This is a genomic window from Sutcliffiella sp. NPDC057660, assembly GCF_042800035.1.
GTDB lineage: Bacteria > Bacillota > Bacilli > Bacillales > Bacillaceae_I > Sutcliffiella_A.
Window position 1 is genome coordinate 115,344 of the sequence record NZ_JBHVHV010000011.1, and the last position, 54,158, is coordinate 169,501.

General features: G+C 42.2%; 68 protein-coding genes (2 of these 68 cut by a window edge). 39 read left to right on the forward strand and 29 right to left on the reverse strand.

The annotated features are described in order from the left end of the window. On the forward strand, positions 1 to 203 hold the 3' portion of the coding sequence (locus tag ACFVAD_RS14160) for a YuzD family protein (RefSeq protein ID WP_386641153.1). Its footprint begins 127 nt before the window's first position; the window shows 203 of its 330 coding nt (coding positions 128-330); the start codon falls outside the window, past its left edge; the stop codon is at positions 201 to 203. Positions 204 to 247: 44 nt separating this feature from the next. On the opposite strand, the gene ACFVAD_RS14165 is transcribed toward ACFVAD_RS14160, so the two are convergent. Then, the gene (locus ACFVAD_RS14165; RefSeq protein ID WP_386641156.1) at positions 248 to 1,315 is read right to left on the reverse strand and encodes an NAD(P)/FAD-dependent oxidoreductase; all 1,068 of its coding nucleotides are present in this window, start codon (positions 1,313 to 1,315) and stop codon (positions 248 to 250) included. Positions 1,316 to 1,687: 372 nt separating this feature from the next. Between ACFVAD_RS14165 and ACFVAD_RS14170 the strand changes: the two genes are divergently transcribed. Next, a complete protein-coding gene (locus tag ACFVAD_RS14170; protein ID WP_386641159.1) occupies positions 1,688 to 1,924 on the forward strand; it encodes a YuzB family protein in 237 nt (78 codons plus the stop codon). Between the two features lie 33 nt (positions 1,925 to 1,957). Here ACFVAD_RS14170 and ACFVAD_RS14175 read toward each other — a convergent pair whose 3' ends face one another. Beyond that, entirely contained in the window at positions 1,958 to 2,653 is a 696-nt protein-coding gene (locus ACFVAD_RS14175) for a DUF2225 domain-containing protein (protein ID WP_386641162.1), read from the reverse strand. A gap of 304 nt (positions 2,654 to 2,957) precedes the next feature. Here ACFVAD_RS14175 and ACFVAD_RS14180 point away from each other — a divergent pair, with 304 nt between their 5' ends. From ACFVAD_RS14180 to ACFVAD_RS14195, 4 genes are all read left to right on the forward strand, one after another. Then, positions 2,958 to 4,193: a NupC/NupG family nucleoside CNT transporter gene (locus ACFVAD_RS14180; RefSeq protein WP_386641165.1), complete on the forward strand. Its 1,236-nt coding sequence runs from the start codon at positions 2,958 to 2,960 to the stop codon at positions 4,191 to 4,193. Between the two features lie 223 nt (positions 4,194 to 4,416). Continuing rightward, positions 4,417 to 5,274: a diaminopimelate epimerase gene (dapF, locus tag ACFVAD_RS14185; protein WP_386641168.1), complete on the forward strand. Its 858-nt coding sequence runs from the start codon at positions 4,417 to 4,419 to the stop codon at positions 5,272 to 5,274. A 110-nt stretch (positions 5,275 to 5,384) separates the two neighbouring features. After that, complete coding sequence (locus tag ACFVAD_RS14190) at positions 5,385 to 5,747, forward strand: HesB/IscA family protein (protein WP_386641170.1); 363 nt, start codon at positions 5,385 to 5,387, stop codon at positions 5,745 to 5,747. Positions 5,748 to 5,915: 168 nt separating this feature from the next. Next, a complete protein-coding gene (locus ACFVAD_RS14195; RefSeq protein ID WP_386641172.1) occupies positions 5,916 to 6,635 on the forward strand; it encodes a hypothetical protein in 720 nt (239 codons plus the stop codon). A gap of 45 nt (positions 6,636 to 6,680) precedes the next feature. Here the strand turns inward: ACFVAD_RS14195 and ACFVAD_RS14200 are convergent, their stop codons facing one another. Both ACFVAD_RS14200 and ACFVAD_RS14205 read right to left on the reverse strand, forming a co-directional pair. After that, on the reverse strand, positions 6,681 to 7,211 hold the full coding sequence (locus ACFVAD_RS14200) for a hypothetical protein (protein WP_386641174.1): 531 nt from the start codon (positions 7,209 to 7,211) through the stop codon (positions 6,681 to 6,683). Between the two features lie 344 nt (positions 7,212 to 7,555). Next, entirely contained in the window at positions 7,556 to 8,548 is a 993-nt protein-coding gene (locus ACFVAD_RS14205; RefSeq protein ID WP_386641176.1) for an NAD(P)/FAD-dependent oxidoreductase, read from the reverse strand. Positions 8,549 to 8,984: 436 nt separating this feature from the next. On the opposite strand from ACFVAD_RS14205, the gene ACFVAD_RS14210 reads away from it, so the two are divergent. The 5 genes from ACFVAD_RS14210 to ACFVAD_RS14230 all read left to right on the forward strand — a co-directional run bounded on the left by ACFVAD_RS14210 (position 8,985) and on the right by ACFVAD_RS14230 (position 12,432). Beyond that, positions 8,985 to 10,211: an NAD(P)/FAD-dependent oxidoreductase gene (locus ACFVAD_RS14210; protein WP_386641178.1), complete on the forward strand. Its 1,227-nt coding sequence runs from the start codon at positions 8,985 to 8,987 to the stop codon at positions 10,209 to 10,211. Between the two features lie 94 nt (positions 10,212 to 10,305). Next, a complete protein-coding gene (locus ACFVAD_RS14215; protein WP_386641181.1) occupies positions 10,306 to 10,785 on the forward strand; it encodes an NUDIX domain-containing protein in 480 nt (159 codons plus the stop codon). A 177-nt stretch (positions 10,786 to 10,962) separates the two neighbouring features. Further along, entirely contained in the window at positions 10,963 to 11,085 is a 123-nt protein-coding gene (locus ACFVAD_RS14220; protein ID WP_204418777.1) for a YuiA family protein, read from the forward strand. Between the two features lie 139 nt (positions 11,086 to 11,224). Continuing rightward, positions 11,225 to 11,548, forward strand: coding sequence for a YuiB family protein (locus ACFVAD_RS14225; protein ID WP_386641183.1), 324 nt, complete (start codon positions 11,225 to 11,227; stop codon positions 11,546 to 11,548). Positions 11,549 to 11,721: 173 nt separating this feature from the next. Continuing rightward, positions 11,722 to 12,432, forward strand: a complete 711-nt coding sequence (locus ACFVAD_RS14230) for a 3D domain-containing protein (RefSeq protein WP_386641186.1) — start codon at positions 11,722 to 11,724, stop codon at positions 12,430 to 12,432. 39 nt (positions 12,433 to 12,471) lie between these two features. On the opposite strand, the gene ACFVAD_RS14235 is transcribed toward ACFVAD_RS14230, so the two are convergent. Next, a complete protein-coding gene (locus ACFVAD_RS14235) occupies positions 12,472 to 13,281 on the reverse strand; it encodes a cobalamin-binding protein (protein WP_386641189.1) in 810 nt (269 codons plus the stop codon). A gap of 8 nt (positions 13,282 to 13,289) precedes the next feature. Further along, complete coding sequence (locus tag ACFVAD_RS14240) at positions 13,290 to 13,772, reverse strand: divergent PAP2 family protein (RefSeq protein ID WP_386641192.1); 483 nt, start codon at positions 13,770 to 13,772, stop codon at positions 13,290 to 13,292. Between the two features lie 213 nt (positions 13,773 to 13,985). On the opposite strand from ACFVAD_RS14240, the gene ACFVAD_RS14245 reads away from it, so the two are divergent. The 3 genes from ACFVAD_RS14245 to ACFVAD_RS14255 all read left to right on the forward strand — a co-directional run bounded on the left by ACFVAD_RS14245 (position 13,986) and on the right by ACFVAD_RS14255 (position 17,491). Then, entirely contained in the window at positions 13,986 to 14,366 is a 381-nt protein-coding gene (locus tag ACFVAD_RS14245) for a DUF309 domain-containing protein (protein WP_386641194.1), read from the forward strand. A 62-nt stretch (positions 14,367 to 14,428) separates the two neighbouring features. Beyond that, complete coding sequence (locus tag ACFVAD_RS14250; RefSeq protein WP_386641196.1) at positions 14,429 to 15,937, forward strand: leucyl aminopeptidase; 1,509 nt, start codon at positions 14,429 to 14,431, stop codon at positions 15,935 to 15,937. 222 nt (positions 15,938 to 16,159) lie between these two features. Next, the gene (locus ACFVAD_RS14255; RefSeq protein ID WP_386641198.1) at positions 16,160 to 17,491 is read left to right on the forward strand and encodes a Na+/H+ antiporter family protein; all 1,332 of its coding nucleotides are present in this window, start codon (positions 16,160 to 16,162) and stop codon (positions 17,489 to 17,491) included. 478 nt (positions 17,492 to 17,969) lie between these two features. Here the strand turns inward: ACFVAD_RS14255 and ACFVAD_RS14260 are convergent, their stop codons facing one another. Both ACFVAD_RS14260 and ACFVAD_RS14265 read right to left on the reverse strand, forming a co-directional pair. Further along, positions 17,970 to 18,566, reverse strand: a complete 597-nt coding sequence (locus ACFVAD_RS14260; protein ID WP_386641201.1) for a biotin transporter BioY — start codon at positions 18,564 to 18,566, stop codon at positions 17,970 to 17,972. Positions 18,567 to 18,736: 170 nt separating this feature from the next. Continuing rightward, a complete protein-coding gene (locus ACFVAD_RS14265; RefSeq protein ID WP_386641203.1) occupies positions 18,737 to 18,979 on the reverse strand; it encodes a sunset domain-containing protein in 243 nt (80 codons plus the stop codon). A 425-nt stretch (positions 18,980 to 19,404) separates the two neighbouring features. Between ACFVAD_RS14265 and ACFVAD_RS14270 the strand changes: the two genes are divergently transcribed. The 12 genes from ACFVAD_RS14270 to ACFVAD_RS14325 all read left to right on the forward strand — a co-directional run bounded on the left by ACFVAD_RS14270 (position 19,405) and on the right by ACFVAD_RS14325 (position 25,441). Next, complete coding sequence (locus ACFVAD_RS14270; RefSeq protein WP_386641206.1) at positions 19,405 to 19,590, forward strand: hypothetical protein; 186 nt, start codon at positions 19,405 to 19,407, stop codon at positions 19,588 to 19,590. Continuing rightward, positions 19,562 to 19,963, forward strand: coding sequence for a hypothetical protein (locus ACFVAD_RS14275; RefSeq protein ID WP_386641209.1), 402 nt, complete (start codon positions 19,562 to 19,564; stop codon positions 19,961 to 19,963). The genes ACFVAD_RS14270 and ACFVAD_RS14275 overlap by 29 nt, the downstream gene beginning before the upstream one ends. Position 19,964: 1 nt before the next feature. Further along, a complete protein-coding gene (gene gvpA / locus ACFVAD_RS14280) occupies positions 19,965 to 20,225 on the forward strand; it encodes a gas vesicle structural protein GvpA (protein ID WP_204418811.1) in 261 nt (86 codons plus the stop codon). Between the two features lie 86 nt (positions 20,226 to 20,311). Next, positions 20,312 to 20,578 carry a gas vesicle protein GvpO gene (gene gvpO, locus ACFVAD_RS14285; RefSeq protein WP_386641213.1) on the forward strand — a complete coding sequence of 89 codons (267 nt, stop codon included), beginning with the start codon at positions 20,312 to 20,314 and terminating at the stop codon, positions 20,576 to 20,578. Positions 20,579 to 20,608: 30 nt separating this feature from the next. Next, positions 20,609 to 21,523: a gas vesicle protein GvpN gene (gvpN, locus tag ACFVAD_RS14290; RefSeq protein WP_386641216.1), complete on the forward strand. Its 915-nt coding sequence runs from the start codon at positions 20,609 to 20,611 to the stop codon at positions 21,521 to 21,523. Next, a complete protein-coding gene (locus ACFVAD_RS14295; protein ID WP_386641219.1) occupies positions 21,513 to 22,274 on the forward strand; it encodes a GvpL/GvpF family gas vesicle protein in 762 nt (253 codons plus the stop codon). The genes gvpN and ACFVAD_RS14295 overlap by 11 nt, the downstream gene beginning before the upstream one ends. After that, positions 22,274 to 22,537, forward strand: a complete 264-nt coding sequence (locus ACFVAD_RS14300) for a gas vesicle protein GvpG (RefSeq protein WP_386641222.1) — start codon at positions 22,274 to 22,276, stop codon at positions 22,535 to 22,537. Before ACFVAD_RS14295 ends, ACFVAD_RS14300 begins: the two co-directional genes overlap by 1 nt. A 3-nt stretch (positions 22,538 to 22,540) precedes the next feature. Beyond that, the gene (locus ACFVAD_RS14305) at positions 22,541 to 23,356 is read left to right on the forward strand and encodes a GvpL/GvpF family gas vesicle protein (RefSeq protein ID WP_386641224.1); all 816 of its coding nucleotides are present in this window, start codon (positions 22,541 to 22,543) and stop codon (positions 23,354 to 23,356) included. Between the two features lie 15 nt (positions 23,357 to 23,371). Then, entirely contained in the window at positions 23,372 to 23,626 is a 255-nt protein-coding gene (locus ACFVAD_RS14310) for a gas vesicle protein (protein ID WP_386641226.1), read from the forward strand. Beyond that, complete coding sequence (locus ACFVAD_RS14315; protein ID WP_204418836.1) at positions 23,587 to 23,871, forward strand: gas vesicle protein K; 285 nt, start codon at positions 23,587 to 23,589, stop codon at positions 23,869 to 23,871. The genes ACFVAD_RS14310 and ACFVAD_RS14315 overlap by 40 nt, the downstream gene beginning before the upstream one ends. Before the next feature lie 29 nt (positions 23,872 to 23,900). Further along, positions 23,901 to 24,203: a gas vesicle protein gene (locus ACFVAD_RS14320; protein ID WP_386641230.1), complete on the forward strand. Its 303-nt coding sequence runs from the start codon at positions 23,901 to 23,903 to the stop codon at positions 24,201 to 24,203. 470 nt (positions 24,204 to 24,673) lie between these two features. Continuing rightward, entirely contained in the window at positions 24,674 to 25,441 is a 768-nt protein-coding gene (locus ACFVAD_RS14325; RefSeq protein WP_386641233.1) for an SDR family oxidoreductase, read from the forward strand. 72 nt (positions 25,442 to 25,513) lie between these two features. On the opposite strand, the gene rodA is transcribed toward ACFVAD_RS14325, so the two are convergent. The 10 genes from rodA to ACFVAD_RS14375 form a co-directional block, all read right to left on the reverse strand. Beyond that, positions 25,514 to 26,680 carry a rod shape-determining protein RodA gene (rodA, locus tag ACFVAD_RS14330; protein WP_386641236.1) on the reverse strand — a complete coding sequence of 389 codons (1,167 nt, stop codon included), beginning with the start codon at positions 26,678 to 26,680 and terminating at the stop codon, positions 25,514 to 25,516. Continuing rightward, positions 26,656 to 27,810, reverse strand: a complete 1,155-nt coding sequence (gene ftsW / locus ACFVAD_RS14335) for a putative lipid II flippase FtsW (RefSeq protein ID WP_386641239.1) — start codon at positions 27,808 to 27,810, stop codon at positions 26,656 to 26,658. Before ftsW ends, rodA begins: the two co-directional genes overlap by 25 nt. A gap of 463 nt (positions 27,811 to 28,273) precedes the next feature. Continuing rightward, positions 28,274 to 29,149, reverse strand: a complete 876-nt coding sequence (locus tag ACFVAD_RS14340) for an ABC transporter ATP-binding protein (protein ID WP_386641242.1) — start codon at positions 29,147 to 29,149, stop codon at positions 28,274 to 28,276. A gap of 13 nt (positions 29,150 to 29,162) precedes the next feature. Continuing rightward, entirely contained in the window at positions 29,163 to 29,978 is an 816-nt protein-coding gene (locus tag ACFVAD_RS14345; protein ID WP_386641245.1) for a hypothetical protein, read from the reverse strand. Beyond that, positions 29,926 to 30,537 (reverse strand): RNA polymerase sigma factor, encoded by a 612-nt coding sequence (locus tag ACFVAD_RS14350; protein WP_386641248.1) that lies wholly within the window; start codon positions 30,535 to 30,537, stop codon positions 29,926 to 29,928. Before ACFVAD_RS14350 ends, ACFVAD_RS14345 begins: the two co-directional genes overlap by 53 nt. A gap of 37 nt (positions 30,538 to 30,574) precedes the next feature. Next, a complete protein-coding gene (locus ACFVAD_RS14355; RefSeq protein ID WP_386641251.1) occupies positions 30,575 to 32,824 on the reverse strand; it encodes an ABC transporter permease in 2,250 nt (749 codons plus the stop codon). Further along, a complete protein-coding gene (locus tag ACFVAD_RS14360; protein ID WP_386641254.1) occupies positions 32,821 to 33,690 on the reverse strand; it encodes an ABC transporter ATP-binding protein in 870 nt (289 codons plus the stop codon). Before ACFVAD_RS14360 ends, ACFVAD_RS14355 begins: the two co-directional genes overlap by 4 nt. A gap of 277 nt (positions 33,691 to 33,967) precedes the next feature. Continuing rightward, a complete protein-coding gene (locus ACFVAD_RS14365) occupies positions 33,968 to 34,096 on the reverse strand; it encodes a hypothetical protein (protein WP_386641257.1) in 129 nt (42 codons plus the stop codon). Between the two features lie 357 nt (positions 34,097 to 34,453). Continuing rightward, positions 34,454 to 34,852: a YuzC family spore coat inner layer protein gene (locus ACFVAD_RS14370; protein WP_386641260.1), complete on the reverse strand. Its 399-nt coding sequence runs from the start codon at positions 34,850 to 34,852 to the stop codon at positions 34,454 to 34,456. A gap of 93 nt (positions 34,853 to 34,945) precedes the next feature. Next, a complete protein-coding gene (locus ACFVAD_RS14375; RefSeq protein ID WP_386641263.1) occupies positions 34,946 to 35,791 on the reverse strand; it encodes an SDR family oxidoreductase in 846 nt (281 codons plus the stop codon). Positions 35,792 to 35,949: 158 nt separating this feature from the next. On the opposite strand from ACFVAD_RS14375, the gene ACFVAD_RS14380 reads away from it, so the two are divergent. Both ACFVAD_RS14380 and ACFVAD_RS14385 read left to right on the forward strand, forming a co-directional pair. Beyond that, positions 35,950 to 36,561 carry a DedA family protein gene (locus tag ACFVAD_RS14380; protein WP_386641266.1) on the forward strand — a complete coding sequence of 204 codons (612 nt, stop codon included), beginning with the start codon at positions 35,950 to 35,952 and terminating at the stop codon, positions 36,559 to 36,561. Positions 36,562 to 36,637: 76 nt separating this feature from the next. Further along, positions 36,638 to 37,267 carry an SIMPL domain-containing protein gene (locus ACFVAD_RS14385; RefSeq protein ID WP_386641268.1) on the forward strand — a complete coding sequence of 210 codons (630 nt, stop codon included), beginning with the start codon at positions 36,638 to 36,640 and terminating at the stop codon, positions 37,265 to 37,267. A 72-nt stretch (positions 37,268 to 37,339) separates the two neighbouring features. On the opposite strand, the gene ACFVAD_RS14390 is transcribed toward ACFVAD_RS14385, so the two are convergent. Next, positions 37,340 to 37,654: an ArsR/SmtB family transcription factor gene (locus tag ACFVAD_RS14390; protein WP_386641271.1), complete on the reverse strand. Its 315-nt coding sequence runs from the start codon at positions 37,652 to 37,654 to the stop codon at positions 37,340 to 37,342. 235 nt (positions 37,655 to 37,889) lie between these two features. Here ACFVAD_RS14390 and ACFVAD_RS14395 point away from each other — a divergent pair, with 235 nt between their 5' ends. Further along, positions 37,890 to 38,273: a hotdog fold thioesterase gene (locus ACFVAD_RS14395; RefSeq protein WP_386641274.1), complete on the forward strand. Its 384-nt coding sequence runs from the start codon at positions 37,890 to 37,892 to the stop codon at positions 38,271 to 38,273. A 51-nt stretch (positions 38,274 to 38,324) separates the two neighbouring features. On the opposite strand, the gene ACFVAD_RS14400 is transcribed toward ACFVAD_RS14395, so the two are convergent. After that, positions 38,325 to 39,017, reverse strand: a complete 693-nt coding sequence (locus ACFVAD_RS14400; protein ID WP_386641277.1) for a DNA alkylation repair protein — start codon at positions 39,015 to 39,017, stop codon at positions 38,325 to 38,327. A 106-nt stretch (positions 39,018 to 39,123) separates the two neighbouring features. After that, positions 39,124 to 40,320 carry an MFS transporter gene (locus ACFVAD_RS14405; RefSeq protein WP_386641280.1) on the reverse strand — a complete coding sequence of 399 codons (1,197 nt, stop codon included), beginning with the start codon at positions 40,318 to 40,320 and terminating at the stop codon, positions 39,124 to 39,126. A gap of 223 nt (positions 40,321 to 40,543) precedes the next feature. On the opposite strand from ACFVAD_RS14405, the gene kapD reads away from it, so the two are divergent. Further along, positions 40,544 to 41,167, forward strand: a complete 624-nt coding sequence (gene kapD, locus ACFVAD_RS14410; RefSeq protein ID WP_386641283.1) for a 3'-5' exonuclease KapD — start codon at positions 40,544 to 40,546, stop codon at positions 41,165 to 41,167. Positions 41,168 to 41,225: 58 nt separating this feature from the next. Here kapD and kapB read toward each other — a convergent pair whose 3' ends face one another. Beyond that, complete coding sequence (kapB, locus tag ACFVAD_RS14415; protein ID WP_386641286.1) at positions 41,226 to 41,606, reverse strand: kinase-associated lipoprotein KapB; 381 nt, start codon at positions 41,604 to 41,606, stop codon at positions 41,226 to 41,228. A 93-nt stretch (positions 41,607 to 41,699) separates the two neighbouring features. Here kapB and ACFVAD_RS14420 point away from each other — a divergent pair, with 93 nt between their 5' ends. The 4 genes from ACFVAD_RS14420 (at position 41,700) to ACFVAD_RS14435 (ending at position 44,671) form a co-directional block, all read left to right on the forward strand. Further along, the gene (locus ACFVAD_RS14420) at positions 41,700 to 42,398 is read left to right on the forward strand and encodes a peptidylprolyl isomerase (RefSeq protein ID WP_386641289.1); all 699 of its coding nucleotides are present in this window, start codon (positions 41,700 to 41,702) and stop codon (positions 42,396 to 42,398) included. Positions 42,399 to 42,484: 86 nt separating this feature from the next. After that, the gene (locus ACFVAD_RS14425) at positions 42,485 to 42,685 is read left to right on the forward strand and encodes a hypothetical protein (protein ID WP_386641449.1); all 201 of its coding nucleotides are present in this window, start codon (positions 42,485 to 42,487) and stop codon (positions 42,683 to 42,685) included. Between the two features lie 605 nt (positions 42,686 to 43,290). Continuing rightward, a complete protein-coding gene (locus ACFVAD_RS14430; RefSeq protein ID WP_386641292.1) occupies positions 43,291 to 43,869 on the forward strand; it encodes a superoxide dismutase family protein in 579 nt (192 codons plus the stop codon). Between the two features lie 196 nt (positions 43,870 to 44,065). After that, positions 44,066 to 44,671: a histidine phosphatase family protein gene (locus ACFVAD_RS14435; RefSeq protein WP_386641295.1), complete on the forward strand. Its 606-nt coding sequence runs from the start codon at positions 44,066 to 44,068 to the stop codon at positions 44,669 to 44,671. A gap of 47 nt (positions 44,672 to 44,718) precedes the next feature. Here ACFVAD_RS14435 and ACFVAD_RS14440 read toward each other — a convergent pair whose 3' ends face one another. Continuing rightward, a complete protein-coding gene (locus ACFVAD_RS14440; RefSeq protein WP_386641298.1) occupies positions 44,719 to 45,888 on the reverse strand; it encodes a MalY/PatB family protein in 1,170 nt (389 codons plus the stop codon). Between the two features lie 208 nt (positions 45,889 to 46,096). On the opposite strand from ACFVAD_RS14440, the gene ACFVAD_RS14445 reads away from it, so the two are divergent. Next, positions 46,097 to 46,357: a DUF1871 family protein gene (locus ACFVAD_RS14445; RefSeq protein ID WP_386641301.1), complete on the forward strand. Its 261-nt coding sequence runs from the start codon at positions 46,097 to 46,099 to the stop codon at positions 46,355 to 46,357. Between the two features lie 37 nt (positions 46,358 to 46,394). Here the strand turns inward: ACFVAD_RS14445 and ACFVAD_RS14450 are convergent, their stop codons facing one another. Further along, positions 46,395 to 47,234: an alpha/beta fold hydrolase gene (locus ACFVAD_RS14450; protein ID WP_386641304.1), complete on the reverse strand. Its 840-nt coding sequence runs from the start codon at positions 47,232 to 47,234 to the stop codon at positions 46,395 to 46,397. A 164-nt stretch (positions 47,235 to 47,398) separates the two neighbouring features. On the opposite strand from ACFVAD_RS14450, the gene ACFVAD_RS14455 reads away from it, so the two are divergent. The 3 genes from ACFVAD_RS14455 to yugI all read left to right on the forward strand — a co-directional run bounded on the left by ACFVAD_RS14455 (position 47,399) and on the right by yugI (position 49,857). Beyond that, entirely contained in the window at positions 47,399 to 47,899 is a 501-nt protein-coding gene (locus ACFVAD_RS14455) for an Lrp/AsnC family transcriptional regulator (protein WP_386641307.1), read from the forward strand. After that, positions 47,896 to 49,056 (forward strand): aminotransferase, encoded by a 1,161-nt coding sequence (locus ACFVAD_RS14460; RefSeq protein WP_386641310.1) that lies wholly within the window; start codon positions 47,896 to 47,898, stop codon positions 49,054 to 49,056. The genes ACFVAD_RS14455 and ACFVAD_RS14460 overlap by 4 nt, the downstream gene beginning before the upstream one ends. A 390-nt stretch (positions 49,057 to 49,446) precedes the next feature. After that, positions 49,447 to 49,857, forward strand: a complete 411-nt coding sequence (gene yugI / locus ACFVAD_RS14465; protein ID WP_204420091.1) for a S1 domain-containing post-transcriptional regulator GSP13 — start codon at positions 49,447 to 49,449, stop codon at positions 49,855 to 49,857. 533 nt (positions 49,858 to 50,390) lie between these two features. Here the strand turns inward: yugI and ACFVAD_RS14470 are convergent. Further along, positions 50,391 to 50,624, reverse strand: coding sequence for a DUF378 domain-containing protein (locus tag ACFVAD_RS14470; protein WP_224841174.1), 234 nt, complete (start codon positions 50,622 to 50,624; stop codon positions 50,391 to 50,393). A 167-nt stretch (positions 50,625 to 50,791) separates the two neighbouring features. On the opposite strand from ACFVAD_RS14470, the gene ACFVAD_RS14475 reads away from it, so the two are divergent. After that, positions 50,792 to 51,955, forward strand: a complete 1,164-nt coding sequence (locus ACFVAD_RS14475; RefSeq protein ID WP_386641314.1) for an iron-containing alcohol dehydrogenase — start codon at positions 50,792 to 50,794, stop codon at positions 51,953 to 51,955. 219 nt (positions 51,956 to 52,174) lie between these two features. Here ACFVAD_RS14475 and mnhG read toward each other — a convergent pair whose 3' ends face one another. The 4 genes in view from mnhG to ACFVAD_RS14495 are tightly spaced (at most 6 nt apart) and all read right to left on the reverse strand, a layout consistent with a single transcriptional unit that may run on beyond the window. Next, the gene (mnhG, locus tag ACFVAD_RS14480; RefSeq protein ID WP_386641317.1) at positions 52,175 to 52,546 is read right to left on the reverse strand and encodes a monovalent cation/H(+) antiporter subunit G; all 372 of its coding nucleotides are present in this window, start codon (positions 52,544 to 52,546) and stop codon (positions 52,175 to 52,177) included. Beyond that, positions 52,530 to 52,826, reverse strand: coding sequence for a Na(+)/H(+) antiporter subunit F1 (locus ACFVAD_RS14485; RefSeq protein WP_386641319.1), 297 nt, complete (start codon positions 52,824 to 52,826; stop codon positions 52,530 to 52,532). The genes mnhG and ACFVAD_RS14485 overlap by 17 nt, the downstream gene beginning before the upstream one ends. A 1-nt stretch (position 52,827) precedes the next feature. Continuing rightward, entirely contained in the window at positions 52,828 to 53,304 is a 477-nt protein-coding gene (locus ACFVAD_RS14490; RefSeq protein WP_386641322.1) for a Na+/H+ antiporter subunit E, read from the reverse strand. Between the two features lie 6 nt (positions 53,305 to 53,310). Continuing rightward, positions 53,311 to 54,158: the 3' portion of a Na+/H+ antiporter subunit D gene (locus ACFVAD_RS14495; protein WP_386641324.1), read on the reverse strand. Its footprint extends 634 nt past the window's final position; 848 of the gene's 1,482 nt are visible here — the last part of the coding sequence; its start codon lies off the right edge, out of view; the stop codon is at positions 53,311 to 53,313.

A 54,158-nucleotide genomic window follows, 5' to 3' on the forward strand; every position in this document is an offset into this window, starting at 1 on the left:
ACCAGCCCTTCACCATTTCCTATATAGATATTTTTAAGGCGGAAAATTGTGAGGATGAGAAGAAGGCATTTGCAAGCCGTGTGGTCGAGGAGGACATGTTTTACCCTGTTGTAGTCATCAATGGTGAGATAGTGGGGGAAGGGAATCCCAAGCTGAAAACCGTTTATGCGGAAATGGAGAAATACGGATACATCGCTTCATAAAAAAAATGCGTGAATGAGGGATTGGCTCATTCACGTATTTTTTATTAACCGTTATGATATTTATACATCCAAAGGATTCCAGACTTTAAAAGTCGGGCTACCCTTCCTGTAAGCGGGCGTTCGTTCACAAGGCCGAAACCATGCTTTTTCCCAAGAGAGCCGAGAACTCCTTTTAATTTGATTGGAGGGAATTCCTCTGGTGGAGCTTCGCCATTCCAACGCTTTACGAGAACCTGGACGATCTGTTCGGCTTGTCCCTCTGCCAGCTGCGCACTAGGCGCATGTGGTAGACTGGCACAATCACCCACAACATATACATGCTCATTGCCCGGGATATTGTGCTGTTTCGTTAAGACGATGCGCCCTTGATTATCTTTTTCGACATCCAGGTCACGAACAACCTTGTTTGGTTGAATTCCTGCTGTCCATACGATAGCATCGCAGTGTACAGGTTCATCATGGTTGAAAAGAGTTTTTTCCTCCACTCGGGTAATATTGGAACCGTTTATTACTTCCACTCCGTGTGTCTCAAACCAGTTCTGCACATATTGGCTTAAACGCTCAGGGAAGCTGGAAAGAATGATGTTCCCTCTGTCGAATAGTTTAATGGTCAAATCAGGACGGCTTTCATGAAGTTCACTTGCAATCTCCACGCCGCTCAAGCCTCCGCCGACAATTGCCACCACTTTGTTTGCTGCTAAGTCATTTAGTGCCTGATAGGCTTTTCTTGAGTTGTTGATGGTCTGGATACTGAAGGTATGCTCCTCGGCTCCTGGAATATTGTGATATTTATCCTCACAGCCAAGACCTATTATAAGATCATCAAATGAAAGGGTACTTTGGTCCTCAAAATGAACTGTTTTGTTTTCCATATCGACACTAGTAACTTCTCCATATTTAACGGAGAGCTTGTGATGCTCCGGGAATGTCACGCGAACATGGTGATCTGAAATGGTCCCTGCAGCAAGCGCATAGAATTCCGTTTTTAAACTGTGGTAGGGAGCGCGATCCACTAGCACAATTTCCGTATCTTCAGGTAACTGATTCGGAAGGAGACGATGCAAAATACGCATTCCTCCGTAACCTCCGCCAAGCACAACAAGTTTTTTCATAGCAGCTAAACTCCTTTTCAAGCTTGTATCTATTCTTAATTAAAATAATTTCTAGTAATCTAGGAAAATTATGTGAAATAACGCACATATGATAACCCGTTTGCGCTTTCAAACTCCAATGTGTATGTCACGTTTAAATAAAATACCATTAAAAGTATATCGAAATTAAGACAAAATAACAACATTCTTTCACAAAATACTTAGATTAATGACCGTTGTAAAACCAGGAAATATGTAGTCTATCAGCTAAAATTTTACAGTCAGAAAAGGAGTATGGAATAGTGTGCATGAATAGAGTTGCAAATGAAATCAAAATATTGACCTTATAAGGAAAAAAAGGTAGCATGAAGGTGCAATAGAGGGGTGAATAAGGTGAAACCAATCATAGAGTTTTGTATCAGTAATTTAGCCAGCGGATCTCAAAAAGCGCGTGAAGTGCTGGAGAAGGATCCTAACTTGGATATAGTGGAATATGGTTGCCTCGGGTACTGTGGGAAATGTTTTGACTCTCTATTTGCTCTTGTAAATGGGGACGTTGTTACTGGCGGCACACCTGAGCAGCTGGTAGATAACATCTATCAATACTTGGAAGAGAATCCAATGTTCTAAAAAAATCAGCACATCTATAGCGTGCTGATTTTTTTATGCGTGCATATGAAGCTGTCTTTGTGCGGTTCTGATTTCATACCAGCGATCTCGGGATTTCTCCACTAATCTTACTTGGGTATCCTTGTCTTTATGCTGGAGTACAAGCTGAAAGTATCGGATTGCTTGTCTTGAATTTCCTAATCGTGTGTGAAGTTCCCCAATTAAATAAAGCAGTTTGATTTCACTCATGCTTGTCTGTGAGAAATCTCCGTTTGAGTAGGAACGTTCAAACTGGTCTGCTGCCAGCTTCAAAAAACGCAACTCCTGTACTTCGTTTTTTTCCACTGTTCGGTACAGCCATGCCAGGCGCAAATACAGTCCGGACATCACTATGGAAGCTTCGTTTTTAATCATTCCTGAATAGATTCCCAATTTATAGCTGTTGATTGCAGTCTGAACCGATCTTATTTCCCCATAACTTTTTTTCTGCCAGTGCTTCTGGATCTTATTTCTAATCGCATTCATCGTACCAGGCGGGAAGTGTGAACTGAATTCCTCTGTAATGGAAAATCCGCAGTTTGGACAAACACTTACATAGTAGAGCAAGGGATTTGTTTCCAATGAATCATAGATGGAACAAAAATCCGTGTCATGTGAAATTGGGCGGATGAAGCGAGATTTCACTTTCTTTGTTGTGTATGCATGGTCACAAATGCTGCAAATATGATTTCGGTTGAATAATCGCTCCAATACCAACACATCCTTTTCGAAATACTTAACTTTATAAATCAAAAGTACCACAAATCAACCGAGGGGGAAAGGTGGGAGTGATTCTATATGCCTATTCATCCCTAAAGATTCTTTCTGGTATTCATACATTATTTTATTAATAGTGGGTAATTTAAGTAGGAATAGTATACGTTTTAAAGTCATGTAATAAATTTACAAAAAAAAAGTTCTTTCAAACGCTTTCATTTCGTAGTAAAGTGTTATTGTGATAGTTAGATGTCTGACGACAAACAACTTGCAGAAATTTCTAATAGAGGTGAATATTATGAATAATATCCTTTGGGGATTAATGGGGATTGCAGTGATTTTTGCTATTGCATTTCTTCTTTCAGAAAATAAACGCAGAATCAGCATCCGCACTATTTTAGGCGGACTTGCGATTCAATTGCTGTTTGCGTTTATCGTACTAAAATGGGAGTTGGGAAGAGAGGCATTTCTTGGCCTGACCAACTACGTACAAAATGTAATAACGTATGCAAACGATGGGATTTCCTTCTTATTCGGTCCGGTTTTAGGTAATCCTGGATCAGAAGCTACTGGCTTCGTCTTTGCATTTCATGTATTAACGATCATTATATTCTTCTCAGCATTAATATCTGTACTTTATTACCTTGGCATCATGCAAATCATTATCAAATTCCTTGGTGGTGGATTGGCAAAGCTTTTAGGGACAAGCCAAACGGAATCACTTTCAGCGTCTGCCAACATCTTTGTAGGACAAACGGAAGCACCTTTGGTAATCAAACCTTATATTAAGACGATGACAAAGTCTGAGCTATTTGCTGTAATGACAGGTGGATTGGCTTCTGTTGCCGGTTCTGTTCTCTTTGGATATGCAGCTCTAGGAATTCCTTTGGAGTATCTTTTGGCAGCAAGCTTCATGGCAGCTCCTGGTGGACTGATCATGGCTAAAATGCTGATTCCTGAAACAGAAGAGGCAAAAACACCAACCAAAGCGGAAATCGAAGAAGCTGAAGACGAAAAGCCTACAAATGTTATCGATGCTGCTGCCCGCGGTGCATCCGATGGATTAAAGCTTGCATTAAACGTTGGTGCGATGTTGCTTGCATTCATCGCATTGATTTCCCTGATCAACGGAATGCTAGGCGGAATTGGTGGATGGTTCGGTGCTGAAAACTTCACGCTGGACTTCATCTTAGGCTACTTGTTTGCACCATTGGCTTTCATTATCGGTATTCCTTGGAGCGAAGCGATCGCTGCTGGTAATCTGATCGGTCAAAAGCTTGTATTAAATGAATTTGTGGCTTATTCCACTTTTGCAGGTCAGCTTGATATGTTCAGTGGAAAATCCATTGCGGTAATCTCTTTTGCACTATGTGGATTCGCGAACCTTTCTTCTCTTGCGATCCTTCTTGGTGGACTAGGAAGCCTTGCGCCTAGCCGTCGCTCGGATATCGCAAGATTAGGTTTCCGTGCAATCATTGCAGGTACACTTTCCAACCTATTGAGTGCTGCAATTGCAGGTATGTTCATTCTATAATTTACACGTTAATGAGCTCACACGCCTTTTATGGCGTGTGGGCTTTTTTGTGGGACAAGGGACCTGTCCCTAACAAGAAAAACCCACGTCATCGTGTTTCTTTCCGAGAAACATTCGATACATGGGTTTTTCATATAAAACGGGGGATGTTTTTATTGTGTTCAATGTATTATGTATTTATACTTGTAGGAAATAATATTTTTACTTGGAGGATCTTTCAAACATGCGCTCCTTTCAATTTACAAAAATGCACGGATTAGGGAACAATTATATATATGTCAATATGTTTGAGGAAGACTTGAAGGAAGAAGAGCTGTCATCCATCGCGATCCAGGTGGCGAGTGTCCATACAGGTATCGGCTCTGACGGAATGATCCTGATTTGCCCTTCAGACGTGGCTCCCGTTAAGATGAGAATCTTCAATAATGATGGTTCGGAAGGGAAAAACTGCGGCAATGGCCTTCGCTGTGTAGCAAAGTATGCATATGAGCACGGTCTTGTAAAAGAAGAAACCTTTGAAATAGAAACATTATCCGGATTGGTGGAAGCAAAACTGGAGCCGGAAGATGGAAAAGTCCACATTGTAACAGTTGACATGGGAGCGCCACGCTTGGCAACCGAAGAGATCCCGATTCTTGTGGATAAACAAGAGCAGTTAGTGAATGAACCGTTCAAGGTAGGAGAAGAGACCTATCATATCACTACTGTTTCCATGGGCAATCCCCATGTGATATTTTATCTGGATGATATTCATGATGCTCCGCTTACGACACTGGGTCCGATCGTAGAGAAGGACCCACGATTTCCTGAGGGAGTCAATGTCGAGTTTGTGGAAGTGGCAGCGGAGGATGAACTTCACTTTCGCGTGTGGGAACGTGGATCCGGTATCACCCAGGCATGTGGAACAGGAGCATGTGCAGCGGTGGTGGCTTCTATCCTGAATGGAAAAACGGAGAGAAATAGAGAGACAACTGTACACTTAGCCGGTGGGGACCTGTTTATTACATGGACAGCAGAAGGCACTGTAAAAATGCGAGGACCTGCTGAAACCATTTGTACCGGTACTTACTATTATAAATAACAAAAGTGGCACCACTATGCATATACTAAAGGAAAGCTGTTAAATTGAGGGAATCACGATTAATAGGTATAATATAAACTAAGAGAGAAATTCTTTAGGAGGTGTAAATAATGAAAGATATCATCACTATTACAGAAGCGGCTGCTTTTCAAATAAAAGATATGATGAATGAATACGGAAGCGCTGAAGTATATCTTCGAGTTGGAGTAAAAGGTGGGGGCTGCAGCGGCCTTTCCTACGGCATGGGCTTTGAAGAGGAAAAAGGCGAGAAGGATATCGAGCTGGAGCAGCACGGCATCAGGATCCTGATTGATGACGAAAGCAAACCAATCCTTCAGGACGTCAAAATCGATTTCAAACAATCCATGATGGGCGGGGGCTTCACCATCGACAACCCGAACGCCATTGCCAACTGTGGGTGTGGCTCTTCTTTCCGTACAGCAACGGAAGCAGGAAAGCCGGAGGAGTGCTGATAGTACAACGGCTGAAAAGCTCTTTAGCAGGATTATTCCGCTAAAGAGCTTTTTTGTATTGAAATAGAAATGATTTTGTAACATTAATGAAATATTTATGGTTAATTTTGAAACTTCTAGTACTCCCGGGTCGTCTATTATGTAGAACGAAAAAGGGGGATCCAGTTTATGAAACGAAAAATAAAAGCCATTATTCTTGTAACTTCCACAATTATCACAGTAGGTGGATTGACCTTACATTCAACTGCAATAAATGCCAATACGATAAAACTTGCTACACCGCATTCAGGTAAAATCATTGACACTGATGTAAGAGTCATTTCCGAAACACAGCTGGAATGGCCGAGCTTACAACCTGGCGAGATGTATATACCAACAAGCAAACCAAGTGCTCTGCCTGAGCCGAAGTATCAAGAAGAACCACTACAAACTGAACCTTCAGAACAGGTTGTAGAAGAACCTGTTGTAGAAGAACCTGTTGCAGAAGAACCAATTCAGGAGGACCCAGTTGAAGAAGTTCTTTCCGGCGAATATGTTGAAATTAATGGGATGGAATTCTACGCTGTTACCAGCAGGTTTGATAATGAATTGGCTTTGGCACAAAAGTATGGTGCAGGTTTTTATGGCATCCCAAACTCCTGTATCTTCGCTTTTATCAAGGATGGAGAAATTATATTCAGTCTAAGTACCGGTTACGCTTCCATCAACCTCGAATATAAGGAAATGGCAGTGGAGTTTTTCTCCAGTAAAGGTTTTTCAGAATACACGGGACTAGTTGAAAACATCAAGCACGTTCTGGAAACTGGAGAAGAGGTGGAAATAATGATGGAGGATTATATAGGTTATTACATCGCCAAAGATGAGGAGAGGATCAGTGTATCCTGGTAGAACATGAAAGAAGCACCGCTGATTAAAGCGGTGCTTTCATTCGTATTACTTAGCCGATTTCCATCTATAAAAGAAGCAGCCACCTAAAACAAGCAATACACCAAATGATCCCACGACAAGATTTTGAGTGGAAGGGTAGTTTGCTGTTGCATCACCGGATTTTGTAGGAATCGTACCGTCACCAAGCTCTTTAAGATCTTCTTGTGCATAGGCTAATTCTGTTGTTCTGGAGCACAAATAGGTGGTGTACTTACCATCTTCCTGATAGGCATAAACGATATATTCTTTTCCGGCTTCAAAATTGACTCCACAACCAGCGGAGTCAATGGCGGTATGAACAGTTGTTTCCTTAGAATCCATCCCTTTCCACGATTCCTTCACACTGATTTTGGCTGTGAGCGTACTATCATCTGTTTTGACACTGATCACTTTTCCGGAGAAGACGGCATCCGATTTTTCCAATTCCGCTAACGGAGTACCGGGTGGCAGGCAGGAGCAGGCGTAGGATGAAGAGGAAAAAGGTAGAGAGAAAAGACTGATCAGGAAGAAAAGGAAGCCGATTTTCATGACTTTCATATGCTTTTCACCTCGTCTTGTTATAGTTAATAAGTTTGACGTGAGAAGGAGGATGAAAGTTACAGATGACGATGAAATTGGTGTGATCCCTAACAGAAAATTTCAGTTGGATTTAGTCTTATGCACAAAAATCTTGATTTGCGCTCCATTTTGCGGGGTTTTCGGTTAAAAATTATTAAATGCGAGTAAAAAATAGATTTTATGCACAAAAACTAAACACTTATGCACAAAGCGCAAGATAAGACAAAAAACGTCAAATTCCGCAGGGGCACCACGCACTAACTACGAACCCCGATAGCAAAAAAAGGACCAACCCCATAAAAGGATTGGTCTTCAACACGTGTTTAAAACAAGCTCGTACTATGCAGCGGCTGTACTTTAGCCTTAGGATCGATATAAGATTTAGCGTTATTCACGGCAGTCGGTGCTTCCCCGAATCCGCAGGCAATCAGCTTCACCTTGCCATCGTACGTACAAATATCACCGGCAGCATAGATTCCTTGAATATTCGTTTCCATTTTGGAATTGACCACGATGGAGTTTTTCTCGATTTCAAGGCCCCAGTCTTTGATCGGCCCCAAGGAGGAGACGAAGCCGTAGTTGACGATTACGTCATCTACATCCAGTACTTCTCTTTCCTCGGTTTTAACTTTCTCTAGTACTACCTGGTTGATGGCATTGACGTCGCCGATGAGCTCAACCGGCACGTTAGGCGTTTTGATTTCCACCTTGGAGTTCATCAGAAGCTCCACACTGTGCTCATGAGCGCGGAACTTGTCGCGGCGATGGATCAGGGTCACTTTTTCAGCGATTGGCTCAAGCATAAGCGCCCAGTCCACTGCTGAATCTCCACCACCGAAGACCACTACCTTTTTACCGGCAAACTTGTTCATGTCATCCACAAAGTAATGGATGTTTTTGTTTTCGTATTCCATCGCATTTTCCAGTTCAAGACGTCTAGGCTGGAAAGCGCCGTTTCCTGCTGTAATGATGACAGCTTTGGAATAGTGTGTTTCTTTATCAGTGGAGATTTTGAAAGTCCCGTCTCCCATTTTTTCCAACGTTTGAACAGACTGTTCCAATGCAACCGTTGGCTCAAACTTGGACATCTGCTCTTTAAGGTTATTGATCAGCTCTTGCGCACGGATTTTCGGAAAGCCGGCAATATCGTATATGTACTTTTCCGGATATAACGCAGATAATTGACCGCCCAATTGTGGCAGACTTTCGATGATTTTTACACTTGCCTGTCTCATTCCCCCATAGAAAGCAGTGAACAAGCCTGTTGGTCCTCCACCAATAATGGTGATGTCATATAATTTTTGTTCTTCGTTCATCTCTGTCTATCCCCCTAAACATTGATATAACTTCCTAAAGCCTATCATAGCATAAATTCAGAATAATATCTTTTTTTCATCGGGACGAATGCTGTCACGCTTCAAAAAAACGACAGTAAAATAGTAATAATAAAGGGTCGAACGAGTTTCTATGCAGCTATTTTTATCTAAATTTTCTAAAGGTTTCAAAACAATCTTTTAGTCTTGAAAAAAGTCAAGAAAAAGAATATGATGTTATGTAGGCAAATATAGTTCTGTGACAAATTACGCACTTTTATGCCGTTCTTATTAGTGAAGTGTTTCACAAACATTTTTCTTCATATTTATCATTAAAAATCTTCCTTTAAGGGGATTGTAAGAATAGGTATAGTGGGATTTGTCTAGCGTTTTTATTTTTTACTTTTTATACTCAATAAAAAATATTCTAAAGGTGGATGTGATTCGATTGAAAAAGCCAAGTATAGTAATTTTAGGTGCAGGTTATGGTGGATTGATGACGGCTGTACGCCTTCAAAAGATGATCGGAGTAAACGAAGCGGATATCACTCTTATTAATAAAAATGATTACCATTATGAGTCAACATGGCTGCATGAAGCATCTGCAGGGACTTTGCCTGCTGATCGCACTCGCTACAAGGTGTCGGAAGTAATTGATAAGAGCAAGGTACACTTCCTGCATGACACAGTTACAGGCATCAACAAGGAAGCAAAAACTGTTGCGTTGACCAAGGGTGGGGAAATTTCCTATGACTACCTGGTTGTCGGTCTAGGTTATGAAGCTGAAACATTTGGTATCAAAGGCTTAAAAGAGCATGCTTTCTCAATCGCAAACCTGAATGTTGCCCGTAAAATCAGGGAGCATATCGAGTATCAATTTGCGACATACAATACAGAAGCAAACCGTCGCGACGATCGTTTAACGATTGTTGTTGGAGGAGCTGGATTCACTGGTATCGAATTCCTGGGTGAATTGGTAAACCGCGTTCCTGAGCTTTGCAGCGAGTTTGATGTACCAAAAGAAAAAGTACGCATCGTATGTGTAGAGGCTGCCCCAACTGTTCTTCCAGGTTTCGATCCGGAGCTTGTTGAATATGCAGTAGGTACATTAGAGCGCAAGGGTGTAGAATTTAAAATCGGTACTGCAATCAAAGAAGCAACAGAAGAAGGCATTATCGTTGCGAAGGATGAGCAAGTGGAAGAAATCAAAGCTGGCACTGTTGTATGGGCTGCTGGTGTTCGTGGAAACCACTTGGTGGAAGATTCAGGGTTCGAAAACATGCGCGGTCGTGTGAAAGTAGATCCTTATCTAAGAGCACCTGGTCATGATGATGTATTCATCGTTGGGGACTGCTCCTTGATCATCAACGAAGAAATTAATCGTCCTTACCCTCCTACAGCACAAATTGCGATGCAGCAAGGGGAAGTATGTGCGAAGAACCTGGCTGTTCTAGTTCGTGGTCAAGGTGAATTGCAAACATTCACTCCTGACTTAAAAGGAACAGTATGTTCATTAGGTGAAGATGATGCGATCGGTGTAGTATTCGGACGCAAAATCATGGGTTCAAAAGCATCCTTCATGAAGAAGATGGTTGATAACCGTGCACTTTACATGATTGGTGGAGCTGGACTAGTAATGAAAAAGGGTAAATTCAACGTATTATAATTTTTATATCAAGCCGTCCTTCTCATAGGCGGCTTTTTCTTATGGAGAATTACTGATAACATATAGATAGAAGAGAGTCTAAGGGGTTGCTATCATGTCAAAAAGAGGAAATGTTTGGTTGGCTGTAGCCGGTGTAGTGAGGTCAGATGACGGAAAATGGCTCGTGGTAAAGAAGAAGTATGGGGGACTTAAAGGTAAATGGTCGTTTCCGGCTGGCTTTGTGGAACAGAATGAAACAGTGGATGAAGCGGTGAAAAGAGAGATTTTGGAAGAAACGGGAGTGACGGTTACGGTAGAGGGCCTGATTGGGGTGCGATCAGGTGTCATCAAAGAAGAAATCAGTGATAATATGCTGATTTTTCTCTGCAAGCCTCAAGACGATGCAGTCCTGTACCAGCCTAGTGAGCTGTCGGATGCCGCTTTTATGACAAAAGAGGCATTGGAGAATGATCCCGACACTTCCCTGCTCATCCATTATTGCATCAATCAGGAGAATCTCTCTTTACTTAAAGGAACGAATCCCATGGATCCGGGGGATATCTTTGGGTACAGCTCCTATAAATTATTTTTCTAAAGATTCCGAAAATTTGAGAAAATGAGAGATTGCGATAGATTCCACATGATGTTATCGCTTACATTAAGGTTTTTCGCTATTTTCGTCCCTTTCCAGAATATATAAATGATGATATATTATCAGAAAATTAAATCAAATTTCTGTTTTTAGAGAAAACATCATTTGGAGGGATATGGAATGAAAAATCAACTGCAAACAGAGAAAAAAGAATGTGTTTACTGTTCAGGCAAAGGATATTTTCAATTGCTGTTAGGTGGATCTGAGACCTGCAATTGCTGCGGTGGAAGCGGCAGAAAATAAGATAAATGGCACTATCACATCGGTTCGGACAAAATACCGACAAATGTGATAGTGTTTTTTCATTTGGCTTTCAAATATAATTGACTCGTATCAAGCCATTCAGTACACTAAGAAAAGATGTGTATTGGAGGTGCGTGGTATGAATATACCTATATTGCTTATTTCGATCGTACTATTTTTTGTGTTATTTTTTGGAATTGGATTCCTTCTAAATATGTTATTGCGTATGTCCTGGATTATGGCCATCATTTATCCAGTGGTTTGTATATGGATCATCGTGCAAGATGACTTGAATCTGATAGACTTTTTCAGAAACACAGGGGAAGCATTCTCCACCGTCGGGAAAGGGATTGCCTCCTTGCAGCTGGCAGATATCTCAATCCTGATCAGTGGTTTCCTGGGAGCCATCCTTTCCGGTATTGTCATAAAAATGCTGAGAAAAAGCGGATATCAAATGTTTTAAGCGAAGAATCGACTATGGTCGGTTCTTTTTTTCTGCTCTAATGTAGGAAAAACTTAATAGGTTGTTAACATTTACTGGAAAAATAACGTGTTTACTAGACAAATCTCACAAAAGTGGAATATTTCTTGGTGAAAGAGGGAAGAAATACTTTGTGAGAGGAGTGATTGTATCACATGAAAACGGCGAAGACGCTATGCCGAAGGATGGTTACAGCGGTTTTGTTTACTCTGGCGCTATTTGTAACCTTTCAATCTTTATCTGGTGTGGAAGCATCGACCATACAGACTTGGCTAAAAGAAAATGAAATTTATACAACAAAAGAAACAGGCGAACATGAACATAAAAGCTTTTTTAAAAAAATCGGATTGGATTGGAAGAGTTTAAAGATTGCTTTTGCTACTCCAACACTTGTCTCTTCCGAAGAGGCGGTGGAGTCTTCCAAAAGGCTTGAGGATATGGATTGGAGTGGATACGAAAAGCAGACGGTATCTGCAACCGGTTATACAGCAGGCATAGAGTCTACAGGGAAAAACCCCGATCATCCAGGGTATGGAATTACATATTCAGGACTTAAGGTCCGAAGAGATCTCTATTCAACAATTGCGGCAGACATAAGTGTCTTTCCAATCGGGACCATTCTTTTTATACCGGAATACGGATATGGAGTGGTAGCTGATACAGGCAGTGCCATCAAGGGGAAAAAGATTGACCTATATTATGAAACAGTCGAGGACGTATTTTCCGAATGGGGAAAAAGAACACTCGACGTCTACGTGATCAGAAACGGTGACGGGAAAATAACGGAAGAAGAGCTGACCTTATTGAATGAAGAAGAAACGATGCAGGTGTTTCGTCAGAAGTTTATAGGGGACAGTGAAAGATAATGTGGACAAGCTGCATAGCTGATAAAATGGTCGATACTATCATAAAAGATAGTTCGACCATTTTTTATCAGTGGAAAAGATATCGGGATGCAGAAGCTTGGCAAGTTTTTGTAGTCCTTCCAGTAGCCTTGGGGAGGGCCGGCAAAATAGACGTTCTTCCAGCACAAAAATGTGATTCCGTTTCACTGCATTAGTTTCAGTCCAGCCAGGCCTTCTACGAACATGGTCAGGGTTCATTTTGGATTCCTTCACACCAACCCATATCATGCAAATGACATCGGGATTCCTCTTCCGGACATCCTCCCAATCTGTCTGATAGCTAGCCACCTCCCGATCAACAAATATATTCCTTGCGCCTGAAAGTTCACTGATCTCCGTCAGCCAGTTTATCGATCCTGGAGTGAAAACAGGCTTTGGCCACCATTCCCAATATACTTTTGGTTTCATTTGGACGGTTGTGGCCAGCTCCTTGTACGATTTTATGAATGCGTCCATGGACTCCGCTACTTGTCTGGCCAGCTCTTTCCTATCAGTCAGCGCTACTACCTTGATTAAATCATCTTGAATATCCTTTAAAGTTTGTGGATTCAATACAATATGTGGAATGTTTCTTTTCTGAAGTGATTCAATATTACGTTCCATTCCAGGTACACTAAGGCTCGCGAGAACAAGGTCAGGCTTCAGCTCTTCCACTTTATCCATATCAATATGAAGGTCAGGCCCAAGCTTAGGCAGATTGATGACTTCTTGTGGCCAGTCAGAGAAATCATCCACCCCTACCAAATCATCAATCAGATTTAGGTAAAACAGTAATTCCGTATTACTGGGACATAATGAAACGAGTCGCATTCTATCACCTACCAGATTTCTGTAAAATAATGAAGCACAAGCGTAAGTAATATTCCAGTCAGTCCCCCAAAGAAAACTTCAATCGGCTTGTGTCCCAGAAGCTCTTTAAGGTCTTTGACTTTTTCCTGTTCGTTCATTTTTGGCCACTTTTTTGTTTCTTCTACAAACCGGTTAAAATCTCCGACCAATTTATTCAGCACGATTGCCTGTTCCCCGGCATGCCTTCTTACTCCTGTAGCATCAAACATGACTATGATAGCAAAAACGGTTGCCACAGCAAAAACGGGAGAAGAAAGTCCAACCTCAAGCGCTACTCCGGTTGCCAAAGCGGTTACCGCAGCAGAGTGGGAACTTGGCATACCGCCGGTGCTTGTTATGAGGGACCAGTCAATTCTTCTCGTAGCAATAAATTGAATGGGTACCTTTACGAACTGTGCAAAAAAGATTGCTGCGAGTGCAGCCCATAACGGGAAATTCTGAAATAGTTCCATGCTTCATCAATCGCCCTTTCAATGATGAAATGATAGTTAGTATATTTACAGGTGGATTCTTCCTTACTATACCCTTTCTCATTTGTTGTAGCACTTTTCTTTAGTAAGAAATTCCTTTTTAAAGATTATGAAGGATCTATTTAATAATTATGAATTATTTTAATCCTTTTGTTAAGATTATAATAAGAGAATTTTTGAAGAGGGGATTAAATAATGGTCATCTACCCTGAAGAATACTATGAATTTTTCATTTCTTTTAACGAAGGGGATTATTACACCTGTCATGATTTGTTGGAGGAAATCTGGATGACAGATAAGGAAAATTACTTTCTAAAGGGCTTGCTGCAAATGACGGTGGCCATTTACCATTATGAATACGGGAATGTGAAAGGTGCGCGTCTGATGATGCACGCTGGTCTCATGTATATCCAGAAGTACCGTCCGAGGTTTTGGGGAGTTGATCTGGAAAAGGTCAACGAGTTCATTGTAAAGTGTTTGGCCACTTTCCCTCAAGACTTAGATCGGGTCCCTTTTGACAAGGTTTCCGACCTGCCCCAGCTTCCTTCTCTTGTGCTTTTTTTGGAAGATGATTAGAAACTCGAAATATATCTTCTTTTTCGATATAATAGAGACAAATATGTGGGAGGTGCCAGAGGATGTTTACAGTACAAAATCATACGGATTTTACAGAGCGGCAGACGGCAATCATTGTAGGGCTTTCAGAAAAAAATAAAAAGGTGGAAGGCCTGCTAGGAGAATTGGATGCTCAGCTTGACGGCCAGATTACCGATCTATTGAAGGAAGGCGACATTTCCTCCAAGAAGAACAAGATAGCTAAAATACATACGTTTGGGAAGACAGCTTTTAAAAGGATTTTTGTTGTAGGCTTAGGCAGAGAAGAGAAATTGAATTTTGAAGAGCTTAGAAAGGTTTTCGGCAGAGTGGCAAAAACCATCCAAGAGTCCAAGTATACGAGCGTTGCGGTCGCTCTGGATACATTCCTAACGGATAAAATGGATGCATTGGATGCAGCCCATGCTTTAGGGGAAGCCATTCCGATGGCCACCTATATGTATGACGGATATAAGAAGAAATCCAATGAACCAGAGGTAAAGCTTGCGGATGTCATGGTCATTACCGATGTCGATAGCGGGGAGATCCAGGCGAGCCTGAAGGTCGGATACCATTTCGGAACAGGAACCAACTCGGCACGTACATTGGTCAACCTCCCAGGAAACATGCTTACAGCGACGGATATGGCAAATTACGCTTCCGAACTGTCAGAGAAATACGGATTTGAACTGGAAATCCTGGAAAAAGAAGATATGGAAAAGCTCGGAATGGGCGCGTTGCTGGCTGTAAACAAGGGCTCAGTAGAACCTCCAAAAATGATTGTCATGAAGTACCAGGGCAAAGATGAATGGACGGACGTGATCGGTCTTGTAGGGAAAGGTATCACTTTTGATACTGGCGGTTATTCCATCAAGCCAAAGGACGGCATTGTCGGCATGAAATCCGATATGGGTGGTGCAGCTTCTGTACTTGGTGCCATGGAAGTAATTGGGGAACTGAAACCGGAACAGAATGTACTGGCAGTTATCGCGTCTACCGATAATATGATCAGTGGAAACGCCTTTAAGCCGGACGACGTGATTACATCGATGAGCGGTAAAACAATCGAGGTACTGAACACGGATGCAGAAGGCCGTCTAGTTTTGGCAGATGCCATCACATATGCCAAGCAGCACGGGGCAAACTATCTTGTAGATGTTGCAACCCTGACAGGCGGGGTGATCATTGCATTAGGAAACCACACTACAGGTGCATTGACAAATAATGAGGATCTATTTGAACAGATTCTCGAGGCTTCCTATGAAGCGGGAGAGGAAATGTGGCGGCTGCCGATTTTCGAGCACGCGAAGGAAAGAGTTCGCAACAGTAAAGTGGCAGATTTAAATAACTCTCCTGGTCGGGACGGACATGCCATCTTCGCAGCTGCATTTATCGGAGAATTTGCGGAAGAGACTCCTTGGGTACACTTGGATATCGCTGGAACAGCAACAGCCAAATCGAATCATGATTTAGGCCCAGCAGGCGGAACGGGTGTCATGGTTAGAACACTGGTAACGTTTGTGCTGCGTTTTGGTGAGACGGAAGAGGAATAATAGTCGTATAACACACCTTCTTTTTCGAAGGTGTGTTTTTTGTTATTGCGAAACCTGTTTCTTACATCGACACTTCCTCTCTTTTCCTATCATTTTTTGTTGACACCCCTTAGCAATCATGATAATTTAGTTTTATGCTTTTTTACTCTAATTCTCTAATAGTTTAATACAGTAAAGTAAAAACATAAATTATACAGACAGAAAAGAAAGGAAGTAACACTCATGAATGCAGTCCTCATTGCTGTTTTAGTTATGCTCGTATTAAGTTTACTTAGAATAAATGTTGTATTGGCGCTTGTAACTGGTGCGTTGATCGGAGGTCTGGTCGGTGGTTTGGGCCTTGAAACGACGATCAATACGTTTACAGATGGACTTGGTGGTAATGCCGCAGTTGCCTTAAGTTATGCGTTGCTTGGAGCTTTTGCGGTTGCCTTGTCGAAGACAGGCTTGCCTGATGCACTGGTGGAAGGTGCCTTGAAGCTGGTCGGATCGAAGGGGGATACTCGTAAAAAGGCTCTATCAAAGGTACTGATCCTAATGATTATTCTTGCAGTTTCGATCATGTCCCAAAACGTGATACCTGTTCACATTGCCTTTATTCCTATCCTAATACCGCCATTGTTGAAAGTATTAAATGAACTGAAAATTGATCGCCGTTTGACTGCGACCATTATCACTTTCGGTTTAACGGCACCTTATATTCTATTACCTGTAGGATTCGGTGGTATTTTCCATGATATCCTGAAAACCAATATGGCAGAGAGCGGAATGAATATCAGCCTTTCTGATATCCCGATGGCGATGCTTATTCCGACCTCAGGAATGGTAGTAGGTTTGTTGGTTGCTATCTTCTTCAGTTATCGAAAAGAAAGAAACTATTTACAGGAAGAAATTGCAGGGCAGCAGACAGAGAGCTATACAAAAAAATCACTTGCTGTTGCGATTGTTGCCGTACTTCTTTCTCTTGCTTCACAGCTGTATCTGACGGAAGTAGTCGGGGTTCAAGGGATGATCTATGGATCTCTCGTAGGTATCATCATCCTTTATGCTGGTGGTGCGATGAAATTTAATGAAACAGATGTTATTTTGACTTCAGGTATGCGCATGATGGCATTCATCGGATTTGTCATGATTGCTGCATCCGGATTCGCAAGTGTGCTAAGGGAGACAGGCCACATCGAATCATTGGTGGAGACTTCTGCAACATGGATTGGAACGAATCAGCTCTTAGCAGCGTTCGCTATGCTGCTGGTCGGCTTGCTGATTACAATGGGCATTGGATCTTCTTTCTCCACGATTCCTATTATTGCTGCCATCTTTGTTCCTCTTTGCATGGAGCTTGGATTCAGCCCGATGGCGACCATCGCCATAGTCGGGACTGCAGCAGCGCTCGGAGATGCAGGATCGCCCGCTTCCGACAGTACGCTCGGGCCAACATCTGGTCTGAACGCAGACGGACAGCACAACCATATCTGGGATACTTGTGTACCGACATTCATCCACTACAATATTCCACTGATTATCTTTGGATGCATTGCTGCAATGGTTTTATAATGTTGGCTACCCTGAAAATAAGTATGTGTTCTGTTTAACTCCCTGTTGATTTCCGTTCCAGGTGGCAGCGATCGCGGGGCGGTGCTTGAGCCTCCTCGGCCTTGCCTGCGGGGTCTCAAGTCTACCGCTATCTCCCGCAGGAGTCTCACACCTTGCACTCCAATCAACAGGGGCGTCAGGTGAAGCATAACGTCAGAACTATATTTTCTTTTCTCATGGTGTAAATCTTTTACATGAGGGTCTCTGTTATACAAAGTGTTGTTTTATATATATGTATACTAGCTGTTGATTGGAGCAATAGGCGAAGACTCCTGCGGGAGGTAGCGTTTAGTGGAGACCCCACAGGCGAAGCCGAGGAGGCTCCACAAACGCCCCTTGGGTCGCTGCGCCTAGTGCGGAAATCAACAGCGGTGTTTAACGGAGCCGTAATAGGAAAAGACCTGCTACTGTTATATCGGTAGCAGGTCTTTTCCTATTATTAAGCAACTCTTCGTGTATGTGAAATGTTCGTAGTCTTATTCAATGCATGGTACAGTCTCGGTGCGATCATTGCGCAGATAATCGTGAACACCAAATCTTTAACAGAGAACCAAGCCATGATCCCCCATGCCGCTTTGTAGCTCATATTTCCTTCCGCCACATTGTTTACGATAAACCACATATAGGTTGTGCCAATTACATAAATAAGGATGATTCCAACGAATGATGCGGTCATAAAAGCGGCAAGACCCGGTTTTTCGTTTTTTTCCACAATAAGACCAACCACAAAAGCTGTTACGATATAAGAAAGAATGAAGCCGCCTGAGCCGCCAAGTACAGCACCCATACCAGATCCAAACTGTGCGAAAACAGGTGCTCCTGCAATTCCTACCAATAAATAAACAAACATGCTTATTGCGCCAAGACGTGATCCCAGTAAAATCCCGGCAAGTATACAGAAAAATGGCTGCATGGACAATGGAATGCCTGCCACTTCCAAAAATGGTGCCCAGGAAGTGATGTTGGCCCCAATCGCCATCAGTGCAACAAACATTGCTGCATATGTAATGTCCAATGTCTTCATTCTACGCTTCATAATGTAAACCCCTTTGTCTGATGTAGTTAACAATAAAAATGATAATCTATCAGACTCTTGTCTGTCAACATGATTTTTGGTTAGGTTGACAGAGGAGAGGGAGCAAATTTCGTCAATTAAAAAAACAGGCAGGAAAACATATCGTTTTCCTGCCTGTTTTTTGTGACTGGTTATCTAGCCGATTTTCGATACCCTGCTGCAACGGCGGCTTCCTCTGAGTCAAACCATTCAATAGCTTTTGTAACTTCATAGAATTGTCCTTCCGGAACATGGTAGATGAGTTCACCACGTGAATTCTGGTTACCTTTTATTTTTACAGCTGCTTGAGCTTTATTGTCAGTACGTAATTTTGTTATTAGTGCTCCTACCAGACTACTGATAAGAATTCCATTGAAAAGCACTGCTTTCTTCATTTTCTTTCCTCCTGTCCATTTCTTTTCTATATGGCCCTGTATAGCACCGCAGTTGATTTCCGCAATAGGCGCAGCGACCCAAGGGGCGGTGCTGGAGCCTCCTCGGGCTTCGCCCTGTGGGGTCTCCAGCCTACCGCTGCCTCCCGCAGGAGTCTTCGCCTATTGCTCCAATCAACTGCTAGCATTCACTGAAAATTTTTAAAGCCTTCATTATTAAGTTATAAAGAATGAATTATTTATTTCTTACCCTTCCTTTAAAGTGCCATAAACATTGAATGGGGTAGAAATTATTCCTATAGAGGTAGCTATTACTAAAAAGATAGGGAATCTTACCCCTTTTCCCTCTATTTTGTTTAACTATCCATCATTCCGTGAATATAACGAGAAACAGAATAAATTTTATCGAATAAAGGAGTGGAAGATTCATGGATGTTAAAGGTAGCGCATTACAACTTAAGGGAAATAAATGGGTGAAGGGTGCTGTAATTGGCAGTCTAGCTGCAAGTTCCGCATTCTTGTTAAAGTCGGACTCTCGAAATAAGGTGATGAAATTTTTTCGAAGAGACAAAGGGAACCAAGAACATGAAGCAACTGAAGAAAAGGCTGATTAAGAAGGTAAAGAGAGAAGCGACAGAGCAATATATCGACTATAAGAAAAAGAAGACGAAAGAAAAGATGCAGGGGAGAATCATAACTGCATCCGAATCGTTGGAAGAGTCTAGAAGCGATCTAGCTGATAACGTCCACACGAAAGCGGACGAAATGAAAGTGAAAATCCAAGACTCTCTATTAAAAGTCAAAGATAAGTTGCAAAAAGTGAAAGAGGCTGGAGAGGCAATGCAAGGAGAAACAGGAAACCGAAGAAACTCCAGTGACATAAAGTCCTATACGGAAACAAATAAAGCAACGGATATAAAAGGTATGAATGCCGTTAAGAGCAATGTGGAGATCCCACATGCAAGTGATACTAAAGGAGTGAAGTAAAATGGCAGCTATTCAAAAGAGTACAGATGGATCCAGTTTAGCAGAAGTAATCGATAGAATTCTAGATAAAGGGGTCGTCATTGATGTATACGCCCGCGTTTCATTAGTGGGTATTGAGCTAGTGACAGTGGAAGCCCGCGTCGTTATTGCGAGTGTGGACACTTGGTTACGATACGCAGAAGCGGTTGGCCTTTTAAGAGACGATCTGATGGATGATGAATTCAAATTATCCGAACAAGTGAATGAAAGACAAAAAGCGTAATTTTGATAATAGAATAGACAAGTGACAAGGCACATATCGCATGTGCCTTTGTTCCATTTCAATGAATCGGCGGGTGAGTGATTAGAATGAGTATGAAAAAGGTATTAAACGAAGTAACGGAGTTCTTTTGCGAATTCGTGAAACCTCCATATAAAATAACGTCCGTTCAACCAACTGACCAAGGCTGGGACGTTGTAGTAGAGGTTATTGAAGAGAAGGAATATATGAAGGCTTATGCCAAGGACCAGATGGTGGGAGTTTATCATGCAAGATTAAATAAAGACATGGAAGTGGAATCTTATGATCGAAGAAGCTTGCGTGCCAGAAGTTCCCTGGATCTATATCAGGAGTAAAGTCGTTGAACTGTCGTGGAGGTAGGATAGATGAATAAACAATTGGAAATTGACATTGTCACACATTCCACAGTGGATGAGATTACATCAAGAACTGTAGATTATCTTAAAAACGGTTTTCCTGTGCATTTTACAGGGCCAACAGGAGTAGGGAAGACCTCCATCGCACTTCATGCTGCGAAAAAGCTGGAAAGGCCTGTCGTGGTTTTGCAAGGGCATGAGGAAATGACCAATGCAGATCTATTGGGTGACTTTAACGGCTATACCAAAAAGCTTCTGGTCGACAATTATGTGCGGTCCGTGATGAAAAAAGAGGAAACCATGAGGGAGACATGGCAGGAAGGACTGCTGCTTGAGGCAGTGAAAAATGGCTATACCCTGATATACGATGAGTTCACCAGGTCAAAGCCTGAAACGAACAACCTGTTTTTATCGGTGATTGAAGAGGGAGTCCTGCCTTTATATGGATCAAAGCATAAAGAGAAATGGGTTCCTGTTCATGAGGATTTTTCCATCATTTTTACAAGTAATCCATCTGAATATGCTGGGGTTCACCAAACACAGGATGCCCTGCTGGACCGAATGATCACCATGGAGTTGGATTATCTGGATCTTACAGCAGAGTCCACTATCATAAGTCAGAAGGTTGATGTATCTGAGGAGCATGCTGAAATGATTGCGGGCTTTGTCTCCAGTCTGCGTGAGAAATGCCTATCAAAGAGCAAGCAAGGACCAGGGATACGTGCAGCACTGATGATCGCAACTGTATCAAAAGATAAAGAAATGAACATAAGTGCTGAAGATGAAGAATTCAAGCAGTTGTGCGTAGATATATTATTGCATACCGTTCATAAGGGGATGCAGTATGAAAAGAAATCAAGAAGCTTATCTCTTATTACACAAGAGTTCAAGAAAGCATTTGGAGGGAATAACAATGGAAAGTAAACAAGGATATTATACATTTTGTGCAATTCCAAAACAGGATAAAGAACTTACGCTCGGAAATGTGGAACTCGAAGGCCAGTCCACACCATTGCAATTGATCGACTATAAAGAATTCTCCATGGTAGTAGCAAGCGCCCCAATCAAAATCTATCACCCGAAAAAAGATAATCTTCTTACCCACCAATCTGTGGTATCTTCCATGATGGAAAAATCCTCGGTCATCCCCATGAGTTTTGGGAATGTTTTTGAATCGGAGGCGGACGTTCAATTCTTGATGAAATCCCTGCACGACGAATTTGTAGAGATTTTCGCAAAAATTGAAAACAAAATTGAGGTCGGCTTGAAGATCATGGGTAAAGACGAGTGGCTGAAAAGCGAAATCAATAAAAACCAGAAGGCCATCAAGCTGAAAGAAAAAATCAGAGGGAAATCAGAAGCGGCCTCCTATTATGAACGTATCGAGCTCGGTGATATGGCCCAGCGTTTCATGAAGGAGAAGATGCAGGCATGCATGAAGGAGATTTTCCTCCCGCTCGCTGAGAAAGCTGTTTCCGCGAAACAAAATGACACGATTGGCGGAAAGATGCTGATAAACGCTTCATTTCTCATTGATCGAGATGATGAAGAGCAATTTGACAAGCTGGTTAATGACCTGTATGAAAATTGGTCCGATAAAGTGGAATTTAAATACTCAGGTCCATGGCCGGCATACAACTTCATTGATATTAAACTGAAGGCGAAGAATGCTTAATGATTCATAAGCTGTTGACCGGACCAATCGGCGCGCTTGTAAAACTCGGAGAGAAAATACAGGAAGAAGTCGATAAAGAGATGTATGATCTCGATACGATCCAGCAAAAGCTTGTACAGCTTGAGATGATGGCGGAAATGGATGAGATCACAGAAGAGGAATATAACAAACAGGAAGAAATTCTGCTGGAGCGATATGAAGTTGCAAAACTTCGTGAGCAACGAATGTTTGATGACTTGAAGAAAAGAGATGGAGGTGTATAAGTAATGGAAGCTATAACAACAGAACAGCTATTTTACTTATACGGATTAATCCCTGCGAAAGAAGCGGAAGAAAGACCCCTAGAAACAATTATTGGTATTGATGATAAGCATGAAATCTATACAAGACAGCTAGGAGAGGTGTTGGCTGTCATGTCCAGATTGGATGCGGCAGAATACTCGGAAACGGCAATCGAAGAAAAAATGAATGATTTGGATTGGCTAAAAACGAAAGCCTTTCATCACCATGAAACATTAGCCACGCTGCATAAATCATACACGCTCGTTCCTCTGAAGTTTTGTACGATCTATAAGAGCGAAGAAAATCTGGCTCTAACCATCGAGGAGCAAGAGGGAAAAATCAGGCAGCTTTTTGCAGAGCTTGCACACAAAGAAGAATGGAATCTGAAAATCTATTGTGAGGATGAAAAAATCAAAGAGGAAATATTGATACATTCACCCGCAATAAAAGAGAGGGAAGAAGAAATAGCCGCTTTAAGCCCTGGTAGGCAATTTTTTGAAAAGAAGAAGCTGAAGAACTTGATCGATCAAGAAACGACAGAGGCGAAAAGAAAAAGCTGTGATATCATCCATGAGCAACTAGGTCATCATTGTTCCGATTCTGCAGTGAAGAAAAATTGGAGCCAGGAGATGACAGGCAGAAAACAGGACATGAACTGGAATGGTGTGTATCTGATTCAAAAAGAAAAGCGTGAGGAATTCATCCAGGAACTTCAGCGTTTGAAAGAATCCCATGCCGATACAGGGTTTACGATGGAATATACAGGACCTTGGCCTTGTTATTATTTTGCCAATCTATAGAAGGAAGGGTTCACAATGCCAGCACGTAATGGAGTAGATCCGAATCAAGATGTTTCCTTACTCGATATATTGGATGTCATCCTCGATAAAGGGGTTGCCCTTAGAGGTGAGCTGATCATCTCCATCGCAGATATTGATTTGATTTATTTGGATCTGCGTCTGCTCATTACCTCCGTGGATAAGCTCATGGAGACCAACGAGCGGAAGATAATAGATGAGGAGGAAGAAGAATGGAACACCAGCCACAGAAAAGCGGTAGAATCCAGCTAGACCCGGACAATGTCGAACAAGGGCTTTCCCAATTGGTACTGACAGTGATTGAGCTATTAAGGCAACTGATTGAAAGGCATGCGTTAAGACGCGTGGAGAGGGGCAATCTGACAGACGAGGAGATTGAAAAGCTTGGTACCGCGTTAATGAATCTGGAATTGAAAATGGAAGATTTGAAAGAGATTTTCGACTTAGATGATGAAGACTTGAATATTGACTTAGGACCTTTAGGGAACCTGTTGTAATCTTCTAAGCTATTAAGGAGCTGTTAATTATGTCCATGCAAACCCCAGGTCAATCTAGTAACCTAGTGGAGGTATTGGAAAAGATATTAGACAAAGGTGTCGTCATTGCAGGGGATATCAAGATAGGCCTTGCCGATGTCGAACTGCTTACCATCAAAATCCGTCTGCTTGTTGCATCTGTAGATAAAGCAAAGGAAATCGGGATGGACTGGTGGGAGACAGACCCCTATTTCTCCTCCAAGCAGGCTACACGTGATTTGGAGTCACAAAATGAAAAACTGCTCGAACGGATCGATCAGTTGGAAAAACGTTTAGAAGCACCTAAAAAGTAATTGCCATTATTCTACTTTCTAAGTTCTCTTCTTAAAGATTCATACTTTATTGGGGCTAAGGCTGAAGAGAAGAATTGACATTAAACCCCCTATTGATTTCCGTTACAGGCGCGACTGGTAGCCTTAATGTCACTACTATATTTTCATGAATTAAGGTGTAAAACTTTTACATGAAGGTCTCTGATAATGTATAGGGTTGATACTTGATTTCTTTGATTTTATTTAAGAATCTAGCTGTTGATTGGAGCAATAGGCGAAGACTCCTGCGGGAGATGGCGTTTAGTGGAGACCCCACAGGCGAAGCCGAGGAGGCTCCACTAGCGCCCCGCGGAAAGCGTAGCCTAGTGCGGAAATCAACAGCGGTGTTTAATGTGGTCTTTATGTAATGGTACAAAAAAGCAGCGGACAAATTCGCTGCTTTTTTTCTGTGTCTGAAAGTAGTATTATGCTAATCTATTGGAAAGGGAGGGATGATGGTGGAGAAAATAGCTGTAATTACCGGTGCCAGTCGATTGAAAGGTATAGGGGCTGCCATTTGCCGTGAACTGGCGGATGCCGGCCATCACATATTTTTTACATACTGGATGGACTACGACAGGGCAATGCCGTGGGATATGGAAAGCAATGAGCCTTTACTCCTGAAAAATGAATTGGACGCCAAGGGTGTGAAAGCCGTTAGCCTGGAATTGGATTTGTCCCGCAGTGATTCGGCAGAGCTGCTGATGGAAGCGGTGCAAAAAGAGTTGGGGAAGCCTGATATCCTCATAAACAATGCAGCCTATTCGACCAATAACGATTTCTCGGACCTGACTGCTGAAGAGCTTGATAAGCATTATTTAATCAATATCCGTGCCACCACACTATTAAGTGTTCAATTTGCCAGAGTGTTTGATAAGCAGGCTGGAGGTAGGATCATCAATCTTACATCCGGTCAGTCACAGGGGCCGATGCCTGGAGAGCTGGCATATGCTACAACAAAAGGGGCAGTCGATGCGCTCACTCTGACTCTTTCTGCAGAATTGGCTCCCTTGGGCATAACCGTCAATGCAGTGAATCCTGGCCCAACAGACACAGGTTGGATGACCGAACATATCAAAAGGGAGCTAGTGCCGATGTTTCCTTTTGGAAGGGTGGGAGAGCCCCGCGATGTGGCAAAAACGATCCGCTTCCTAGTAAGCGATCAGGCCGATTGGATTACGGGACAGGTCATTCATTCAGAGGGTGGATTTAGGAGATAGATGACAAAAGGCTCATTTTACCACATTTGTGGTAAAACGAGCCTTGCTTCTATGAGACTACAAAACTCGAAATTAATCAAACATAAACTGCTTCGTTCTGTACTTCACACTCATGACAATTCCCATCGCAATCATATTGGTCAGCAAAGCGCTGCCCCCATAGCTCATGAAAGGAAGCGCCAAACCGGTAATTGGCATCAATCCGATGGTCATGCCGATATTCTGGAAGATCTGAAAAGCAAAAAGTCCAATGACTCCTGTCACCAAGTATGTGCCAAAAGGATTATCACAGTTAATTGCAATCATGATCAATCTGTAAATCATAATAAAATAAATCGAAATAACGAGTGTTGCCCCGACAAACCCAAACTCTTCCCCGATCAGGGCAAAGATGAAGTCAGTCTGCACCTCAGGTATTCTTCCGCTTTGTGACTGGACTCCCTCCAACAGACCGCGTCCTGACACTTGCCCGGCTCCGATCCCTTTTAACGCTTCCGTCAATTGGAATCCATAGGAGGATGCGTATTCCTCTCTGCTTAACCAGCCATAAATACGTTCAAGCTGATGGGGTTCGATGAATTTGGTGAATATTTCAAAATGAAAGTTATGCAGATAGACCAGTGTCCCTAAAACAGAAATGATGAACCCTGCTAACAGCGTCAACACTTTCCAAGAGGTCCCACTGATGAATATCATCGTGATCATGATTGCCGCGATTACAAGTGCCGTACCAAGATCTGGCTGCTTCAAAATCAGAAGAAACGGAGGCATTGAATATGCAATCAGTTTAATGACCACGATAGGTGGAGTCTTGAAGTCCAGTTCATGCTTTTCCTTCACCCATTTATTGATTACTGCTGAAAGAAGGATGAGTAAAAATATTTTCATGAACTCTGAAGGCTGCAGCATGAAGCCCCCAAGATTAATCCAACGTTGTGAACCGTTCCGGACCGTCCCGAATAACTCGACGGCTACCAGGAGAATCAGTCCGAGCGTATAGAAGGGAAGGGCAAGGTTCTCCAACAGTTCATAGTCAAAGAACATGATGGAAACCATGATTCCAACCCCGATGATGTACCATACAATCTGCCGTTTAAAAAAGTAAAAAGGGTCATTTGCAAAATACTGACCCGAAGCACTATATACTGCCACTAAACTTATAATAAAAAGTAAAAACAGCAGAAATAACAACGTATAATCGACTCGACTATACTCTAGCTTGTTATTTTCTGTCCCCATGATGTTTGTGTCTCCTCTCGAGCCTCAATAGCCAGTTTTGCATGTTTCGATAGGTGGACCAAAATTCCTGCAGCAAAAATCGTAATAAGTAAGGAAGAACCACCATAACTGATAAATGGCAGTGTTATTCCTGTAATAGGTAACATCCCATTAACAGCGCCGGCATTCATGAATACTTGGCTGCTGATCTGAAAAGTGATCCCGAATGCGAGCAGTTTACCAAATGGATCTTTAATGGCCACCCCAATGCGGACCCCTCGAACGAGTACGATCAGATACAAAATAAAGAGAAAAATTACCCCGAACATGCCCAATTCCTCTGAAATGACGGCCAGGATAAAGTCTGTGTGGGCTTCAGGAAGGTAACCAAGCTTCTGTATTCCCTGGGCGAGGCCTCTTCCCCACAATCCCCCTTCACCAATGGCGATATAGGAGTTGATCAATTGATAGCCATCTCCTCCTGCATCGGCAAAAGGATCCACAAAAGAGGTCAAGCGTTTTAACCGGTAGGTGGCAGTAGTAGCTAATATACCTATTACCCCTACTGCAACTGTACCCAATAAAAGAATATGCTTCAACCTTGCCCCTGAACAAATCAATATCGAGCCGCAGCCTGCTATAATGGCAGTGGCTGTCCCAAGATCCGGCTGTTGCATTAACAGAACAAAAATCAGCGCCAAAACCAGGAGCGGTGGAGAAACCCCTTTTTTGAATTGATGTATGTATGGCTGCTTCCGTGCATATACCCTTGCGAAATAAATCAGCATCCCAAGCTTTGCAATTTCGGCTGGTTGAATGGTGAAACTTCCTATCGGAAACCAGCTTCTCGCTCCATTCACTTCTTTTCCAATACCAGGAATCAATACTAATAATAAGAGGAGAATGATTACTGCAAGCATGAGTGGAGTGGATCTATCGTATAGCTTATAAGGAGTAATAATGGCGGCGATGAAAACGGGAATTCCTACGTAGAGCCAAACTTTCTGCCGGTTAAAAAAATAACTCGCATCATCGTAGGTCTCCAGGCCAAAAAGCATTCCTGCGCTGTATATCATGACCAATCCATAAACACATAACAAAACAAGTGCTGTAATCAATATCCAATCTAGCTTTTTAAAATGTGTAATCATTATATTAACTCCTTTAAAAACAAAAGAATCTCCCAAAATAATTATACAATACAAGAGGGCCTGATGATATGAAAAGTATATTACAATTAGAAACCGCCAAAGACAAAAAAACTCTTTTCGTTGCTTTAAGCGTGGGGCTAGTCTAAAGATAAAGTGTTTACATTAAACACCCTGTTGATTTCCGTTTCAGGGGTTCGCTTTCCGCGGGCGGCCTCAGGAGCCTCCTCGGCGCTAATGCGCCTGCGGGGTCTCCCTTGGCACGCTTCTCCCGCAGGAGTCTCACCCCTTTCACACCAATCATCAGGGGAGAACTAAGGAATAATATGTCTTACCAAATTAAGACATAGCATTGAACTTTAGCTTTTAATTGCAGGTGTCCCTCGCTACAATCAACAGGAACAATTGAAGTGACATCTTATCTAATTTGCAAAAATTTTTGTGAAAACCGCCAAACAAAAAGAAGCTAAGAATTGCTAGCTTCTTTGATAGATTGTTTACGTATGAAGAACGCATCCTCCATGGTAGGAGGAATTCTTGCAAAGCCTGGAGCGGGCTGCTGTTGTGACGCGCATTTTACAAGCAGGCGTTCCGGAAGGCGGCCGGCATACACGATAAGATGCTTTCTTGAAAAGTCATCATAGTCCTCGTCTCGCAGTTCCCCCTTCCAAACATTTGAAGGAAGGTTTTCTTTCCACATATTCTTATGTCCCGAATAGAGGACTTCCCCCCGGTTCATCCAAAGGACGGAATGGCAAATATCCTCCCATTCATTCAGTTCATGTGTTGCCACGACAATGACACAATGGGAAGAAAGGGTTGTTAAATAGTTTAACAGACATTTTCGCTCATGGATATCCAAAAAGTTTAATGGCTCATCCAGAAAAACATATCGTGGCTTGCCAATGAATGCCTGAGCAAGTGCCAATCTCTGCTGCATCCCTTGGGAAAGTCTTTTGATTTTTTTCTGCGCCACATCCTCCAGATGGAAAATTCTAAGCAATGTTTTTATTTGCTGTAAGGCAAAGGGCTTTCCAATTCCTTTCAGCTGGGACATATACAGCATTAATTTAAATGGGGTATAGTCTTGGTATAGCTCAATGCCGGTAGGGACAAAGCCTATTTTGCTGCGCACTTGGGCAAGATTGTCATCCATGGTATCTTCGTCGTAATGAATGGTCCCAATAGAAGCGGTGAAGGCTGTTGCCAATAGATGAAGCAGTGTCGACTTTCCGGAACCATTATTACCTACAAGTATCGTTATACCCTTTTCAAATGTAAGTTCATCAATAGACAGGGAAAATTTTTTGTATCTCCAACTCAGATCCTTTATCGTAATCATTTGGATGACCCCGTTAATGTTCCATTGACTGAAGTACCAGACTTTTTCTGAAAGCATGGAAAAGGAGTAGTGTTCCCAGAATAACCAAAGCCCCCTGAATACTGGCAATCTGGCTATAGGAGATATCCAGGCGATAGGACATATCCCTGACCATGACTGTGCCTATGAAAATGGCAATCCATGAAACGATTCCCATCCCGAATCCGATTTTCACTCCTTTGTTCATCATACAGTTGGCAAATACCCCGAATATGAATATGGCTGGTGCAATCCAATACAATAAAAACGGAAGTAAATAGAACTGGGACATGGCAAAGCTGAGATAAATCGAGCTGACGATACCAAAAAGTAGGTTCATGGCAAATATGATAATCATTCTGCTTAACAGTAGCAATGCAGGAGGGAACGGCGTAATCCCTTCAATGGTGCGCATCTGCTTGTTCCAGGTCTGATACGTATAAAATACTCCTACCAACATGGATAGAGGAATTGCAAACATATAGAAAACAGGTGCACTTGAAACATCAACATTGGAAGTATAAAGGGTGAGCATGATGAAAATGATGGTGCTTGCTACCCAGAAATGCCACTGGTAAAAGGAAACCTGTGCCTTCAGTTGGTAAAAGAGCGAAGGTGCTTTCATTGCTTCGTATTGTAATTCTTCCAAATCTTCATCGGCTATCTGATTAAAAGCAGGCTGCAAAGCTGCAAGTAAGGCTTTCGTATCCTGACTTGACGGCGTCTTTACTACATAAGAAGAAAACATGTCCTTCATTTCATCTTCTAGTTGATATAGCTCTTGGTCGTTCTGATGCTGATGTTCCTTCATTATTCTCCGCCTCCTTTCCCATTTCTTTGGATAATGCCCCTTTTAATTTCTTTAAAGCATGGAACAGGTTGGACTTGACTGTTCCTAATGGAATATCCAGTATTTCGGCAATTTCCTTCAGTTTCAAATCCTGGTAAAACCGCAGCACGACAATCTGCTGCTGGGCATCAGATAAGGTGTTAAGGGATGCCAATACTTCTTTGCGTGTTTCCTGTCGTTCATATATCTCTGTGACAGAGGCTTTCTGATCCACAGATATCGGCATTTCCTCTTTTGCTGTTCCTTCCGTACGATACTGGGCGCTTCGCCAATAATCCCTGCAAAGATTGGATGCCACCCTATAGAGCCATGCTTTCGGATAGGTAGGGATTTTCTTCATCTGCAGCTGTTTTATTAGTCGGATAAATGTCTCCTGTACGATATCCTCCGCTTTTTTGGAATCCTTTAATAGTCTCTCCGCATACTGGTGAATCGGTACATGGTATCGATGGACAAAGGCTTCAAAAGCAGCCTGGTTGCCCTCTGCCATCTGTTCGAGCAACTGTTCATCGCTGATCACTGGCTGTCCCTCCTTTTGGTCATGTCGGTTTTTCCATTTATTCACGCATTATCTTATTCCATTTAATTCTCCAGTCGTAATAACTGTAGCCGGGCGTGGAGCTTGCCTTCATATCCTCGTGGACCTCACGAAGCAGCTGCTTCACTTCCTCCTTGTTTCCTTTTTCCCATTCCTTTGCCACCAGAAATACTATTTCTTCCTCCAGTGGAAGTTCTTCTTTTGAAAGCCTGTTATCTATCTTCTCGACTACAGTTCTGCCTTCTTCATGATCTATGTAGCCTAATGAAGTGAGATTCCAATAATTTGTGCCACCTAACCGCTGGAAATCCTCCCAACTGAATTGGTAGTATTCCTTGAAAACTACAAGCAGGTATGCCTGGATCATCCCATGATAGACCGTGAAATCGTCAGAAATAGCGTACGGACTATGCGGATAATACTTAAATAGAAGGTCGGTAATAAAATGCGCTTCCACATCCAGGAACAAGTCTTCATTAACGACTTCAGGACCATATGAATAGAAGTACTGCCTGCTTCTTTCGTCCGCAAAAAATGCATCATCGATTGTATTGATGTAGTAACTTTCAGAACCTGTATACTCCAAGGATGGTAAATACACGAATTTTTCCTTAAAACTATTACTGATGGTAAGCCAACTATTCAAATAGGGAAGAATACCGTCAAGATCTCCCAATTCCTTCTCAATCTGCTCCATGTGCTTTTCCATGCTGATAATCTGGGTTCCAAAAGCCAATTCCTTCTCCACCAAGCCTGATTGTGAGAAAAGGGTCAGACCTGGAGTAGAGTTGCTTGTAATCTGAATGGACCCATCAGGCAATCTGCTGACTATCTCAGAAGTTCCGAGAACTGGCTGTTCAAAGCCTTTCAATATAACAGAAAAATTGGTTGGAGGTATATTCTTACTTAACTCCGCGGAACGATGATAGTAATTGGTAAATAAATTTTTATCCGGCCCATTCACAAATTTTTCATATACAGGCAATTCCCCCATAATTGGATACCAAGCGATATAAGAGGGAAGAAACATATTGTCATCTTGCAGGAAGGCAAAATTTTTCTCCCTGGAGTATGAGTAGCCCCATTCATTCAAAGTTCCTTGATAGGAGACAGACAAGGTATTGGAGGGGGTAATCTCCAGGTTTTCCAGCGTGACACTACTGTTCTCCCTTTGATAATCCAACTCTTTACCGTTCCATGTGATGGAATCTATCTCAAAGGTTGGATAAAGGGTAAAGGTTAAATGGTTCTCTTTTATACTGTCCATTTTTATTTCGGATTCAACACGAATGGTAGAGTCGCCAACACGTTCCACTTCCAATCTATAGTTCTCCGTTTCAATAAAGGAAGTTAGGTCAGTCTTTGATTCTTCCAGATTCTCCTGGTTCACTGCATGGCGGAAAAGCTTTTCCGATTTGGTTACTCTCTCTGTCCATAAATGGGTGTAGGGAGCAACTGAAGCAATGGTCAGCACTACGATGAGCACTACGCCTATAGCCGCACTTCTTTTTTTGGAAGAAAGACGGTTCGTGCCCGATCTCCACACCGTTAAACTCAAGAGCAGCAAACTGAAAAAGAAGACAAACAACCGGGACAGCCATGCTTCCTTCTGTGCCAAATTGAATGCCCAGCCCTCTGACATATTTTGGTCCAGAAAAAATTGACTCAAATGAAAGGTTTTCAAATAGTAGAGTTTATATCTTTGAATAATAAAACCTTCCATGAAAAAAGTACCGAACATCCATGCACAGAATGCAATGATATAAACAATTCGGTTTGGAATCATTGCAGCCAAAAACATCCCCAGGGAAATCGATACAAAGTAGGATAATTGACTTTGAAGTGCCAGGACCCATCCGTGATCAATGAGAAAATCGAACGGCTCATCCTGGATCATTCCAATTGCTGTAAAAGATACATAGAAGATGACCGTATAGATCAGGCTGTATAGATTGATAGCACTGAATTTGGCTAGTATGATTCCCCGATAGGAGGTGGGCAGGGAGTTTGTCCAGTCCAGCATCACCGTCTGCTTTTCCCTCCTGATACTGAGTAAACTTGCAAGAAACATAACACCTAAAGATACGGTGTGGCCAACAGAAAGGAATTCATTTGAACGCTGTAAAAAGGGTTGTGCTGCTTGATATGGTCCCTGAAAGGTAAACCAGATATAAATGGAAACAAAATAAAGCAGTGGACCGATAAGAAACAGCCAATTCTTGAAAAGGAAGGTAAGCTCCAACTGCAGGTGTCGAAAATAAGTAATCATGATCTATCCCCCAATAGGGAAAGGTATCCCTCTTCTAAAACAGGTGTGGTAAGGATGGCGCCTGAAAAGGGCTTTTCATCTGTCAATATTCTTACCTTTACGAAGCTTCCTTGCTGTTGCTTGATGGAATAGATCAAGTTTTCCGCTTTAAGATGCACAAGTTCGTTCTTATGCATGTCCATCTCCCAAACCTTACCCTTGGCCTCCTCCGATAGATCCTCCACGGTCCCATCCAAAACAAGTCTGCCTCTATCCAAAACGGCTATCTCATAGCAGCTGCTTTCAATATCTGTTACAACATGTGTGGATAGTATAATAGCTTTATCTTTCCCTTCCGAGGATAGAAGGTTTCTGAACCTTAGCCTTTCTTCCGGATCAAGCCCGACGGTAGGCTCATCGAGAATGACGACCGAGGGATTCCCGATGAATGCCTGTGCAATACCGAGTCGCTGCTTCATCCCATGGGATAAAGTCTTCACTTTTTCATTGGTTTTTTCTTGAAGATTCACTCTTTCAAGCAGATCATGTATGGTCTTTTTACGAAGCGATTTACTTCTGATGCCCTTCATCACGGCCACATAATCCAATACCTCCATCGGTGTAAGTTGGGGGTAAACGTGAAAACTCTGCGGAAGATAACCAATCATATGACGTACCTTCTCCGGATGCCGGGTAAGAGAAATGGCGTTCATCCTTATGTCTCCACCTGTTGGATTCAGGAGCGTTGCCAGTATTCTCATCAATGTCGTTTTTCCGGCCCCATTTGGTCCAAGAAGTCCAAATACGCCATTGGATATATTTATATCAATTGAATCGAGCGCTGCGGTTTCTTTATAATATTTTGATAGATTTTCAATGTGTAACATGGTAGGTCCTACTTTCTTGTAGAAAACATATATGCCTTCCTTCATTATAACGAAATGAAAGGGAAAAGGGTTCAGGTTCGGGTTAAAAAGCGGTGAGGAAACTTTTACACAAACACATGAAAAATGGTCCCCTTTTGAGACCGTCATTTTTTTGTATTTGCTTTATCGTGGTCTCATTCCACCTCTTTGAGACCACCATTCCCTCTTTTTCTATTTATCGCGGTATCAATCCACCTCTTTGAGACCACCATTCCCTCTTTTTCTCTTTATCGTGGTTTCATTCCACCTCTTTGAGACCACCATTCCCTCTTTTTCTCTTTATCGTGGTCTCATTCCACCTCTTTGAGACCACCATTTCCTCTTTTTTATTTATCGCGGTATCAATCCACCTCTTTGAGACCACCATTCCCTCCTTTTCTCTTTATCGCGGTATCAATCCGCCTCTTTGAGACCACCATTCCCTCTTTTTCTCTTTATCGTGGTCTCATTCCACCTCTTTGAGACCACCATTTCCTCTTTTTCTATTTATCGCGGTATCAATCCACCTCATTGAGACCACCATTTCCTCTTTTTCTATTTATCGCGGTATCAATCCACCACTTTGAGACCCCCATTCTCTCTTTTTCTATTTTTGGCAATCTCAATCCTGACCATTCGCACCAGTATAGGCAATAAAATACCACAGCCTAAGAGACTGTGGTAGACCTAAATTATATACTTTCTTATCTTTTGAAAAAGGCGAGAAAAATTCCCCAACAGGGAATCATGCTCGCCACCTAAGCGCTATCGTTAAATGACAGCAATCAGTCTCACCAACGGTCGAGGAAAGCTTTAAATTGATGCCATCGGGATTATAATCCGTTTTTACTCCTGCGTGTACCCCCGTACTCTTTAGGAGCTGATCCACTTTCTCCATCTTCCCCTCTTGTGCGGCACTCATTACTTCAGAAGCAAAATCTTTTGAATCGGATAGCTTCTTTAAGATAATACTCGCTTCCTTCATCAGCTGCTGCATGGCCTCTGCGGATTCGGTGAAAAAAGTTGGATCCACTTGGGGATAGGGCCGATATTTCGGGATGTAGGTCCCATTCAAATAGGGATAAACGGGAAAGTACGTATTGCGGGGATAGTAGTGGGGCTGCGGGTATTGTTGATAGTACATGACTTTTCCCTCCAAACCAGGATTTCTTTTTACATACATACTATATGTAAAAATACCGGTTTGGAGAGTTGTCAACCCAAATGAAGTGGTCATTCAGGGCTTCTGAAGCTGCTTTAGAACCATGCGCTCCCAGGTTTTCCAGGGTATGAGCCTCTTAAGGGTAAGCATAAAGGTGACACCCTTTCCTACTGTATATCGAAGGGAGGGGGTCCCCTTGGCGTCTGCAATTTTCAGAGCCAAGAATCCAACCGCGGAAGGATCTCCATAACTGCTTCTTTCTGCTAGCATTCTATTATTTATCGTGGTAAACATGTTTTTGTATGGGGAGACCTCACTACCCGCATTTTGGGAAAGATGTGTGCCGCTTGTCCAGATATTTGTCTGAAAAGAACCGGGTTCCAAAAGCACGACATCTATTCCAAAGTCTTTTACCTCCAAGCGAAGGCTTTCACTGTAGCCTTCTAGGGCGTACTTCGAAGAGACATAAGGTGACAGTGCGGGAAAGCCGACCAATCCGCTGATTGAGCTGATATTGATGATCCTCCCGGAGCATTGCTTCCTCATGAAAGGGAGGACAGCATTAGTAACCCGTATCACTCCGAAAAAGTTTGTTTCAAATTGCAGCTTATATTCCTCAACGGTAAGCTCTTCGGCAAACCCTGCCACGGCAAAACCGGCGTTATTGATAAGCACATCTATACGATGGAATGCACTTAATGCAGTTTGAAATTGCGCAACAGATTGGTCATGTGATACATCTAAGAATAAGAGCGTAAGATTCGTTCGTTCCTGTTCGGATAATCCGGAGAGGACCTCCTGTTTTTTGTTTTGCTGCCTAATTGTCGCAATTACATGATAGCCAGCCTGTAAAAAGACTTTCGTGAACGTTTTTCCAAAGCCCCCGGAAGCGCCTGTTATCAGAACCGTTTTTTTGGTCATGCACAATCTCCTTTCCATACAAGTAATATAGAAAAATCTGTCAGCTTGTTGTGTAGTTTAAAGAGCTGATATAAAAGGAATATAGAGGTAACACGAAGAAGTACAAATAAAACCGATTTGTATCAAATCCTTCGCTGAATGCGGAAAGAAGGGATCGCATGGATTTTGATATTATTTTACAACTAATACACGACTATGGATATATAGGATTGTTCTTTTGGCTTTGGTTAGGCATGTTTGGCATACCGATTCCAAATGAAGTGCTTGTCAGTTCAATAGGAATCATTTCATATAAAGGGATTCTGCAGACCACTCCAGCACTGCTGACCATCTATTTGGGCGTAATCTCAAGTTTGACCACATGTTATCTTCTGGGCAGATGTCTTGGAAGCGGCTTGTATTCCACACTGGAGAAGAATGAAAAAGTGGAGGTATCCCTGGCAAGAGGGGAAGCGCTAATCAATAAGTATCATGCATTTGCTCTATGTATTTCCTACTTTCTTCCTGGCGCAAGAAATGTCGTTCCGTTTTTGGCAGGATTTATGAAGCTCCCATTCTATCAATTTGCGCTGGCTGCCTATTCGGCTGCCATAGTATGGGTAACAATCTTCTTCTTTATGGGGAATTATGTCTGGCATCAGGCGCAGTTTATCGTAGAATATCGAATGGAACTTTTCCTTGCTTCTGCTGTTTCTATTGTCTTGTACTATGTCCATAGATGGTATAAAGAACTGAATGATCCCACCCTTTCTCTTCAAAAATATCGATAAAGTATTATTTCCTTCTTCCCTTTCATACATTTAACTACAAGAAGCTATTAATAGCCAATGGAAGAGGCGGGTGTGTATGGAAAGTCCAAATCATCGTAAAATGCTGGTACAAGGAACGGCAAAAAAAGAGGTCCGGCCTGATATAGCGTATATTCAGTTAGGGGTGGTTACGTCCAATCCAAATGTACAAACGGCCCAGGAGGAAAATCGGATAAAAGCAAATAGGATGATTCAAGCTTTGCTTCAAGCAGGAATAAACCAGAATGATATTGAAACGTCCTCTTATACATCCTTTCCAAGGTACACAGATCAGTCGGGAACACCAGTATTGACATCCTATGAAGTGCGGCATATTTTCCGAGTAACGGTGAGGGATATCACTAAGGTGGGCTCAGCAGTGGACATCGCATTTGAAAATGGCGCAAATATTTCGGAAAATCTGTCCTTTGAGGCTACCAAATATAATACAATCTACCGTCAAGTACTTCAGCAGGCGATCCTCAATGGATATAAAAAAGCGTGTGCCATGGCTAGCACGATAGGGGTACGTCTTTACCCGGTCCCGGTAAGGGTGGAAGAAGTGGCCCAGCAAGTGTTCTTTGGACCAAGATATGCAGGATTTGCCCTACAGGAAAAAGCAAGTACCCCTATCGAACCCCAGGAAATTACCATAAACGCTACAGTGAACCTAGAATATATATATTAAAAAATAATACAGACCGCTTCCTCATTCATGGCTTTCCATGAAAGGAACGGTCTGTTTTTTCCACCTATTAATCTACCTGAACAGACAGCAAAGCTCCTCTGATAACAGGTTGTCAACTTCCTTTTGGTTCAAAGAATAATAGCTCCAGGTTCCTCTCGTCTCTTTCACGATTATTTCCGCATCAAACAGGATTTTCAAATGATACGATAATTTAGACTGTGGCATCCCGATCAATGGAACCATATCGCAAACGCACATTGCTCCATGTTGACGGAGAAGATTCATGATGTGCAGCCTTTTTTTATCTGCAACCGCCTTGTATTTACTTTCATATTTCTCGAATGTCTTCTCCAACGAAATATCATGTAGAGGTATTTCATTATTCAACGCATTTCACCTCTAATTATCAGTTATCTTTTAATCATTATATGCGATAACAAAGTGCCGCTCAACTCACAGGTTTGATATTTAGCAAATAGCCGAATTTATTAGGATTCGGATTTTGGAGGTGGAAAAAATGTGGGATTGGCCTGTTTTACTCCCAATTTTTCTATTCTTTTCTGTATACTTCCTTGCTGCAGTAGTATTATTGAGAGATAGGAAATGATAGGAGGAGTAAAAGGTGGAGCTAACCAATACATTAATTGAGGCACTTGGAATGGAAATCATTGAATTATCAGAAGAACGGGCTGTCGCAACCATGCCGGTGGATAAGCGCACGCATCAGCCATTTGGATTGCTGCATGGGGGTGCATCCGTAGCGCTGGCAGAGACAGTGGCAAGTATCGGAACCTTTCATCTGATTGACCAGGAGACGGAAATTTGTGTTGGTCTTGAGATTAATGCAAATCATTTAAAAGGGAAAAGGGATGGAATGGTGACTGCCATTGGTACCGTGCTTCACCGTGGAAAAACGACAATGGTATGGGATATCAAAATTGTCGATGAGAAAGAAGCGCTTATCTGTATTTCCCGTTGTACGATGGCGATTCTGAAAAAAAGGTAATAGTAAAATGAGGAAGTGGCACTTGCAACGCGCCACTTCCTCATTTTTTATCTATCTTAGATTAAGTGTTTGGACATGCTTCATGCCTTCCCGCTGGCTGAGCGGTGCCAAATCATTATTTTTAATGAAAGTAATGACAGCATCAGGGGAGGTTTTGCTGTATTCCCTCAGGGCCCATCCAATTGCTTTTTGAATAAAAAATTCCTTTGAATCTTTTCTTTGATTGATTATTTGGAACAGCTTTACTTCATCGGTATTTTGTTTGTACTTCAATTGAAATAGAATGGCAGAACGCTGAAGCCAAAAGTAATCGTCCTGTATCCAGCGATCAGGATAGTCGGTTATGGCATTTTTGTCTTTTAAAAGAATCGCACCTACATGTTTTGGTGCAATATGGTCTATGGTATCCCACCAGGAATTTGTGATAATCAATTTTTCCAGAAAGGGCAGGAAGTCTGCATTAAGTTTCTTTATATGCAGGTCAATCATGGCAAGTGCTGCATAATGAAACTCACGTTCAGGCTGACTGTATAAAAAAGTGACGAGCGGCTCGAGCCACTCTAGAGGCGGCTTTCCATTTTCAAGCAGGAATCTCCGTAGAATATCTTTTCTTTCCGGAGTTTTAATGCCTAGGAACGGAAAATGATTGCGCATGTATTTTTCCATCGGTTCCTTGTTCTCGCCATTAGCTTGTGTATGGAATGCATGCAGAATCCTTGTTTCGTAGTCTTGAAGAGTCGACATGATTGCCTCCTTTAAACCAATATTTTATACAGTATCATACAGGAACAAGGAATAGAATGGAAGAAGGAATGAAAAAAACGCCTCAGCAAGGGAACTGCTGCGACGCTCAATTGGATGATTCCGCTGTTTTTTCTGCTCGTTCAGGGTGGGTGATTCCGTATAGCAGAATGATTCCGGAGCAAAGGAAAATGAAGCTCGTGACATAGAATACCGTCGAGATGCTATAGTAGCTCGAAATCAGTCCGCCCATTGCTGGCCCGATGACATTCCCTAGAAATCGGAAGCTTACATTGTACCCGAGTACTTCCCCTTGCATGGAAAGTGGAGCGGCAGATCGAATGTATGCGGTCATACATGGAATCAATCCGCCAACCACCATTCCGAAAAGAAATCTGAAAAGTACCAGCTGCCATAAGGATGTAGACAGGGCCTGGGGAATAAATAGCAGGGAGCTTAGGAACATCAACAGTACAATGACCTTTTCGTACCCTATTCTATCCCCGAGCTTTCCCCAGTTCCGAGAGGCCAGGAGGTTGCCAAATCCTGTGGCTGAGAAAGCAAATCCAGCAAGCAGAGCAAGGTTGGCCGCTCCTGTCAATTCCCCTACATAGAGTGTCAATAATGGTTGAATACTGAAGTTTGCCGCTTGTATCAATAAGGAGAGAAGCATGATTTTTAGCAGCATCGGTTTTTGGACAATATAGGCCAATACTTCTTTTCGTGAATAGTTCTTTTCTTTACTATTTTTGGGCTGCTTTTTCTTTTCTTTAATGCCAAATGCTACGAGTAGTACTGCCAAATAAATGACTCCTGCGGTAATGAAAAAAGTATAAGTAAAGCCAAAGGAATCGGCGAGCATCCCTCCAAGCAAAGGACCCAATAATCCTCCGGAAACAGTACCTGTCTGCAAGGTGCCGAGTGTTCTCCCAGCGATTTCTTTAGACGTCTGAGAGGATATCAAGGCCATGGATGTTGGAATGAACCCGGTAACCAAACCCATCAACATACGCAGGATAAAAAGCCCATGAACACTATCGACAAAGCTCATCAATAGAATACTAGTCGCAATCCCGGAGCCGGTTAAGAGCAGGATAGGCTTGTAGCCATACTTATCACCAATTCTTCCCCAAATAGGTGAAACGAGGAACGCTGTCAGGAATGTGATACCAAAAATAAAACCGGACCAGCGCTGAACATAAGAATCAGAGTAATTCCCGAACGTTTCAATGAATAAAGATAGAAAAGGGAGAACCATTGTAGCACTCGCAGCAACGAAAAAGTTCGCAAACCACATGATGAACATGTTCCGTCCTGACGTTGAAATATTACTCACCTTCTTTGGTTATTTCGGATATTAAATATTTCGTATAACTAAATAATAACGCATTGATGGAAAAAAACAACCAAAAAGGCGATAAATAAGCATTTTTTTTTGAAAATTGTATTAATTATCGTACTTAAAACCTATATTCCCATGATATAATAAAGTAATAAAATTCTGAAAATTAGCAGAAGGGAGGGTTAAGATGAGTCTTCCTCCATTATTTTTGTTCATTGATTTTGAGTTCACCATGCCTGAGAACAGGCATTACCCCAAAAATTTCTTTCCTGAAATCATTGAAGCGGGTATTGTGGCGGTAGAGAACGACCAGATTATCCAGCAGTTTTCCACATATATTCAGCCAAAAGCGTTTCCCACCTTAACTGACCGTTGCCGATCCTTTTTAAACATCAGCCAGAAAAGAGTGGATGAGGGAATAAGTTTTTTTGAGTTGATTGATGTTCTGAGCTCCTTTAGAGCCCATGAAAGGGGAACCGTCATTACATGGGGCAACATGGATATGAGGGTACTGAAGAATAACTGTGATTATCATGGTATGCAGTTCCCATTGCCCTGCAAGCAAGTGGACCTTTCCATGGAATATAAACGGTTCTTTGGTGATCAGAATCAGACAGGACTTTGGAAAGCGGTTCAGGAATATGGAAAAGAGGGTACAGGAAAACACCATAGAGCTCTCGATGACGCACTTACGACCTATAATATATTCCGGTTAGTGGAAAAGGATAAAAGCTACCTGGCAAGACCAAAGCCGACTACCATCGGAGACCGCATCGACCTATCTAAGATAATGAATAAATATGCCTTATAAAAAGCCAAATCACCTCAAGAGTGATTTGGCTTTCAGTTTGCATGGCATGGATATAATATTATAGTTTATATTCCTTTTCAAGGACAGACAGATTCTCCAGGCATTTTTGTGCCCAATCACCCTGGTCGTTTTGGAGAGCCTGTTTTGAGCTTTCGAGGGCAATCTTCAAGGATTCCTTATAATCGATTACTTCTCCACCATAAAGCTTTACCATATTTTTCGGTATGTTTGTTTGTTCATTGTAGGCGAGTGCACGTCTTTCATGAAATAGAGGTACGTCCACTTCCTTTGGAGCGTGAAGATCCCATTGCTGTGGATGCTTCAGCACAGCCTTCACCTTCACTAAATAGTGCATTGGGCGAACATCTGTCACCTCGCCAATGTATTTTCCTGTCTTATATATGCCTGTAACCACCGATCCTACACTAATTTCGTCCATCTTAAGTCCCCCTTTGATTTTTAATGGATGATTTTTCTTATTATTTCTAGTAATATCTTCTATAAAGAATAATATATGGAGTGTGAAAACAACATGAAGAAAAAAAGGAAAAGAATAACGCTATTTTTACTTGTTCTATTACTACTTATTCTAGCAGTATTTTTAGTTCAATGCACAAGCAACAAAAAAACGAAAGAATCAGATGGTGGAGAAGAAGTGGTATACGAATATAAAAAAGAGGATGACAAAGTGGAAATCACAACGTCAAAGGGGAAAATAGTGGTCGAATTATATCCGGATGCGGCACCTAAAGCTGTCGAGAATTTTGTCACTCATGCAGCCAATGGCTACTATGATGGGTTGATCTTTCATCGTGTCATGCGGGACTTCATGATTCAGGGTGGTGATCCTCAAGGAACCGGTATTGGAGGGGAAAGCATCTGGGGTGAGCCGTTTGAGGACGAGTTCAGTGCAGAACATCCGCACATTAAGGGGGCACTCTCAATGGCAAACTCGGGGCCTTCTACTAATGGTAGCCAGTTCTTTATCGTTCAGGCATCCGAGGTTACAGAGGATATGATTGCCCAAATGGAAAGCGCACAATTTCCTGCCGAGACAATTGAATTATACAAAGAGCATGGAGGAACGCCTTGGCTGGACAATAAACATACCGTATTTGGACAAGTAGTAGAAGGTATGGAGGTAGTTGACGCCATTGCTGACGTGCCTGTGGATGGTTCAGCAAAGCCGACAGAGGAAATCAAAATAGAGAGCATGAAGATTGTTGATTAAGCATGAAGATGTTTCCCAAAAAAACAGGAGTTTGTTATACTAAAAACATGACTGTCCCCAATTAGAAAGGTCGTGTTCCAACCGTGATTACATCACTGATATTACAATTGTTCCTCTATTTCCCTGAGGACAAATCAGAATATATTCCTGCTGCCATCACATTCACCATTTTCTTTATTGCAGCCATCTTCGTTTTCAGACTAATTATGAAAGTATCCCATAAAGAATCGGAAAAAGCGAAGGAATTAGAGGAACGTTTAAAGCGAGAAAAAATAATAAAAGAATAAAATATCTTGTGAGATGGCTCCTTCGTTTGTTGGGGCACATCTCTTTTTTTAGGCTGTTTTCGCATTCGTAGTGACTATTGAGATTATGTACACATGAAATGTAGCCCGTTGATTGCAGCGAGGGACACAAGATTCCCCGGGGACGGATGGGAGCCTCCTCGGCTTCGCCTGTGGGGTCTCCCATGCCCTTTACTCTCCCGCAGGAGTCAAGTGTCCTCCGCTACAATCAACTAAAGTTTCAATCTCCTTTGCTCTACTGAAATGAAAAAATGAGACAAAGTCCAATTTTTCAAACTTTAGGAAGGTAAATCTTATACTATTATTCACCCCTGTTGGTTGGAGTGCAAGGCGTGAGACTCCTGCGGGAGCAGCGTGTCAAGGGAGACCCCACAGGCGCAAAGCGCCGAGGAGGCTCCCGAGGCCGCCTTAGGATAAGCGAACGCCTGGAACGGAGACCAACAGGGTGTTTAATGTCGACACCTTATCTTTAGCCCAGCCCTATTGCTCGTACAAATATTCTTTACGAAAACAGTCTTTTTTTATTTCAGTAAATACTTTTCCTTCGCAACGGAGAAACTTAGGAAAAAGATGTGATGGAGGAAAGTATGCGTAAACTGATACCTTGCTTAAGTGTACTAATGCTTTTTGTGTTAAATGGTTGTATGGAAGAAAAGATAAATGCACTCGACGTGGAGGTTTTTAATGCTACTGGTGATAGCCTTGGGGTGGCAAAGATATCAGAAGATAGCAAAGGAGTAACCGTCAAGCTGAACCTCGAAGGTCTTCCTCCCGGTGAGCATGGTGTACATATACATGAAGAGGGCTTGTGCGACGCGCCGGATTTTAAGACGGCCGGCAATCATTTTAATCCAGATGACAAGGAACACGGTCTTTTGCATCCAGAAGGTGCCCATGTCGGCGATCTGCCAAATATCATTGTAGAGGATGACGGAACGGTGATTGCGGAGCTGATGGCGCCAGCAGCAACATTGAAAGACGGAAAAACGTCTCTTTTTGGGAAGAATGGTACTGCAATCATCATCTCGGAAGAACCGGATGACGGAATGACTCAGCCAACCGGAGAGTCTGGCACAAGGATTGCATGCGGGGTCATTTCTAAAGAGGTGGCAGAGAAGAAGGAAGTTGTGGAAGAACCGGTGGATGAGGCTGAGAAGAAAAAGTAATATGCATTCCAAATAGTCATAAAATGAAAACAGGCAAGGAAAACGGATAGTTTCCCTGCCTGTTTTTTATTTCTTTCCTTATTCGAAGGTTTTAATTCCATTATTTTTGTATTATTTAAGAAATATTCGTAATCTTATTGACATAGTTCGTAGTTTTGCGATAATTTTAAATTTATAGATAAAGGGGGGTTCATCTTTGGAGATACTACTTATACGACATGGACAGTCGGAGGCAGACCTCATAAACGTGCATGAAGGCAGAGCTGATTATCCTCTTACGGATCTTGGGAGGGAGCAGGCCAGAAGATTGGCTTGCCGCTTGAATGAGCATTGCCCGCCGGATATCATTTGGACCAGCACCTTAAAAAGGGCATCGGAAACAGCTACCATTCTTGCTGATGAAGTAGGTTGTATGCTGATAAAGGAGCAGGGTTTAATGGAATACAATAATGGAGTGCTTGCTGGAATGCAAAGGGAAGTTGCCGCCACGAAGTATCCATTGCCGCCTGGTGGAAGAAAACCTCATGAGAAAATACAAAATGGGGAGTCGGAACTGGAATTTCGGATGAGAACGGAAATTGCCTTTTCGAAAATACTATCTGAAAGCTATGCGGTTGCAAGAATTGCAATTGTGTCCCATGGGGGAACAATCTCCAACCTGTTGAAGTCATTTCTCCAATTGCCTGTGACGGCAAATGTAAGTTTTTATACAGGAGAAACGGGGATGCATTTACTTCGGAAAAATGGGGATAAATGTACACTGATTTCTTTAAACAATACGGAGCATCTTATAAACTTATAAAAAATGGGTTGTGCCACTACAGCATAACCCATTTTCAAATGCGATGATTAAGCAAGCGCCTGTTTTAAACGTGCTAAACCGTCCAGTAGAATTTCTTTCGGGCAGGCTACGTTCATCCGGATGAACCCATCTCCCTCATTACCGAATTTCTTCCCAAAATCAAGTGCCAGTTTACCTTTTTGAAGTAAGCGTTCTTTGAGTTGCCCATCTGTCAGTTTAAGTGCACGACAATCAATCCACAGCAGATAGGTTCCCTCAGGTTTTGCCACTCTTAGTTCAGGAAGCTCACTATCAATAAAACTGATTGCAATCTCCATATTCTTTTCGATATACTCCAGCACTTCCCCAAGCCATGTATCTCCGTAGCGATAGGCAGCTTCCATCGCAATGATGCCAAAGGTATTCAACATGATGGTCCCTTGCTTCATTTGAAACAGGTTGACACTTTCTCTTATTTCCTTGTTGGGAATAATCATGACAGCCGCCTGTAATCCGGCAATATTGAAGGTTTTCGTAGGGGCGATGCAGGTAACGCTTAGTTGTGCAAACTCTTCTGAGATCGACGCAAAAGGAGTATAGGAATGACCTTTTAGTACATGATCGCCATGGATCTCATCTGCTACCACTTTTATATTATGCCTGACACAAATATCCCCAAGCTGTTTCAGCTCTTCTTTGGACCATACAGTACCTCCCGGATTATGTGGATTACATAAAAGAAGAAGCTTCACATCTTCATCTATCATGCTTTCAAAATGATCGAGATCCATATAATAACGGCCATTCTCATAGTGGAGCGGGCTTGTGACAAGCTTTCTCTCATTCCATTTGATCATGTCAAAGAAAGGATAATAGACAGGGGAGAATAGTATTACCTTATCGTTTTGTTCCGTCAATGATTGGATTGCGGCACTGAGGGCAGGAACTACGCCAGATATATAGGAAAGCCAATCCTTTTCCACGTTCCATTTATGCCGCTTTTTTAACCATGATTGAACAGATTCACGATTGGATAAAGGAACAGAGGTATATCCATAGACGCCATGCTCCGCTTTTTCTCTGATCGCGGCAGTTACTTCGTTTGGACACTGGAAGTCCATATCTGCCACCCACATAGGTAGCACATCCCCGTAACCGAACACACTGGTGGTTTCGTCCCATTTTACACTGGAAGTACCAGTTCTCTTTATGATTTGGTCAAAATTATATGTAGACATATTTTGTCTTCCCCCTTTGTTTCTTTCATCTTAAAAAATTTATCGAAGCTTGTCCAATACCGATAAAGTAACGGGAGTAATCGGATTAGCACGTTAAATCGGTAAGTAGAAAATGCATCAAGTGCACCCCGCTCAACATTTTCCTTTAAAAGAGTTATAATAAAAAGACAAGCAAAAAGAAGGTGGAAAGCAAGGTGTTCAAATGGATATGAAACCTAGTGTCAATGTTCGGTTAATGGAGAACCTTCTTCAATGGGATCCATTAGGATACGGTGTGGATGCATACGATACCGAATGTGTGGATGTAGTCCAGGCTGTTCATGAACTTGATGATATAAATAGTTTGGCAAAGAAAATACAAGCGATATATGAGTTTTCGTTCGAAGAGAATATTCCGCTCTCTCATTGCCGGGAGAAGGCGATGGAGCTTCTGCTTATAAAAAATGAAGATTCGTCCTGTTCCATCTGAAAAAAGAAAAGCCACAATGGCTTTTCTTTTTTTTGAACTAATAGGAAGATTGGATAAAATCCAGTATGTTTTCACGGACATCCTGCGGTTTTTCTTCTGGAAGCAGGTGGCCGGTTTTTTTATAGGTGATGAGGTGTGAGTTTGGTAGATCCTTGTGTAGGCGCCGCCCTATCTCGAGTGGGACGACTTTATCATCCTCGCCCCAGATCAAGAGGCTTGGTGTTTCAATCTTTTTCAGGATATCCGATGCCAGATCACCTTCACGATCACGAATCATTCGCGTCAGGGCGTGGAAAATCTGATCATCATAAAAAGGCTGCGTGTAACCTTCAATCATTTCATCGTCAATTAATGAATGGTCATATACGACATTCAATAGATTCTTTAGCGGTCCCTGTCTTGCCAGCCAGAATTTCAGATAGAGGTAAAAATATGGAATTTTGGAGGAGTAGACAATTCTTGCAGGCAGTCTTTTTAAGTAGCCGGAACTGCAGAGCAGGACCACTTTTTCAACAAGCTCGGGCTTTTGGTTGCTGACATTCAGTGCTATCTGTCCTCCCATGGAATGTCCGATTAATACTGTTCTTTTGATGGCAAGCTTATCAAGCAATGCGATTACCACTTTGGCAAGATTTTCATAGGAATAAACAAACTTCTTGGATTTTTCACTTTTTCCAAACGGTGGAAGGTCAATGGCCATTACAGTGTAATCCTTGGTAAGCAAAGGAATCAATCTTCGGAAGCTGAAGGAGGAGGACAAAAAACCATGAATCATCACCAGTGTGGGTTTTGTCAGTCTGCTTGAATCGGAATCATGATGGAATTCGTAAAATACATTGATGCCGTTAATGTTTGCTGTAAAGTGATTTGTTCTCATCTTCCAACACTCCATCCAGAATTATATAGGTATTTTAACCTTTTAAATTTTTTTCAAACATGTGTAATTCTGTTAAAAGTTTTTGTAAAATAACAGTAACCCAAGCAGAGGAATAATTTGTTATAATGAGACATCGTTTATCGAAAAGGAGTTGGACTTGAGCTATGCAACTTACAGAAAAAGAATTGGACATACTGCAGATCATCGAAGATAACGGACGAATTGACGTGGGTGTCCTGGCAAAAATGGTAGAACTTACAGAAGAGGAAACAAGAAATATATTGAATCAATTGGAAAACAAGCGAATTATCGTAGAATATGGTGCAATCATTGATTGGCGAAAAGTGGACAACTTTGAAGGGGTAACTGCCATGATTGATGTGAAGGTTACACCTAAACGGGATGTAGGGTTTGATGAAATCGCTAAAAACATTTACCGATTTCCCGAGGTTAAATCTGTGTATCTGATGTCGGGTGCATATGATCTTTCGGTTGTGGTCGAGGGAAGATCGTTATCCCAAGTGGCCAACTTCGTCTCTGAAAGGCTAGCGACATTAGATTCTGTCATTTCGACAACTACACACTTCATAATGAAAAAGTATAAACATGATGGGACGATCTTTGATCAAGGAGAAGATGATCGCAGAATTGTGGTGTCACCATGAAAAACCGAGTAGCACATCATGTGAAAAAGCTTCAACCATCAGGAATCCGTCGATTCTTCGACTTGGCAGCCAATATGGAAGGTGTGATTTCCTTGGGAGTGGGGGAACCGGATTTTGTCACTTCCTGGGGAGTGAGGGAAGCGTGTATCACCTCATTGCAAAACGGCTATACTTCCTACACCGCCAATGCAGGCTTACTGGAGCTTCGCAAAGGGATCAGCCTATACCTGGAGCAGCAGTTTGATGTTACATATAGTGCCGGCAGTGACATTATCGTTACGGTTGGGGCAAGTCAGGCATTGGATCTCGCGATACGTGCAATTGTAGATCCGGGGGATGAAGTAATTGTCATTGAACCAAGCTTTGTATCCTATGCTCCATTGATCGAGCTTGTGGGCGGTAGAGCAGTTAAGGTCGGAGCAGATGCTAATAATGGGTTTACGGTGGATATGGAGGATCTCGAGAATGCAATCACTCCATATACAAAGGCAATTCTTCTTTGTTTCCCCAATAATCCGACAGGTACGATGCTGAGCAAGGAGGAGCTGTTTGAAATAAGTTTGCTTGTAGAAAAATATGACCTTCTTGTCCTTTCGGATGAAATATATGCAGAGCTTTGTTTTGACACCAGCTTTACCAGTTTTCCAACCTTGCCTGGCATGAAGGAAAGGACGATTTTGATTTCAGGATTTTCCAAGGGTTTTGCGATGACTGGGTGGCGTTTAGGGTTTGTTGCAGGACCGACCGATATCGTCGAGGCGATGCTGAAAATCCATCAATATGCCATGATGTGTGCCTCCACTATGGCTCAGTATGGCGCCATTGAAGCCTTGAAAAATGGACGGAAAGACATTGATGATATGAAAAAAAGCTACCGCAGAAGAAGAAACTATTTTGTCTCATCCTTAAATGAAATCGGCTTGCCTTGCCATGTTCCCGGCGGTGCCTTTTATGCCTTTCCATCTGTAAAGCAGACTGGCCTAACTTCTCAGGAATTTGCTGAAAGGCTATTGCTGGAGGAAAAAGTCGCAGTCGTTCCAGGCGATGTGTTCGGAAAGAGCGGCGAAGGGTACATCAGATGTTCATATGCATCAAGTATGGAACAGCTCCAGGAAGCCATAAAACGAATGGAGCGCTTTGTCAAAAATTATAGATAAATTTAATAAAAAAGGTTTGTTAAAGCACCACATTAAGGAATCAACAGCCGTGTTTTACAAGTCATAAAAAAGAGGGCCAAATCCATTTAGGATTTGGCCCTTAACAAAAGGGGGAATACTAGAAAGCCTTGATATTTATATAATTCCCACTATAAAAACAAAATAAACATATTTTTATATATTTTATTAATTTATTTTTCATAACCGATGATTACTGAAAAGTGATAATTATATTTCATGTGTTTAAGGATATATAGGATGAAAACCACGAATAATAAACCTACAGATCAATCTTATGAAAAAGTATCTTTTGAAAAAAAGTAGAATGTGTGGTATAATTTTTTATTGCGTTCAATGTGTATAAAAATTATAATATTTAGGAGTGTTTTCATGTCTAATAAATTCGAATTAGGTACGGTTTTAACAGGTAAAGTAACAGGTATCCAACCTTATGGAGCGTTCGTGGCGCTTGACGAAGAAACTCAAGGTCTTGTTCATATTTCCGAAATTACACACGGTTATGTGAAAGATGTAAACGAGCATTTAAAAATGGGCGATGAGGTTCAAGTGAAAGTTCTTTCTGTTGACGAGAAGTCCGGAAAAATCAGCTTGTCCATTAAAGCTACTCAAGAAGCACCTGCAGAAGCTCCTCAAGCTTCAGCACCAAGAAAGCCTAAAAAGCGTCAAGCTACTGTAGTGAAACAACACACAGAAACAGCTCCAGGCGGCTTCAACACACTAAAAGACAAATTAGAAGAGTGGATCGAGCAATCCAACCGCGAAGATCTAATCAAGAAATAATAAACGAACGTTCGAAGGCACCTGCTGTTGTAGGTGTTTTTTTTGCTTTATTCGTAAAAGTGCCTCTATATTTGCCATTATATTATGATACATATAAAACACCCCTATTGGTTTCCGCTCCAGGGGTTCGCTTTCCGCGGGCGGCCTCGGAAGCCTCCTCGACGCTAAAGCGTCTGCGGGGTCTCCCTTGACACGCTGCTCCCGCAGGAGTCTCACCCCTTGCGCTCCAACCAATAGGGGGAGAGTACAATCAATTTTGTTATTTTAAAAAAACTAAGAGGAAAATGCTTTGTACAAAACATTTTAATGTATTCATCGATTCCTCTTTGATTTTCACGGACACTAGCTATTGATTGGAGCAATAGGCGAAGACTCCTGCGGGAAGCGGCGTTCAGTGGAGACCCCACAGGCGAAGCCGAGGAGGCTCCATTAACGCCCCTTGGGTCGCTGCGCCTAGTGCGGAAATCAATAGCGGCATTTAAAAAGGATATAATAAAAAACCGCCTCCTCCATTACGGAGAGGCGGTTTTCTGTTATCTTGTGGTTCTTGGTTCTACTTCTCTTTCGTGCTGCTCGGACGGGACGAAAAGAAGTCCAAGGTTGATCAGTCCGGCGATTCCAACGAGACCGTAGATGATTCTGGAAAGGGCTGCGTCTTGGCCACCAAAGATAGCTGCTACAAGATCGAATTGGAAAAATCCGATCAGCCCCCAATTTATTGCACCGATAATGGTAAGTACTAAAGCAATCCGTTGAATTGTGCTCATAACATTCCCTCCTTGAGAATATAAGTGCTTCCTTTATATATTTTGTCAGAAAGAAAAATTTATTCATAAACAGATGAATTTTGTTGGATGCTAGGAGAGTGTTGAGGCTGATTCTTTGCATAGGAAAATAAAATAAGCCATAATCATGAAAAAAGGAGGGTTAAACAATGGAAAATTTCACTTTTTATAATCCAACAAAATTAATCTTTGGCAGCGGACAGCTTGAGGTACTTCCAAAGGAATTAGAGAAGTACGGCAAAAACGTATTGCTTGTCTATGGTGGAGGGAGCATTAAAAAGAGCGGTCTCTACACGGAGGTTACAGAGGTTCTACATAAATCTGGTGCAATCATAACAGAATTAGCTGGAGTGGAGCCGAATCCACGCCTTACGACCGTTCGAAAAGGAGTGGAGCTTTGCCGTGAGCATAACATTGACTTCATTCTGGCAGTCGGAGGAGGAAGTGTCATTGACTGCACAAAGGCAATTGCAGCAGGAGCGAAATATGAAGGAGATGTGTGGGATATTGTTCTTAGAAAACATATCGCAACAGAAGCACTTCCATTTGGAACCGTTCTGACACTGGCAGCTACTGGTTCGGAAATGAATTCCGGCTCTGTCATCACCAACTGGGAAACGCAAGAAAAGTATGGCTGGGGCAGTCCTGTAACGTTCCCTCAATTTTCGATACTAGATCCTAAAAATACCTTTACCGTACCAAAAGATCATACGGTATATGGAATGGTTGATATGATGTCCCATGTTCTGGAACAGTATTTCCATCAACCGACAAGTGCTCCCCTTCAGGATAGAATGTGTGAAGCGGTATTGATCACTGTTATGGAAACGGCTCCTAAGCTGTTGGATGACCTTGAGAGCTACGAACACCGCGAAACAATCCTCTATAATGGTACCATCGCTTTGAACGGCATGCTGCAGATGGGGTACCGTGGAGACTGGGCTACACATGGTATCGAACATGCTGTATCCGCCATTTATGATATTCCGCATGCCGGAGGATTGGCTATCCTGTTCCCGAACTGGATGGAGCATGTGATGGATGAGAATATCGAACGATTCAAGCAATTGGCAGTCCGCGTCTTTGGTGTACAGGATTCCGGATCGACCGATAAAGAGGTGGCACTCGAAGGAATAAGAAGGTTGCGTGAATTCTGGTCCAGTCTTGGGGCACCGACTCGCTTGGCAGATTATGATATCGATGACACGAATATCGAAAAAATGGCTGAGCACGTGATGTCCCGAGGTCCTGTTGGCAATTTCAAATCCTTATCTTACGATGATGTGGTTTCCATCTTAAAAGCATCCTTATAATTATAATGTTGCTTTTAGAATAGAGCTGGCTAGAGATAAGGTGTCCATATTAAACACCCTGTTGGTCTCCGTTCCAGGCGTTCGCTTATCCTAAGGAGGCTCCAATCCGTCCCCGCGGAAAGCGAGTGTCCGGAGCGGAAATCAACGGGCTACATTTGATGTATACATTTTATCTATATAGCAACAATGAATGCAAAAACAGCTAACGGTCTCTGGCCGTTAGCTGTTTTTCATCTGCTGGACTGAATTGGATTGCCCTTTTTTCTTTAAGTCATCCTGAACAGTTCCTTTCCAAAGTGGAACATCAGTGTAATATGCAGCCCTTATCAGTAGATGCCCCGCTACTGGTGAGGTAACAAATACAAAAACAATACCCAACATTAAACGGGCACTGAAATAATTGTCTTCAAACCAAAAATAAAGCAAGGCAGCTATTAAAACGAGGAGAACCCCCAATGTGGCGCTCTTGGAAGCTGCATGGCTGCGACAATAGACATCAGGCAGGCGCAATAGCCCCAATGTGGTAACAAGGCTAAGGAGAGCACCTAAGAGGACAAGCACACCAATAAATATATTAACTGTTTCTGTCATATTCGATGGCATCCCCTTTCTGAAGAAACTTTGAGAAGGCTACAGTACCAACAAAGGCAATGATCCCGATTAGTAGTATAACCTCCAAGAATGCATCCGTTTTTAATAGAATGGAGATGATGGCGGTTATAGCGATTAAATTTATTCCGATCGAATCAAGTGCCATGACCCTATCAGGAGTGGAAGGCCCCTTTATGACACGATACACAAGCCCTAAGGTGGAGACGGATAAAATCAGTAAGCTTACTGTAAGCAATGCTTCCAAAGGAGAATCATACATTTTATCTCGTCACCTCCATTATTGCCTTTTCAAACGAGTTTTTTATATCTGAGATAGCCTGGTCTGCATCCGGCATATTGATAGCATGAATATAAAGGATTTTATTATCATCCGAAATATCCATTACAAGCGTACCAGGTGTCAGGGTGATGAGAAGAGAGAGCAAGGTGATTTCCCAGTCACTCTTCAGGTCGGTAGGCAATGCGAAAATACCAGGCTTGATGTCAAGCTTAGGGCGAAGAATATCACGGATTACTTGAACATTGGCCAATAGAAGCTCTCTCAGGAAAAGGAAAAACAGTTTTCCCGCCGCGATGATACGTGAAAAATAAAAACGGCCCGGAATAAAACGTCTCATCGCCAGAATAAGAAGAAGCCCCCAAAAATAGCCTACAAAAAAGGATGGAAAGCTCCAGTCATTTTTAAGAAACATCCACGTTCCTGCAACCAAAATATTAATAAGAATTTGAAAAGCCATTAGAAACTACTCCTTTAATACTGCTTGGATATAGATGGATGGATCCATCAGTGTTTCTGCTGCCTGCCATACATACGGATAAACAATCTCTGCACCTAATCCAAGGAAAGCAGAAAGTGCCAGTAAGATGACAGATGGATAAATGAGTCCTTTTGTAGAGCCTTGTTCTTCTTTTGCAGATAGTACCTCTGCCTTAAAGAAGCAATTCATGAAGATTTTCATGACTGAGTAGAGGACGAGTAAACTCGACAACAGCATAACACCAACAAACACATAGTGATTGGCCTCTAAACCACCTTGTACCAAAAGAACTTTTCCTACGAAACCACTTAATGGAGGTATCCCTGCAAGTGCCATTGCAGCTGTGAAAAACATCCATCCAAGTAGTGGGTGACGCTTAATAAGTCCTCCCATTTTTTTGATATTATCCGTTCCTGTAACAGCAAACATTGCTCCACCGAGAAGGAAAAGTGCTCCTTTGATGACCATATCGTGTACTAGATAATAGATGGAACCTGCATAACCAGTTTCGTTTGCTAGTGCCACACCATAAATGATGACACCAACTGCAGTGACAATATTATAGATGAGAATTTTTTTGACATCCCAGTAAGCAATAGCTCCGATTGCACCAATCAGGATGGTGATCCCTGCCAATATGGCAATAATCGTATGGGTAATTTCCGGTTCGTGATAGAAAATAAGGGTGAATGTACGGAAGATTGCGTAGACACCAACCTTAGTCAATAATGCTCCAAATAACGCTGTAATAGCATAAGGTGGGGCATGATAGGAACCAGGAAGCCAGAAGTACAATGGGAAAATCCCACCTTTTAGTCCGAACACTATTAAAA

Coding starts and splice junctions, on each gene's coding strand:
- ACFVAD_RS14205 (WP_386641176.1), bottom strand. CDS start 8,548: ATGAACGAAGAACAAAAATTATATGACATCACCATTATTGGTGGAGGA.
- ACFVAD_RS14235 (WP_386641189.1), bottom strand. CDS start 13,281: ATGCGACTCGTTTCATTATGTCCCAGTAATACGGAATTACTGTTTTAC.
- gvpN (WP_386641216.1), top strand. CDS start 20,609: ATGAATAAACAATTGGAAATTGACATTGTCACACATTCCACAGTGGAT.
- ACFVAD_RS14345 (WP_386641245.1), bottom strand. CDS start 29,978: ATGAAGGAACATCAGCATCAGAACGACCAAGAGCTATATCAACTAGAA.
- gvpO (WP_386641213.1), top strand. CDS start 20,312: ATGAGTATGAAAAAGGTATTAAACGAAGTAACGGAGTTCTTTTGCGAA.
- ACFVAD_RS14485 (WP_386641319.1), bottom strand. CDS start 52,826: ATGTATGATTCTCCTTTGGAAGCATTGCTTACAGTAAGCTTACTGATT.
- ACFVAD_RS14470 (WP_224841174.1), bottom strand. CDS start 50,624: ATGAGCACAATTCAACGGATTGCTTTAGTACTTACCATTATCGGTGCA.
- ACFVAD_RS14325 (WP_386641233.1), top strand. CDS start 24,674: ATGATGGTGGAGAAAATAGCTGTAATTACCGGTGCCAGTCGATTGAAA.
- ACFVAD_RS14340 (WP_386641242.1), bottom strand. CDS start 29,149: ATGATTACGATAAAGGATCTGAGTTGGAGATACAAAAAATTTTCCCTG.
- kapB (WP_386641286.1), bottom strand. CDS start 41,606: ATGGACGAAATTAGTGTAGGATCGGTGGTTACAGGCATATATAAGACA.
- ACFVAD_RS14360 (WP_386641254.1), bottom strand. CDS start 33,690: ATGTTACACATTGAAAATCTATCAAAATATTATAAAGAAACCGCAGCG.
- ACFVAD_RS14365 (WP_386641257.1), bottom strand. CDS start 34,096: ATGGTGGTCTCAAAGAGGTGGATTGATACCGCGATAAATAAAAAAGAG.
- ACFVAD_RS14475 (WP_386641314.1), top strand. CDS start 50,792: ATGGAAAATTTCACTTTTTATAATCCAACAAAATTAATCTTTGGCAGC.
- ACFVAD_RS14255 (WP_386641198.1), top strand. CDS start 16,160: ATGAATGCAGTCCTCATTGCTGTTTTAGTTATGCTCGTATTAAGTTTA.
- ACFVAD_RS14445 (WP_386641301.1), top strand. CDS start 46,097: ATGAAACCTAGTGTCAATGTTCGGTTAATGGAGAACCTTCTTCAATGG.
- ftsW (WP_386641239.1), bottom strand. CDS start 27,810: ATGATTACACATTTTAAAAAGCTAGATTGGATATTGATTACAGCACTT.
- ACFVAD_RS14430 (WP_386641292.1), top strand. CDS start 43,291: ATGCGTAAACTGATACCTTGCTTAAGTGTACTAATGCTTTTTGTGTTA.
- ACFVAD_RS14375 (WP_386641263.1), bottom strand. CDS start 35,791: ATGACCAAAAAAACGGTTCTGATAACAGGCGCTTCCGGGGGCTTTGGA.
- ACFVAD_RS14260 (WP_386641201.1), bottom strand. CDS start 18,566: ATGAAGCGTAGAATGAAGACATTGGACATTACATATGCAGCAATGTTT.
- ACFVAD_RS14405 (WP_386641280.1), bottom strand. CDS start 40,320: ATGTTCATCATGTGGTTTGCGAACTTTTTCGTTGCTGCGAGTGCTACA.
- ACFVAD_RS14215 (WP_386641181.1), top strand. CDS start 10,306: ATGTCAAAAAGAGGAAATGTTTGGTTGGCTGTAGCCGGTGTAGTGAGG.
- ACFVAD_RS14270 (WP_386641206.1), top strand. CDS start 19,405: ATGGATGTTAAAGGTAGCGCATTACAACTTAAGGGAAATAAATGGGTG.
- ACFVAD_RS14355 (WP_386641251.1), bottom strand. CDS start 32,824: ATGATTACTTATTTTCGACACCTGCAGTTGGAGCTTACCTTCCTTTTC.
- ACFVAD_RS14455 (WP_386641307.1), top strand. CDS start 47,399: ATGCAACTTACAGAAAAAGAATTGGACATACTGCAGATCATCGAAGAT.
- ACFVAD_RS14240 (WP_386641192.1), bottom strand. CDS start 13,772: ATGGAACTATTTCAGAATTTCCCGTTATGGGCTGCACTCGCAGCAATC.
- ACFVAD_RS14320 (WP_386641230.1), top strand. CDS start 23,901: ATGTCCATGCAAACCCCAGGTCAATCTAGTAACCTAGTGGAGGTATTG.
- yugI (WP_204420091.1), top strand. CDS start 49,447: ATGTCTAATAAATTCGAATTAGGTACGGTTTTAACAGGTAAAGTAACA.
- ACFVAD_RS14385 (WP_386641268.1), top strand. CDS start 36,638: ATGGAAAGTCCAAATCATCGTAAAATGCTGGTACAAGGAACGGCAAAA.
- ACFVAD_RS14460 (WP_386641310.1), top strand. CDS start 47,896: ATGAAAAACCGAGTAGCACATCATGTGAAAAAGCTTCAACCATCAGGA.
- ACFVAD_RS14245 (WP_386641194.1), top strand. CDS start 13,986: ATGGTCATCTACCCTGAAGAATACTATGAATTTTTCATTTCTTTTAAC.
- ACFVAD_RS14295 (WP_386641219.1), top strand. CDS start 21,513: ATGGAAAGTAAACAAGGATATTATACATTTTGTGCAATTCCAAAACAG.
- ACFVAD_RS14380 (WP_386641266.1), top strand. CDS start 35,950: ATGGATTTTGATATTATTTTACAACTAATACACGACTATGGATATATA.
- dapF (WP_386641168.1), top strand. CDS start 4,417: ATGCGCTCCTTTCAATTTACAAAAATGCACGGATTAGGGAACAATTAT.
- ACFVAD_RS14440 (WP_386641298.1), bottom strand. CDS start 45,888: ATGTCTACATATAATTTTGACCAAATCATAAAGAGAACTGGTACTTCC.
- ACFVAD_RS14190 (WP_386641170.1), top strand. CDS start 5,385: ATGAAAGATATCATCACTATTACAGAAGCGGCTGCTTTTCAAATAAAA.
- ACFVAD_RS14180 (WP_386641165.1), top strand. CDS start 2,958: ATGAATAATATCCTTTGGGGATTAATGGGGATTGCAGTGATTTTTGCT.
- ACFVAD_RS14305 (WP_386641224.1), top strand. CDS start 22,541: ATGGAAGCTATAACAACAGAACAGCTATTTTACTTATACGGATTAATC.
- ACFVAD_RS14420 (WP_386641289.1), top strand. CDS start 41,700: ATGAAGAAAAAAAGGAAAAGAATAACGCTATTTTTACTTGTTCTATTA.
- ACFVAD_RS14220 (WP_204418777.1), top strand. CDS start 10,963: ATGAAAAATCAACTGCAAACAGAGAAAAAAGAATGTGTTTACTGTTCA.
- ACFVAD_RS14315 (WP_204418836.1), top strand. CDS start 23,587: ATGGAACACCAGCCACAGAAAAGCGGTAGAATCCAGCTAGACCCGGAC.
- ACFVAD_RS14490 (WP_386641322.1), bottom strand. CDS start 53,304: ATGGCTTTTCAAATTCTTATTAATATTTTGGTTGCAGGAACGTGGATG.
- mnhG (WP_386641317.1), bottom strand. CDS start 52,546: ATGACAGAAACAGTTAATATATTTATTGGTGTGCTTGTCCTCTTAGGT.
- ACFVAD_RS14230 (WP_386641186.1), top strand. CDS start 11,722: ATGAAAACGGCGAAGACGCTATGCCGAAGGATGGTTACAGCGGTTTTG.
- ACFVAD_RS14250 (WP_386641196.1), top strand. CDS start 14,429: ATGTTTACAGTACAAAATCATACGGATTTTACAGAGCGGCAGACGGCA.
- ACFVAD_RS14200 (WP_386641174.1), bottom strand. CDS start 7,211: ATGAAAGTCATGAAAATCGGCTTCCTTTTCTTCCTGATCAGTCTTTTC.
- ACFVAD_RS14450 (WP_386641304.1), bottom strand. CDS start 47,234: ATGAGAACAAATCACTTTACAGCAAACATTAACGGCATCAATGTATTT.
- ACFVAD_RS14400 (WP_386641277.1), bottom strand. CDS start 39,017: ATGTCGACTCTTCAAGACTACGAAACAAGGATTCTGCATGCATTCCAT.
- ACFVAD_RS14165 (WP_386641156.1), bottom strand. CDS start 1,315: ATGAAAAAACTTGTTGTGCTTGGCGGAGGTTACGGAGGAATGCGTATT.
- rodA (WP_386641236.1), bottom strand. CDS start 26,680: ATGGGGACAGAAAATAACAAGCTAGAGTATAGTCGAGTCGATTATACG.
- ACFVAD_RS14225 (WP_386641183.1), top strand. CDS start 11,225: ATGAATATACCTATATTGCTTATTTCGATCGTACTATTTTTTGTGTTA.
- gvpA (WP_204418811.1), top strand. CDS start 19,965: ATGGCAGCTATTCAAAAGAGTACAGATGGATCCAGTTTAGCAGAAGTA.
- ACFVAD_RS14275 (WP_386641209.1), top strand. CDS start 19,562: ATGAAGCAACTGAAGAAAAGGCTGATTAAGAAGGTAAAGAGAGAAGCG.
- kapD (WP_386641283.1), top strand. CDS start 40,544: ATGAGTCTTCCTCCATTATTTTTGTTCATTGATTTTGAGTTCACCATG.
- ACFVAD_RS14370 (WP_386641260.1), bottom strand. CDS start 34,852: ATGTACTATCAACAATACCCGCAGCCCCACTACTATCCCCGCAATACG.
- ACFVAD_RS14265 (WP_386641203.1), bottom strand. CDS start 18,979: ATGAAGAAAGCAGTGCTTTTCAATGGAATTCTTATCAGTAGTCTGGTA.
- ACFVAD_RS14300 (WP_386641222.1), top strand. CDS start 22,274: ATGATTCATAAGCTGTTGACCGGACCAATCGGCGCGCTTGTAAAACTC.
- ACFVAD_RS14310 (WP_386641226.1), top strand. CDS start 23,372: ATGCCAGCACGTAATGGAGTAGATCCGAATCAAGATGTTTCCTTACTC.
- ACFVAD_RS14195 (WP_386641172.1), top strand. CDS start 5,916: ATGAAACGAAAAATAAAAGCCATTATTCTTGTAACTTCCACAATTATC.